This window comes from Ralstonia sp. NFACC01, assembly GCF_900115545.1.
Lineage (GTDB): Bacteria > Pseudomonadota > Gammaproteobacteria > Burkholderiales > Burkholderiaceae > Ralstonia > Ralstonia mojiangensis.
This window is the reverse complement of record NZ_FOWV01000007.1, coordinates 226,233-283,522: the sequence shown is the minus strand read 5'-3', so window position 1 is coordinate 283,522 and position 57,290 is coordinate 226,233. Positions and strand designations below refer to the sequence as shown.

Annotated in this window: 50 protein-coding genes (2 of these 50 cut by a window edge); 23 read left to right on the top strand and 27 right to left on the bottom strand. The window is 65.0% G+C overall.

The genetic code is table 11. The features are described 5' to 3' along the window. Positions 1-1,521, top strand: partial view of an RNA repair transcriptional activator RtcR gene (gene rtcR / locus BM136_RS19520; RefSeq protein WP_092974411.1) — the 3' portion only. It extends 78 nt beyond the left edge of the window; the window shows 1,521 of its 1,599 coding nt (coding positions 79-1,599); its start codon lies beyond the left edge, outside the window; it ends in the stop codon at positions 1,519-1,521. Positions 1,522-1,621: 100 nt separating this feature from the next. Here rtcR and BM136_RS19515 read toward each other — a convergent pair whose 3' ends face one another. The 6 genes from BM136_RS19515 to ttcA all read right to left on the bottom strand — a co-directional run bounded on the left by BM136_RS19515 (position 1,622) and on the right by ttcA (position 9,386). Continuing rightward, entirely contained in the window at positions 1,622-2,542 is a 921-nt protein-coding gene (locus tag BM136_RS19515) for a patatin-like phospholipase family protein (protein ID WP_092974520.1), read from the bottom strand. A gap of 107 nt (positions 2,543-2,649) precedes the next feature. Continuing rightward, positions 2,650-2,922, bottom strand: a complete 273-nt coding sequence (locus BM136_RS19510) for a DUF1145 domain-containing protein (protein ID WP_092974517.1) — start codon at positions 2,920-2,922, stop codon at positions 2,650-2,652. A gap of 127 nt (positions 2,923-3,049) precedes the next feature. Beyond that, positions 3,050-4,516 (bottom strand): FAD-dependent monooxygenase, encoded by a 1,467-nt coding sequence (locus BM136_RS19505; protein ID WP_092974408.1) that lies wholly within the window; start codon positions 4,514-4,516, stop codon positions 3,050-3,052. Between the two features lie 259 nt (positions 4,517-4,775). Then, on the bottom strand, positions 4,776-6,614 hold the full coding sequence (glmS, locus tag BM136_RS19500; protein ID WP_092974405.1) for a glutamine--fructose-6-phosphate transaminase (isomerizing): 1,839 nt from the start codon (positions 6,612-6,614) through the stop codon (positions 4,776-4,778). Between the two features lie 117 nt (positions 6,615-6,731). Then, the gene (gene glmU, locus BM136_RS19495) at positions 6,732-8,099 is read right to left on the bottom strand and encodes a bifunctional UDP-N-acetylglucosamine diphosphorylase/glucosamine-1-phosphate N-acetyltransferase GlmU (RefSeq protein ID WP_092974402.1); all 1,368 of its coding nucleotides are present in this window, start codon (positions 8,097-8,099) and stop codon (positions 6,732-6,734) included. Positions 8,100-8,438: 339 nt separating this feature from the next. Beyond that, the gene (gene ttcA / locus BM136_RS19490; RefSeq protein WP_092974399.1) at positions 8,439-9,386 is read right to left on the bottom strand and encodes a tRNA 2-thiocytidine(32) synthetase TtcA; all 948 of its coding nucleotides are present in this window, start codon (positions 9,384-9,386) and stop codon (positions 8,439-8,441) included. Positions 9,387-9,552: 166 nt separating this feature from the next. Between ttcA and panE the strand changes: the two genes are divergently transcribed. Further along, complete coding sequence (gene panE / locus BM136_RS19485) at positions 9,553-10,509, top strand: 2-dehydropantoate 2-reductase (RefSeq protein ID WP_175537175.1); 957 nt, start codon at positions 9,553-9,555, stop codon at positions 10,507-10,509. A gap of 279 nt (positions 10,510-10,788) precedes the next feature. On the opposite strand, the gene BM136_RS19480 is transcribed toward panE, so the two are convergent. The 6 genes from BM136_RS19480 to BM136_RS19455 all read right to left on the bottom strand — a co-directional run bounded on the left by BM136_RS19480 (position 10,789) and on the right by BM136_RS19455 (position 17,467). Then, positions 10,789-12,540: an efflux transporter outer membrane subunit gene (locus tag BM136_RS19480; RefSeq protein WP_092974393.1), complete on the bottom strand. Its 1,752-nt coding sequence runs from the start codon at positions 12,538-12,540 to the stop codon at positions 10,789-10,791. A gap of 7 nt (positions 12,541-12,547) precedes the next feature. Further along, a complete protein-coding gene (locus BM136_RS19475; protein ID WP_092974390.1) occupies positions 12,548-13,717 on the bottom strand; it encodes an ABC transporter permease in 1,170 nt (389 codons plus the stop codon). Then, positions 13,714-14,685, bottom strand: coding sequence for an ABC transporter ATP-binding protein (locus BM136_RS19470; protein WP_092974387.1), 972 nt, complete (start codon positions 14,683-14,685; stop codon positions 13,714-13,716). Before BM136_RS19470 ends, BM136_RS19475 begins: the two co-directional genes overlap by 4 nt. Continuing rightward, complete coding sequence (locus tag BM136_RS19465) at positions 14,682-15,656, bottom strand: HlyD family secretion protein (protein WP_092974384.1); 975 nt, start codon at positions 15,654-15,656, stop codon at positions 14,682-14,684. Before BM136_RS19465 ends, BM136_RS19470 begins: the two co-directional genes overlap by 4 nt. Before the next feature lie 48 nt (positions 15,657-15,704). Further along, entirely contained in the window at positions 15,705-16,457 is a 753-nt protein-coding gene (locus BM136_RS19460; RefSeq protein WP_092974381.1) for a TetR/AcrR family transcriptional regulator, read from the bottom strand. Between the two features lie 86 nt (positions 16,458-16,543). Then, positions 16,544-17,467, bottom strand: a complete 924-nt coding sequence (locus BM136_RS19455) for a LysR family transcriptional regulator (RefSeq protein WP_092974378.1) — start codon at positions 17,465-17,467, stop codon at positions 16,544-16,546. A gap of 129 nt (positions 17,468-17,596) precedes the next feature. Here BM136_RS19455 and rocD point away from each other — a divergent pair, with 129 nt between their 5' ends. After that, the gene (gene rocD, locus BM136_RS19450) at positions 17,597-18,823 is read left to right on the top strand and encodes an ornithine--oxo-acid transaminase (RefSeq protein ID WP_092974375.1); all 1,227 of its coding nucleotides are present in this window, start codon (positions 17,597-17,599) and stop codon (positions 18,821-18,823) included. Between the two features lie 24 nt (positions 18,824-18,847). Next, on the top strand, positions 18,848-19,777 hold the full coding sequence (locus BM136_RS19445) for an arginase (RefSeq protein ID WP_092974372.1): 930 nt from the start codon (positions 18,848-18,850) through the stop codon (positions 19,775-19,777). A gap of 287 nt (positions 19,778-20,064) precedes the next feature. Here the strand turns inward: BM136_RS19445 and BM136_RS19440 are convergent, their stop codons facing one another. Together BM136_RS19440 and BM136_RS19435 are read right to left on the bottom strand one after the other, a co-directional pair. After that, a complete protein-coding gene (locus BM136_RS19440) occupies positions 20,065-20,463 on the bottom strand; it encodes a dihydroneopterin aldolase (protein ID WP_024976941.1) in 399 nt (132 codons plus the stop codon). A gap of 24 nt (positions 20,464-20,487) precedes the next feature. Beyond that, positions 20,488-21,306 (bottom strand): SDR family oxidoreductase, encoded by an 819-nt coding sequence (locus tag BM136_RS19435; protein ID WP_092974369.1) that lies wholly within the window; start codon positions 21,304-21,306, stop codon positions 20,488-20,490. Positions 21,307-21,323: 17 nt separating this feature from the next. Here BM136_RS19435 and BM136_RS19430 point away from each other — a divergent pair, with 17 nt between their 5' ends. Then, positions 21,324-22,517 carry a class I SAM-dependent methyltransferase gene (locus tag BM136_RS19430; protein ID WP_092974366.1) on the top strand — a complete coding sequence of 398 codons (1,194 nt, stop codon included), beginning with the start codon at positions 21,324-21,326 and terminating at the stop codon, positions 22,515-22,517. Between the two features lie 4 nt (positions 22,518-22,521). On the opposite strand, the gene BM136_RS19425 is transcribed toward BM136_RS19430, so the two are convergent. Continuing rightward, positions 22,522-23,811: a muropeptide transporter gene (locus BM136_RS19425; RefSeq protein ID WP_092974364.1), complete on the bottom strand. Its 1,290-nt coding sequence runs from the start codon at positions 23,809-23,811 to the stop codon at positions 22,522-22,524. 102 nt (positions 23,812-23,913) lie between these two features. On the opposite strand from BM136_RS19425, the gene BM136_RS19420 reads away from it, so the two are divergent. Beyond that, positions 23,914-24,858 (top strand): M48 family metallopeptidase, encoded by a 945-nt coding sequence (locus tag BM136_RS19420; protein ID WP_092974361.1) that lies wholly within the window; start codon positions 23,914-23,916, stop codon positions 24,856-24,858. An 8-nt stretch (positions 24,859-24,866) separates the two neighbouring features. Here BM136_RS19420 and BM136_RS19415 read toward each other — a convergent pair whose 3' ends face one another. After that, entirely contained in the window at positions 24,867-25,790 is a 924-nt protein-coding gene (locus BM136_RS19415; protein WP_092974358.1) for a DMT family transporter, read from the bottom strand. A gap of 164 nt (positions 25,791-25,954) precedes the next feature. Here BM136_RS19415 and BM136_RS19410 point away from each other — a divergent pair, with 164 nt between their 5' ends. Then, complete coding sequence (locus tag BM136_RS19410) at positions 25,955-26,464, top strand: MarR family winged helix-turn-helix transcriptional regulator (RefSeq protein ID WP_092974355.1); 510 nt, start codon at positions 25,955-25,957, stop codon at positions 26,462-26,464. A 73-nt stretch (positions 26,465-26,537) separates the two neighbouring features. Here the strand turns inward: BM136_RS19410 and BM136_RS19405 are convergent, their stop codons facing one another. Further along, positions 26,538-27,125, bottom strand: coding sequence for a GyrI-like domain-containing protein (locus BM136_RS19405; RefSeq protein ID WP_092974352.1), 588 nt, complete (start codon positions 27,123-27,125; stop codon positions 26,538-26,540). Between the two features lie 126 nt (positions 27,126-27,251). Between BM136_RS19405 and BM136_RS19400 the strand changes: the two genes are divergently transcribed. Both BM136_RS19400 and BM136_RS19395 read left to right on the top strand, forming a co-directional pair. Beyond that, positions 27,252-28,007 carry a YdcF family protein gene (locus BM136_RS19400; RefSeq protein ID WP_092974514.1) on the top strand — a complete coding sequence of 252 codons (756 nt, stop codon included), beginning with the start codon at positions 27,252-27,254 and terminating at the stop codon, positions 28,005-28,007. 311 nt (positions 28,008-28,318) lie between these two features. Next, positions 28,319-29,227 carry a prohibitin family protein gene (locus BM136_RS19395; protein ID WP_092974349.1) on the top strand — a complete coding sequence of 303 codons (909 nt, stop codon included), beginning with the start codon at positions 28,319-28,321 and terminating at the stop codon, positions 29,225-29,227. Between the two features lie 61 nt (positions 29,228-29,288). On the opposite strand, the gene argC is transcribed toward BM136_RS19395, so the two are convergent. After that, positions 29,289-30,302, bottom strand: a complete 1,014-nt coding sequence (argC, locus tag BM136_RS19390) for an N-acetyl-gamma-glutamyl-phosphate reductase (protein WP_092974346.1) — start codon at positions 30,300-30,302, stop codon at positions 29,289-29,291. A gap of 115 nt (positions 30,303-30,417) precedes the next feature. Next, positions 30,418-31,203, bottom strand: coding sequence for an exodeoxyribonuclease III (locus tag BM136_RS19385; protein WP_092974343.1), 786 nt, complete (start codon positions 31,201-31,203; stop codon positions 30,418-30,420). A gap of 32 nt (positions 31,204-31,235) precedes the next feature. On the opposite strand from BM136_RS19385, the gene pyrE reads away from it, so the two are divergent. After that, complete coding sequence (gene pyrE / locus BM136_RS19380) at positions 31,236-31,913, top strand: orotate phosphoribosyltransferase (protein WP_092974340.1); 678 nt, start codon at positions 31,236-31,238, stop codon at positions 31,911-31,913. Positions 31,914-32,002: 89 nt separating this feature from the next. Here the strand turns inward: pyrE and BM136_RS19375 are convergent, their stop codons facing one another. The 4 genes from BM136_RS19375 to BM136_RS19360 all read right to left on the bottom strand — a co-directional run bounded on the left by BM136_RS19375 (position 32,003) and on the right by BM136_RS19360 (position 35,621). Next, a complete protein-coding gene (locus tag BM136_RS19375; RefSeq protein ID WP_092974337.1) occupies positions 32,003-32,830 on the bottom strand; it encodes a polyphosphate kinase 2 family protein in 828 nt (275 codons plus the stop codon). A 64-nt stretch (positions 32,831-32,894) separates the two neighbouring features. Beyond that, complete coding sequence (dapF, locus tag BM136_RS19370) at positions 32,895-33,776, bottom strand: diaminopimelate epimerase (RefSeq protein ID WP_092974511.1); 882 nt, start codon at positions 33,774-33,776, stop codon at positions 32,895-32,897. A gap of 89 nt (positions 33,777-33,865) precedes the next feature. Further along, a complete protein-coding gene (locus tag BM136_RS19365) occupies positions 33,866-34,759 on the bottom strand; it encodes a lipid A biosynthesis lauroyl acyltransferase (protein WP_092974334.1) in 894 nt (297 codons plus the stop codon). Between the two features lie 13 nt (positions 34,760-34,772). Beyond that, a complete protein-coding gene (locus BM136_RS19360; RefSeq protein ID WP_092974331.1) occupies positions 34,773-35,621 on the bottom strand; it encodes a lysophospholipid acyltransferase family protein in 849 nt (282 codons plus the stop codon). Between the two features lie 239 nt (positions 35,622-35,860). On the opposite strand from BM136_RS19360, the gene metK reads away from it, so the two are divergent. Together metK and BM136_RS19350 are read left to right on the top strand one after the other, a co-directional pair. Beyond that, positions 35,861-37,051 (top strand): methionine adenosyltransferase, encoded by a 1,191-nt coding sequence (gene metK, locus BM136_RS19355; protein WP_092974328.1) that lies wholly within the window; start codon positions 35,861-35,863, stop codon positions 37,049-37,051. Positions 37,052-37,172: 121 nt separating this feature from the next. Next, positions 37,173-38,063, top strand: a complete 891-nt coding sequence (locus BM136_RS19350; RefSeq protein ID WP_175537171.1) for an AraC family transcriptional regulator — start codon at positions 37,173-37,175, stop codon at positions 38,061-38,063. Positions 38,064-38,075: 12 nt separating this feature from the next. Here the strand turns inward: BM136_RS19350 and BM136_RS19345 are convergent, their stop codons facing one another. After that, positions 38,076-40,067 carry an acid phosphatase gene (locus BM136_RS19345; protein ID WP_092974325.1) on the bottom strand — a complete coding sequence of 664 codons (1,992 nt, stop codon included), beginning with the start codon at positions 40,065-40,067 and terminating at the stop codon, positions 38,076-38,078. A gap of 233 nt (positions 40,068-40,300) precedes the next feature. Here BM136_RS19345 and BM136_RS19340 point away from each other — a divergent pair, with 233 nt between their 5' ends. Next, positions 40,301-41,449, top strand: coding sequence for an HPP family protein (locus tag BM136_RS19340; RefSeq protein WP_092974322.1), 1,149 nt, complete (start codon positions 40,301-40,303; stop codon positions 41,447-41,449). A 41-nt stretch (positions 41,450-41,490) separates the two neighbouring features. Here the strand turns inward: BM136_RS19340 and BM136_RS19335 are convergent, their stop codons facing one another. Continuing rightward, a complete protein-coding gene (locus BM136_RS19335) occupies positions 41,491-42,396 on the bottom strand; it encodes a LysR family transcriptional regulator (protein ID WP_092974319.1) in 906 nt (301 codons plus the stop codon). A gap of 106 nt (positions 42,397-42,502) precedes the next feature. Between BM136_RS19335 and BM136_RS19330 the strand changes: the two genes are divergently transcribed. From BM136_RS19330 to BM136_RS19320, 3 genes are read left to right on the top strand one after another with little or no spacing between them, the layout of a single operon-like run. After that, a complete protein-coding gene (locus BM136_RS19330) occupies positions 42,503-43,561 on the top strand; it encodes a polysaccharide deacetylase family protein (RefSeq protein WP_092974316.1) in 1,059 nt (352 codons plus the stop codon). 38 nt (positions 43,562-43,599) lie between these two features. Then, positions 43,600-43,974 carry a 5-carboxymethyl-2-hydroxymuconate Delta-isomerase gene (locus BM136_RS19325; RefSeq protein ID WP_092974313.1) on the top strand — a complete coding sequence of 125 codons (375 nt, stop codon included), beginning with the start codon at positions 43,600-43,602 and terminating at the stop codon, positions 43,972-43,974. A 48-nt stretch (positions 43,975-44,022) separates the two neighbouring features. Further along, positions 44,023-45,387 (top strand): MFS transporter, encoded by a 1,365-nt coding sequence (locus tag BM136_RS19320; protein WP_092974310.1) that lies wholly within the window; start codon positions 44,023-44,025, stop codon positions 45,385-45,387. Between the two features lie 57 nt (positions 45,388-45,444). Here the strand turns inward: BM136_RS19320 and BM136_RS19315 are convergent, their stop codons facing one another. Beyond that, positions 45,445-46,059: a glutathione S-transferase gene (locus BM136_RS19315; RefSeq protein WP_092974307.1), complete on the bottom strand. Its 615-nt coding sequence runs from the start codon at positions 46,057-46,059 to the stop codon at positions 45,445-45,447. 241 nt (positions 46,060-46,300) lie between these two features. On the opposite strand from BM136_RS19315, the gene BM136_RS19310 reads away from it, so the two are divergent. The 3 genes from BM136_RS19310 (at position 46,301) to BM136_RS19300 (ending at position 50,088) form a co-directional block, all read left to right on the top strand. Further along, on the top strand, positions 46,301-48,499 hold the full coding sequence (locus tag BM136_RS19310; RefSeq protein WP_092974304.1) for a response regulator: 2,199 nt from the start codon (positions 46,301-46,303) through the stop codon (positions 48,497-48,499). A 70-nt stretch (positions 48,500-48,569) separates the two neighbouring features. Beyond that, positions 48,570-49,478 carry an RNA polymerase sigma-70 factor gene (locus BM136_RS19305; protein ID WP_092974301.1) on the top strand — a complete coding sequence of 303 codons (909 nt, stop codon included), beginning with the start codon at positions 48,570-48,572 and terminating at the stop codon, positions 49,476-49,478. Positions 49,479-49,617: 139 nt separating this feature from the next. Continuing rightward, on the top strand, positions 49,618-50,088 hold the full coding sequence (locus tag BM136_RS19300) for a carboxymuconolactone decarboxylase family protein (RefSeq protein ID WP_092974298.1): 471 nt from the start codon (positions 49,618-49,620) through the stop codon (positions 50,086-50,088). Between the two features lie 73 nt (positions 50,089-50,161). On the opposite strand, the gene BM136_RS19295 is transcribed toward BM136_RS19300, so the two are convergent. Continuing rightward, entirely contained in the window at positions 50,162-50,704 is a 543-nt protein-coding gene (locus BM136_RS19295) for a GNAT family N-acetyltransferase (protein ID WP_092974295.1), read from the bottom strand. A 224-nt stretch (positions 50,705-50,928) separates the two neighbouring features. Between BM136_RS19295 and BM136_RS19290 the strand changes: the two genes are divergently transcribed. The 4 genes from BM136_RS19290 to BM136_RS19275 form a co-directional block, all read left to right on the top strand. Continuing rightward, positions 50,929-52,455 (top strand): lactonase family protein, encoded by a 1,527-nt coding sequence (locus BM136_RS19290; protein ID WP_092974292.1) that lies wholly within the window; start codon positions 50,929-50,931, stop codon positions 52,453-52,455. Between the two features lie 307 nt (positions 52,456-52,762). After that, positions 52,763-53,743, top strand: a complete 981-nt coding sequence (locus BM136_RS19285) for a hypothetical protein (protein ID WP_092974289.1) — start codon at positions 52,763-52,765, stop codon at positions 53,741-53,743. Beyond that, positions 53,736-56,879, top strand: a complete 3,144-nt coding sequence (locus BM136_RS19280; protein ID WP_092974286.1) for a toxin VasX — start codon at positions 53,736-53,738, stop codon at positions 56,877-56,879. Before BM136_RS19285 ends, BM136_RS19280 begins: the two co-directional genes overlap by 8 nt. A gap of 8 nt (positions 56,880-56,887) precedes the next feature. Beyond that, a protein-coding gene (locus BM136_RS19275; RefSeq protein ID WP_139219384.1) for a hypothetical protein crosses the window boundary here: on the top strand, positions 56,888-57,290 show its start. Its footprint extends 743 nt past the window's final position; only the first 403 of its 1,146 coding nucleotides appear in the window; it begins with the start codon at positions 56,888-56,890; its stop codon lies off the right edge, out of view.

Sequence of the window (57,290 nt, the reverse complement as noted above, 5' to 3'; positions counted from 1 at the left end):
TGGCGGCCCACCGTCGGCCTGTGCCAGCAGGACGACATGGTCATCCACCGCCTGGAGCTGCTGCACGACGCGCGCAGCCGCGGCCTGTTCGAACGGCTGCGCGATGACATCGCGTCCGTATCGCCCGAGACAGAGGTGCGCAGCGTCGAAGTGGCGTTGCGCGACCCGTGGGACTTCGAAGAGGTCTACAGCACGCTGCACGATTTCACCCGCAGCTATGCCTTCGACACCGAGGCCGAGGACTACCTCATCCACATCACTACCGGCACGCACGTCGCGCAGATCTGTTGGTTCCTGCTGGCCGAAGCACGCTACCTGCCGGCCCAGTTGATCCAGACCGCCCCGCCGCGCAAGAAAGAACTCGGCAACACAGCGGGCAGCTACAGCGTCATCGACCTGGACCTCTCGCGTTACGACAAGATCGCCACGCGTTTTGCGCGCGAGCGGGAAGACACAGTGTCGCTGCTCAAATCGGGCATTGCCACGCGCAACGCGGCGTTCAACCGCATGATCGAGCAGATCGAGCGCGTGGCTTCGCGCTCGAAGGCGCCGATGCTGCTGTTCGGGCCGACTGGCGCGGGCAAGTCGTTTCTTGCGCGCCGTGTGTACGAGATGAAGAAGACGCGCCATCAACTGGCGGGCCGCTTTGTCGAGGTGAACTGCGCCACGCTGCGCGGTGACAGCGCCATGTCGGCGCTCTTCGGCCACGTGAAAGGCGCCTTCACCGGCGCACAGACCGAGCGCGCGGGCCTGCTGCGCAGCGCGGACGGCGGTCTGCTGTTTCTCGATGAGATCGGAGAACTTGGCCTGGACGAACAAGCCATGCTGCTCAAGGCCATCGAAGAGAAGCGCTTCCTGCCGTTCGGCAGCGACCGCGAAGTCGAAAGCGATTTTCAGCTCATCGCCGGCACCGTGCGCGACCTGCGGCAATGGGTGGCCGAGGGCCGCTTTCGCGAAGACTTATACGCGCGGATCAATCTGTGGACGTTCGACCTGCCCGGTCTTGCCGATCGCCCTGAAGATCTGGAACCGAACCTCGATTTCGAACTGGCCCGCTTTGCCCGCGAGCACGGCGAGCAGGTGCGCTTCCATACCGAAGCGCGTCGCATCTACCTGAAGTTCGTCACCTCGCCGCAGGCACGCTGGACGGGGAACTTCCGCGAGCTGTCGGCCAGCGTCACGCGCCTGGCAACGCTGGCCGAGGGCGGGCGTATCATGGAGGCCGATGTCACGGATGAAGTCGCCCGGCTGCAACATACGTGGGCCGAACCTGATTCGGCGGGCAAAGGAGACTCCCTCGCTGGCCTGATCGGCGATGACGTTGCGTCGATCGATCTTTTCGACCGCATGCAACTGGAGAACGTGATTGCCGTGTGCCGCGAATCGGCATCGCTGTCGGACGCCGGGCGCCGGCTCTTCGACGTGTCACGCACCGAGAAGGCCAAGGTGAACGATGCCGACCGGCTGCGCAAGTACCTCGCACGGTTCGGACTCGATTGGGCGACCGTGCGCGCGGGCTAAGCGCTCGGCAAGATGCCTTCCCTCCTTCGCATTGCGCCCGCAACTACAAGCGCAACCATCCGGTTGGACGCGCCAGACAGAAAACCCCGCCCTGCCCGCATCAAGCCGCAGGCGTGCCGTGGAGGTCTGCGCTGCAGTTCGGGTGATCGTCGTTGTGGTCGTGCTCACGCAGTGCGCCTGGAATGCCGGTGCCCGCCAGACCATCGGCTGCCAGCCATGCCGCGGTGGCGGCAGCGGCGCGGTCGATGAGTTCTCCGCAGCGGGCGTAGTCGTAGGGCGACACATCGAGGGGGCACAGCGGTGGCACCACGGCAATGGGCACCTGCCCGGCCCAGCGCTCCAGGTCTTGCACAAGCTGACGCGCAACCAGCAGTGACAAGGCGTTCAGCGCGTGCTCGATGGCGCTGCGCGGGGCGCGACGGTCGGCACAGGCAAACCCCGCTGGCAATACGACGACACGTGTGGCGCCCAGCCGGATGGCGGCGGAGATTGGCGTGTTGTTGGCGACGCCCCCGTCGATCAACAGGCGATCACCAATGCGCACCGGCGGAAACACGCCCGGAATGGCGGCGCTGGCAAGCACCGCTGGCACGATGGCGCCGGAAGACAGCACCACCTCGGCGCCAGTGTGCATGTCAGTGGCCACAACGTGCAGGGGGAGCGTGGCCGCCTCCAGCAGGGTCTGCCCGAAATGCCGCGTCAGCAGGCGCTGCAGGCCGGATGCATCGACTAGGTGCTCCCGTTGCCCGCCCAGGAGCCCGAGCATGCTGAACATCGCCCTCCAGGACCACGGCATCACGTCGGCGCGCCGCACACCGCGCCACAGCGCCTCGAGCTGGGCCGTGCCCGCCGCGTGCGGATTGCACGCAAAAAAGGCTGCGTTGATGGCACCCGCCGAGGCGCCCACCACCATGTCCGGGACCACGCCGGAGGCCACCAGCTCGCGCAGCATGCCGGCCTCGATGGCCCCAAGACTGCCGCCGCCAGCAAAGACAAACGCCGTTCGTTCCACTCTGTCCATGATCAATGCCGCGTTGCAGCAAGGAGTCCCAACTGGTCAATCAAGGGACGACTGGAACTAGAGTAGGTCTGCCCCGCCGTTGCGGCTAGTCGGCCGATCAGCGGCGATCAGCGGGCTTGCCGCGCGGCGTCGGTGAGGGGCTTCCAGTGCAGAAAACCGAACAGCAACGTCAGCAACACGCTGTCGAGCAACGGGCCCTTGTGCAGCGACACCTTCCGGAAGCAAAACACCACCTCCAGCGCATGCACCGCCAGCAACACCAAGGCCACAATGCGCAACCAGCCGATGGCATCGGCGGACAGCGGCAGCGGCGTGGCATAGCTGGCCAGCGCAACGCCATACACGGCGAGCAGGGCGAGCTTGCAGAGGACAGTGAACATGCAGGTCTCCAAAGAGTCGGTGATTGAGTTGCCATGCAGCATACCGGCCACCCCGATCACGCCAGCCGCTTCAAACACCTGGATAGACGCCGCCCTCCACCCGGCCATGTCGGCAGCGAGGCATCTGTCAGCCTGCCGCCGGGCCGTACCACCGCTGCAACGCTTCCTGCAGCCCTTGCGCCGTTCCGTCACCGACCCACGCCACATGGCCGTCGGGCCGGATCAGCACCGCTGCGGGTGCGGGCACCGTGCCGATTACCGGCAGCGACCAGGTTCCTGCATAGCGGACATCGACACGTCGCACGCGATCACCCCATGGCGCAATGTCGAATGCCTCATTCGGGCCGAAGTTGAGCAGCACCGCGCGGGCCTCGTGCAGCAAGTGGAAAACGCGCACCGGGCCATCAGCGGTGTCCAGGTCAAGATCGGGCATACGGCGGCCGAGCAGCGGATGGCCATCGCCCATGTCGTAGTGAACGTCGAGCGCGGAGATCATCCCGACGAGCCGCCTGCGTGGTTCGTCCATGCGAAACAGCTCGGACGTAATCTCGCTGAGCGCCTTGGAGCGCTCGTCCTGGCGGAGCAACACCACCTGCGCGAGCGTATTGCGCAACGTGCGGGCGGCAACGGGATGGCGCTCCGCGTGGTAGCTGTCGAGCAGGCTTTCGGGCGCCGTCCGTTTGATGACCGCAGCCAGCTTCCACCCGAGATTCACGGCATCCTGCATGCCCATGTTCAGGCCCTGGCCGCCCATGGGCGGATGCACGTGCGCGGCGTCGCCTGCCAGCAGCACACGTTTATCGCGGTAGGCCACGGCCTGGCGGGCCATATCGGAAAAGCGCGAAATCCAGTTCGGGCGATGCGCGCCAAAGTCGGTGCCATAGACGGCGATCAGCGCCTCGCTCAGGTCTGCCAGCGTGGGCGCGTTGTCGGTGCCGAGTTGCCGCTCCGTCAGCACCACGCGCACACATTTGCCATCTTCCATGGGCGCGACGGCGTGCCTGCCGATGGCGTCGTATTTGAAGCCAAAGGGCGGAGGCGTCTGCGTGGTGTGCACCTCGGCGATCAGCCAACTCGTCGTTGCGTCCCAGCCGGCAAACTCAATGCCGGCGGCCTTTCGAACAGCACTGCGCCCGCCATCGCAGCCAACAAGGTATTGCGCCCGGAGCACCCCGCCATCGGACAGCGTGACATCGACGCCAGTGTCATCCTGCAAGAAGCCGGTCACTTCACGCGCGCGATAGAACGGCACGCCCAGCTCGCCGACCCACTGCGCGAGGAGGCGCTCGGTGTGGTGCTGCCACAGGCCGAGCACGTAGTTGTGCCGGGTGGGGAAGTCGCTGATGTCCAGCGGGTTCTCGCCGAAATGCACGACGGGATAGGTCTTGCCCTGCGAGACAAACCGCTCGGCCACGCCACGCTGGTCGAGCACCTCGATCGAACGTGCGTGCAAGCCGAGGGCACGCACACCCACCACATCCTGGTTGGCGCGGCGCTCGACAATGGCGACGTCAATGCCCGCCAGAGCCAGCTCGGCCGCGAGCATGAGCCCCGTCGGCCCGCCGCCGGCAATCACCACGGCATGCCCGCTCATTTCGCACCTCCGGCTTGCATCACCACGGCCCTGCCTTGCGCTCCAAACGTCGATGGCGTCACACGCATGTCTCACCCTCCTTTCGGTCGGTTTCAAGATGGGTGGCGATGCTACTGCGGCCGCCGGGGCTTCCCGCAACCCCCGGGGGCCACGGTATACTTGAGGCAACGGTGGAGCGAATGCTTGTCTGGCGAAGCGCACACCATGAAAAAAGGCCGTCCCGAAGGACGGCCTTTTCTGTTTCTGCGCCTGCCGAAACTTATTCGACAGTCACCGATTTCGCCAGGTTACGCGGCTTGTCGACGTCGGTGCCGCGCGCCAGTGCGGTGTGATACGCCAGCAACTGCAGCGGCACCACGTGCAGGATCGGCGAGAGCTGACCGTAATGCTCCGGCATGCGGATCACCTGGATGCCATCGCTCGACTGGATCTGCGTATCCGCGTCAGCAAACACGTACAGCTTGCCGCCGCGCGCGCGCACTTCCTGGATGTTCGACTTCAGCTTTTCGAGCAGCGCGTCGTTCGGGGCGACGGTCACGACCGGCATCTGCTCGGTCACCAGCGCCAGCGGGCCATGCTTAAGCTCGCCGGCCGGGTAGGCCTCGGCGTGGATGTACGAGATTTCCTTGAGCTTGAGCGCGCCTTCCAGGGCGATCGGGTAGTGCAGACCGCGACCGAGGAACAGTGCGTTCTCGCGGCGAGCAAACTCTTCCGACCACGCGATGATCTGCGGCTCCAGCGCCAACACGGCGTTCAGCGCCGACGGCAGATGGCGCAGATGGCGCAGCGCATCTTCTTCCTGCTCTGCGTTCAGATGACCGCGCAGCTTGGCAAACGTCAGTGCCAGCATGTACAGCGCTGCCAGTTGCGTGGTGAACGCCTTGGTGGACGCCACGCCAATCTCGGTGCCCGCGCGCGTGAGGAACTTGAGCTGCGTCTCGCGCACCATGGCGCTGGTCGCGACGTTGCAGATCGCCAGCGTGTGCGTGTGGCCCAGTTCGCGTGCGTGGCGCAGCGCGGCCAGCGTGTCGGCGGTTTCGCCCGATTGCGAGATCACGACGACCAGCGCGTTCGGATTGGGCACCGTCTCGCGGTAGCGGTATTCGCTGGCAACCTCGACCTGCGTCGGGATCTTGGCGATCGATTCAAGCCAGTACTTGGCCGTGCAGCCCGAGTAGTAGCTCGTGCCGCAGGCCAGGATCAGCACGCTGTCGACCTTGGGCAACACCTGGGCTGCCTCGGGGCCGAACAGATCCGGTGCAAAGCCTTGCACACCTTCAAGCGTGTCGCCCAGGGCGCGCGGCTGCTCGAAGATCTCCTTCTGCATGAAGTGGCGGAACGGGCCAAGCTCCACGGCGGCGGCGTAGGTGCCGACTTCCTTCACTTCGCGCTCGACGATCTTGTCGTGGGCATCGGCCACGGTGAAGCCGTCGCGGGTGATTTCCACCACGTCGCCTTCTTCCAGGTAGGCCATGCGGCTGGCGGTGCCGGCCACGGCCAGCGCGTCGGATGCCAGGAACGATTCATTCTCGCCAATCGCCACCACCAGCGGCGAGCCGGCGCGCGCACCCACCACTACGTCGGGGTTGTCACGGGCAAACACGGCAATCGCATAAGCACCGTGCAGGCGCTTGACCGATGCACGCACCGAGGCGAACAGGTCGCCGCGCGTGGCGCTGCTCGGGTACGTGTAGGCCTGGTGGATCAGGTGCGCGACGACTTCGGTATCCGTCTGCGATTCAAAGCCGTAGCCGACGGCCTTGAGTTCTTCGCGCAGCGACTCGTAGTTTTCGATGATGCCGTTGTGCACTAGGGCGATGGTGTCGCCCGAGAAGTGCGGGTGAGCGTTGACCGTGTCCGGCCGGCCATGCGTGGCCCAGCGCGTGTGCGCGATGCCGATCGCGCCATCCAGGTGACTCGTCTGCGCCTGGGCATCCAGATCGGCCACGCGCGAAACGGTGCGCGCGCGCTCGAGCTGGCCATCACGCTGCACAGCGACGCCGCACGAATCGTAGCCGCGGTATTCCAGGCGGCGCAGGCCTTCGATCAGGACGGGAACGATATTGCGCGTGGAAACCGCGCCAACGATACCGCACATGTTGATTTCTCCAGTTGGGGTGTGGCAGCACGTTGAATGTGCGCCGCACTCGGTAATTCAGTATCGATGCTCGTGCGCCAAAGCGGCATCCGCTGTTCGGCGCAGGAGGAAACCCTGTCAGCCTGCCTTCTTTTGCTTGACCGGGCGCTGCCAGCTGTCGATGGTGACCTGCCGCGCCCGCGAGACCGTCAGCTTGCCCTCGGGCGCATCCTTGGTCAGCGTGGTGCCGGCACCCAGCGTCGCGCCCTTGCCCACGCGCACCGGCGCCACGAGCTGCGTATCGGAGCCGATGAAGGCATCGTCTTCGATGATGGTGCGGAATTTGTTCGCGCCATCGTAATTGCACGTGATGGTGCCCGCGCCGATGTTGACGCGCGAGCCCACCGTCGCGTCGCCCACGTAGGCAAGGTGGTTGGCCTTGCTGTGTGCCGCGATCTGGCTGTTCTTGACCTCGACAAAGTTGCCGATGTGCACATCTTCCGCCAGCTCGGTGCCCGGGCGCAGGCGCGCGTACGGGCCGATGCGCGAGTCGGCGCCAACCTTGGCGCGCTCGATATGGCAGAACGGCAGGATCTCGGCGCCGGCCTCGATCACCGCATCGCGGATCACCGCATTGGCGCCGATGCGTACGCCATCCGCCAGCGTGACGTCGCCCTCGAAGATGCAGTTGACGTCGATCACCACGTCGCGGCCGCAGGTGAGCTTGCCGCGCACGTCGATGCGCGCCGGGTCGATCAGCGTCACGCCGTCTTCCAGCAACTGCTGCGCGAGGTTGCGTTGGTGAATGCGCTCAAGCTCCGCCAACTGCACCTTGCTGTTCACGCCCAGCGTTTCCCACTCGGCCAGCGGGTGGGCGGACGTGATCGGCACGCCTTCGCTGGCAGCGCGCTCGATCACGTCGGTCAGGTAGTACTCGCCCTGCGCGTTGTCATTCGACAGCGTCGCCAGCCAGTTCTTGAGCCTGGCCGTCGGGCACACCAGGATGCCGGTGTTCACCTCATGGATGGCGAGCTGCGTTTCATTGGCGTCTTTCTGCTCGACGATGCGCGTGATGCGGCCGGCGGCGTCGCGCACGATGCGGCCGTAGCCGGTGGGGTCGCCCAGGTGCACGGTCAGCACGCCCAGGTGGTCATTGCCGGCGGCGCCCACCAGGGCGCTCAGCGTTTCGGCGCGGGTGAGCGGCACGTCACCGTAGAGCACCAGGGTGGGCACGCTCTCGTCGAGCTGGTCGACGGCCTGCATGACGGCGTGGCCTGTGCCAAGTTGCTTGTCTTGCGTGGCGAAGGCGATGTCGGGCGCGCCAACCATCTCGCGCACCCGATCACCGCCATGACCGACGACCACCACCAGCCGCGTCGGCGACATGGTGCGGGCGGTTTCAATGACGTGCGCCAGCAGCGGTTTGCCGGCCAGGGGGTGCAGCACTTTCGGCAGGGCGGAGCGCATGCGTTTGCCCATGCCCGCAGCCAGGATGACGATATTCACAAGGAGGTTCCTAGAGTGACTCGAAGCGATAGCCTGCGACGGGTTGCCGGCGCCGGAAACGGCTGCCTGAAATCCACCGCCCGCCACCTCCCCTCAGGATGGCCGGACCGCCTGCAAACCCTTCTGCGGGGCGCTTTTGCGGCGTATAAGACACAGATGCGAAAATTCTAGCATGGGGCCCACCCTCCCCCTGAACCGGTCAAACGGTGGAATTGTTGCAATCGCGCCATGACCGAGACGGGTAGCCCGCTGGCCGGTCAGGCGGATGGTGGACACTCGGCGTGGCATGCCGCGCACATGTGGGCAACGTGTGCCGCCCGTGCGTGACGCGGGCCGCGCTCAGCTTGCGGCCACCTCGCCGGGCAGGGCTTGGTCGGCAGCCTTGTCGCCCGGCTTGCGCTCAAACCGCACGAACTCGATGCGATCGTCATGCGAGCCGGCAAACACCAGCGGGGCCTGGTCGTAGGCGGTCTGGCCGAACAGCGCGTCCTCGCCGATCTTCGCCAGGCCCGTGGTCAGGCCGTTGAAGTCGAACAGATCGGTATCGGCCAAGTGCGACGGGACCACGTTCTGCAGCGCCGCGAAGATGTTGTCGATGCGGCCCGGCGTCTGGCGCTCCCACTCCAGCAGCATCTCCTTGACCTTCTTGCGTTGCAGGTTTTCCTGCGAGCCGCAGAGGTTGCACGGGATGATCGGGAATTCCATCGCGCGGGCGTAGGAGGCGATCTCCTTCTCTGCGCAGTAGGCCAGCGGGCGGATGACGATGTGGTCGCCGTTGTCGGTGGCCAGCTTGGGCGGCATCGACTTCATCTTGCCGCCAAAGAACATGTTCAGGAAAAACGTGTTGACGATGTCGTCGCGGTGATGGCCCAGCGCGATCTTGTTGGCGCCCAGCTCCTTGGCCGTGCGGTAGATCACGCCGCGGCGCAGGCGCGAGCACAGTGAGCACGTCGTCTTGCCCTCGGGCACCTTCTCCTTGACGATCGAATACGTGTCCGCCTCGACGATCACATATTCCACGCCCAGCTTCTTCAGGTAGTTGGGCAGCACCTCTTCCGGAAAGCCCGGCTGCTTCTGGTCGAGGTTCATCGCAATCAGCTTGAAGTCGACCGGGGCGCGCTTCTGCAGCGCCATCAGCACCGACAGCATCGTGTATGAATCCTTGCCGCCAGACAGGCACACGAGGATGGTGTCGCCGTCTTCGATCATCTTGAAGTCGCCGATGGCACGGCCGACCTGCGACTGCAGACGGGTTTCGAGGCGGTGGAAATTATTGGAAAACGTCATGGCATCTCGACCCCGCCAGCGCTGAATAATGGCCGGACGGGCGTCAAATCGTGAGGAAAATCAGCATTTTAGCGCGCGCGGAGCGCCGCCTGCAGGGTCGGACGAACAGGCCTAGAATCGTTTGCCTATCTTCTGCTCGATGGAAACGAACCCCATGACGACAGCAATGCGGATTCTGGTGCTTGGCGCCGGCGGCACCGGCGGCTATTTCGGCGGCCGGCTCGCCCAGGCGGGCGCAGACGTGACCTTCCTGGTGCGGCCGGCACGCGCGGCGCGGTTGCGCGAACACGGTCTCGTGATCCGCAGCCCGCACGGCGATGCGCAATTGCCCGTGCAGAGCATCACCGCAGACCAGGCCGCGGCTTGGGGCCGTGCCGACCTGGTGCTGCTGAGCTGCAAGGCCTACGACCTGGAAGACGCCATCACCGCGATCCGCCCCGTGGTGGGCGAGCGCACGGTGGTGCTGCCGGTGCTGAACGGGCTGGCGCATCTGGAACGGCTGGATGCCGCGTTTGGTGAATCACGCGTACTCGGTGGGCTGTGCCACATCAGTGCGACGAGCGCGCCGGACGGGGCGGTGCTGCACCTGAGCAACGGCCAAGGCCCCGCCGTGCACTCAATCACGTTCGGCGAGCGCACGCCGCATGCACCGCGCGAGCGCACCGAGGCAATCCGCGACGTGTTTGCCACGGCCAACTTTGATTCCGTGCTGGCCGAAAACGTCATGCAGGACATGTGGGAGAAATTCACCTTTCTCACTTCGCTGGCCGCGATGACTTGCCTGATGCGGGCCACGGTGGGCGAGATTGTTGCCACGGACGAGGGCGCTGCGTTGAACGAGGCGATGTTCATGGCGTGCGAGCGTGTGGCGGCGGCGGCGGGGTATCCGAATCGGCAGGCTGCGCGCGAACGCGGGCTCAATGTGCTGACGCAGGCTGGGTCGCCGCTGACGGCATCGATGCTGCGGGACCTGGAGAGTGGTGCGCGCGTTGAGGCGGATCACATCGTGGGGGACATGCTGCGCCGTGGGCGGGCGTTGGGGACGGATGTTTCGTTGCTGCGGGTGGCGTTTGCGCATTTGCAGGCTTATCAGCAGCGGTTGTTGCGGCCGGCGGTGAGCTGATTTTTTATGCCTTCTGTTAGCCCCTGTTTCATCCCCTGGCGGGGCTGACTCACTTTCTTTGTCTTGCCAAAGAAAGTAAGCAAAGAAAGGCGCGCCAGAGATGGCGAAAGATTCCTTGAATTTATGTCGCAGAGAGGGGAAGGGAAAAACTCGCTTCGCTCAGACAGTTTCCCTTTCTTTTTCCTCCCTGCAACAGAAATTCAAGGCGCCATCTAGGGCAGGGTACGGCCAAACCATCTGGCCGCTAGTGTTGCCGACTTGGGCTGCTTTGTCGTTTGCCTATTGCCAGCCGCCTCCTAACGCCTGCATAAGCGCAGCGGAATCCAGCAACCGATCCGCTTGGCTCTGCACCTGCTGCAACGTCGCCTGATCGACCTGGCGCTGGGCGTCCAGCAACGTTAGCGTGCTGATGCCGCCGGCGGCGTGGCGGGCTTGGGCGGCGCGCAGAGTCTGTTGCGCTTGGTCGGTTGCGAGCGCTCGGGACTGCAGCGTTTGGGCGTCGTTGTTGACGGCGTGCAGGGCGTCGGCCACTTCCTGCAAACCTTGCAATACGGCTTGCTTGTAGGCCGCGCCGGCTGCATCGTAGGCAGCTTCGGCTTCGCGCTTTTTGGCCCGCAGGGTGCCGCCGTGGAAGATCGGCTGCGTGAGCCCGGCGCCGAGGTTCCAGATGCTTGATCCGGCGCCCAGCAGATTGCGGAAGCTGGTGGTTTCCGAACCCAGCCCTGCGGACAGGGTGATGCGCGGGAACAGGTTGGCCGTGGCCACGCCCACGTTGGCGCTGGCTTCGTGCCACATCGCTTCGGCGGCGCGGATGTCGGGGCGCCGCTGCGCGAGCGTCGATGGCAGCGACACCGGCAGCGGGTCGGGCAGATGCAGCGCGTCGAGCGACGGCAGGTCCGGCAACCCAGCACCGGGTTCGCGGCCCAACAGTACCGATAGACGATGCCGCTGCTGCGCAGCCTGCTGCATGAGCGGCGGCATCGTGGCGTCGGTCTGCGCGACGAGCGTGCGCTGCGAGAACGCATCGACCTGCGCGACGCCGCCCACGCTTAACCTCCGCTCGGTGATCTCCAACTGCTTGCGCTGCTCGGCCGCCAATCGCTGCGTGGTGGCGATCTGCGCATCCAGCGCCGCAATCCGCACCGCCGCCGTCACCACATTGCCCGCCAGGGACAGCCGCGCCGCCTCAAGCTCATAACGCTGCGTATCGACCTGCGCTTGCGATGCTTCCAGCGCCCGGCGCACGCCGCCAAAAATATCCAGCGCATACGACACCGACAGCGACGCCGAATACAGCGTGAACGGCCCCGGCTTGGGCGTGTTGAACCCGAACGCCTCCGGGTTGATCTGCTGGCGCACCGCCGACACGGTGCCATCCACCGACGGCATCACATAGCCGAACTGCGCCTCGGCTTCGGCCTGCGCCTGACGCAAGCGCGCTTCGGCCTGCACGACAGACGGGCTCGCACGCAACGCCTCGTCCACCAGCGCATCAAGCGCGGGCGATCGGAACAGGTGCCACCAATCGGCCGGCACGTTGGCATCCACGAGATGCTGAGCTTCCCCGCCAACAACTGGCGCGGATGCGGTTTCGCGCGACACAGGCTGTGCGGAATAGCCGGTAGCCGCAGGCCCCGCGTGCGCCTTGAAATCGGGACCGACGGCACAGCCGCTCACAGACAAGGCGGCAACGATCACAACACCAAGCAAACACTCACGATCCGCCAACGCTCGCCGCAGCGTCAACAAGTACCGCCAGAGGGTTTGGCCGTACCCTGCCCTAGATGGCGCCTTGAATTTTTGTAAGCGGGCGGAGAAAAGAACGGGAACTGTCTGAGCGAAGGGAGTTTTCCCGTTCTCCGCCCGGTTATGAAAATTCAAGGAGAAGTCGCCATCTCGGGCGCGCCTTTCTTTGCTTACCTTTCTTTGGCAAGACAAAGAAAGTAAGTCGGCCCCGGCAGGGGACGAAACAGGGGATGGACCACAAACACCATCACCACCGTCAGCGCGTCGAATCCACAGCGTCCACATAGCCACCTCAATCCAACGTCTTGCGATAAAACCGCAACGCCACCCCCAACACCACCACCGTAAACACCATCAACGGCCAAATGCTTGGCCACAGCTCAAACCAGCCGTTGCCCTTGAGCAGGATGCCGCGCGTGAGCCGGTTGAAGTACGTCATCGGCAGCAGGTTGCCAATCGCCTGCGCCCAGTTGGGCATGCCCACGAACGGAAACATGAAACCCGAGAGCAGGATGTTCGGCAGGAAGTAGAAGAAGGTCAGCTGCGTCGCCTGCAATTGGTTCTGCGCGAGAGACGAGAGCGTGATCCCCACCGTCAGACTCGCCACGATAAACAGCAACGCCGATACGTAGACCATCCACACGCTGCCGACAAACGGCACGTGGAAAACGAAGAACGCCATCAACAGAATGATCGTCACCTGCACCAGCCCGATGAAGATGTACGGGACGATCTTGCCCGTCATCACCTCCAGCGGATGCACCGGCGTGGCGAGCAGGTTTTCCATCGTGCCGCGCTCGCGCTCGCGCGTCATGGCCAAGCCCGTCATCATCACCATGGTCATCGTCAGGATGGTGCCCATCAGGCCGGGGATGATGTTGTACTGCGTGATGCCTTCCGGGTTGTAGAGCTTGTGGATGCGCACATCGAATGGTGGCGCCGCACCGCTCGGGCCCGCGCCCGCACCTCCGGCCAGCGGCGACAGCGCACCCTTCATGTCTTTGTTGACGACGCCCTGCACGAGTTGCGAGAGCGACGCTACGGCCAGGCCCGTGGCGGCAGGGTCGGTGGCATCGGCTTCCACAAGCAGCGAGGGTTTCTCGCCGCGCACGAGCCTGCGCGTGAAGTCCGGCGGGATCGATACGACAAACTGCAGTTGCCCCTTGGCCAACGCCTCGCGTCCGGCGCTTTCGTCGGTCAGCGTGGTCGTCAGGTCGAAGTAGTCGGAGTTGCGCATGCTGGCCAGGAAGCTGCGCGTGAACTCGCTCTGGTCGGCCGCGATCACGCCGGTCAGCAGATGCTTCGGGTCGGCGTTGATGGCAAAGCCAAACAGGAACAGCTGCATGATCGGAATGCCGATCATCATGGCGAACGTCACGCGGTCGCGGCGCAGCTGCAGAAACTCCTTGAGTACCACGCTCCACCAGCGCACGAACGAAAAGCGATTGCCGTCTGGCTTCATGGCTGCGCTCCGTAGTTGTCTGAGGAGCGCTTCATCATGTGGATGAACACGTCTTCGAGGCCGGTGTTGATCGGCTCGGCGTGCATGCCGGATTCTCCCGTGAGCTTGCGCAGCGTGCCTTCCAGTGCTTGCGCATCCGCGCCCGTTACGTGCAGTACCGAACCAAAGGCGACAGTCTGATCCACGCCCGGTTGCCCTTCGAGCTTGCGGCCCAGCTCGACCAGATTGCCGCCCGAGATCGACCACGTCGACAGGTGCTGCCCGGCGATCACTTCATCGGCGGTGCCGTGCGCGAGCAGCTCGCCATACGCGATGTAGGCGAGCTTGTGGCAGCGCTCGGCCTCGTCCATGTAGTGCGTGCTGACGAGCACCGAGATGCCCTCCGCCGCCAAGCGGTGTAGCTCCTCCCAAAAATCTCGGCGCGCTTTCGGGTCGACGCCGGCGGTGGGTTCGTCGAGCAGCAGCAGTTCGGGCTTGTGGAGCATGCACGCGGCCAGCGCCAAACGTTGCTTCCAGCCGCCCGACAGCGAGCCCGCCAGTTGCTTGGCACGCGAGGCCAGCCCAAGATGCTCCAGGGCGTGGTCCACCACCTCGCGCCGATTCGGCATCTCGTACAAGCGCGCGACGAAATCCAGGTTCTCCCGAATGGAAAGATCATCCCAATACGAGAACCGCTGCGTCATGTAGCCGACGCGCCGCTTGATCTGCGCGGACTCCTTGAGGATGTCGTAACCCAGGCACGAGCCACTGCCGCTGTCGGGCGTCAGCAGTCCGCACATCATGCGGATCGACGTGGTCTTGCCGCTGCCGTTGGGGCCGAGGAACCCAAAGATCTCGCCGCGCGCAACCTGCATGGAGAGATCTTTCACAACGTGCTTGTCGCCAAAGTGCTTGTTCAGGCCATGCACGTCGATGGCGTAGTTGCCGTTGCGTGTGTGCGGTTGACCGTCGTGGCTGGCAGCGCTCATGGCAGTGTCACCTCCACGGGTTGGCCCGGGCGCAGCTTCGGGCCATCGGCCGCGGCGGGCCGCGCTTCCACCATGAAGACGAGCTTGTCGCGCGTCGTGTTGCTGTAGATGACGGGTGGGGTGTATTCGGCTTCCGTTGCAATGTACGTAACCGTAGCGTTGATGTCGGCCGCGCAGCCATCGCAGTGCAGGCGCGCAGTTTGCCCCGGCTTGAGTGCGCCCACCACGCCTTGCGGCACGAAGAAGCGCACTTTCACGTTGGCCGGCGGCAGCATCCGCACCACGGGGCTGCCGGCGCCGACCCACTCGCCTTCACGATACAGCGTGTCGAACACGAGACCGCCCTGCGTCGCCTTCTGCGCTTTCTGATCGAGCCGCCACTGCGCTTGCGCCACTGCGGCGCGCGCCGCTTCCACCTGCGCGGATTGCGCGCGAATCTGGTCATTGCGCGCCGGCAACTGGGCAATGCGCAGCTGGTTGGTCAATTCACGCACGCGCTGCGCGTTCGACTGCGCGGTCGAGCGGCTTGCATCGAGCTGCGATTGCGCGATGCCACCAGCACGGAACTGCGCCTCGTCTCGCACCAGCTGCGTCGATGAGAGCTTGTCCGCCGCCACGGCCTGCGCCAATTGCGCGCGCACCGCATCCACTTCCGGCACACGCTTGCCAACGTTCAGATCGGCGAGTTGGGCTTCGGCGCCTTGCAGTTGCGCAGCCGCCTGCTGGCGGGCCGCCGTCTCGTCCACCGATTCCAGCGCGAAGAGCGGCGCGCCCGCGTTGACGGTCTGCCCACGCTGCACGCCAAGATGTTCGAGCCGCCCACCCACGGGCGATGCCACGTAGACGAACTCGCCTTCCACATAGCCCTGGTAGGTGTGATTGTCTTGTTTGGCGCAACCCGCCAGGGCCATCGCTGCGGCCGATGCCACCGCAAACCACCCTGCCCTACCCATGCACAACGCTTGCCGCATACCGCCCTCCGCGGGATCCGATTGATGCGATTGACCTGCCGTGTTCGCCTACTCGTGTCGCTTGCCCTTTGGCTTGGGCTTCGACTTCCGCTTCGCTGATTTCCCATCTGCTTGCTCGGGCGTAGCGACTGGGCCGATGCCGTGCAGCAGCAACGCGGCCACGTGCCGCCCGATGTCCTCGTCGCTGACCTGATCCGCCAGGGGCAGGCGGCCCCAGAGTGCGCGCGTCGCCAGCGGCAGCATCGCCAGGCCGATCACCGAGACCATCACCAGCGGCGGCTGCAGTGCCGCGTTCACCGCGCCCGCCGCTTGTGCGCGGGCAATGCGGTCGACCAGCAACGTGGCACGCTCCAGCGCGATGCGCGCGAACACACGCTCGCGCAACTGGCCACCCTCGCTGGCGATCTCGCGAATCCACAGCGTTGGAAACCACGGCGTGGCCGTGGCCACCGCCACCATGCGCTGCGCCACGCCGGCCACGGTCTGCGCAAGATCGGGCAGATGCGCGTCGTCGGCAATGATCGCGAGCGCCGGGCCCGTCACCTGATCGATCAACGGGCGGATGCGCCCCTCCACCACGGCATCGAGCAATTGATCGCGCGTCTTGAAGTGGTAATGCACCATCGGCGCCGTCACCCCGGCTTCGCGGGCGATGGCGGCGAGCGTGGTCGGGCCGACGCCGTCGCGCGCAAATAACGTGACGGCAATGTCGAGCAGGCGGTCACGGAGGTCGTCCTGCGTTGCGCCATCCTGGCGACGAGGGCGGCCGGGGCCGCGAGGGGAAGGTTTGCGGGTTGCCATGCCGCAAATATTAATTGTCGAATTAATTAATTTCAAGGCGGCAATTTGCGTCTTGCAGATCAGCCAGGACCGGGACGACTGCGCGGCTAACCCCGCGCCGCTGCATCCAGCTGTGCAAGCCGCACCAGCAAGCGGTCTTGGGCTTCGCTCGGAAAGCTCGATGTGCGGCGCACGGCAAACACGGTGTTGAGGCAGCGCCGCGCCGCGATCGGGCGCACGACCTGCAGGCGCCCTCGCTCCACGGCATCCTGAATGGCATGCAGCGGCAGCACCGACCAGCCCATGCCGGCCTCCACCAGCGTGCTGACCTCTTCCAGGTCGGACACGTGATGTGCGCTGACGGTCGTCTCCGGCATACGCCGGAACAGCGCTTTGAACCACAGCCCGTAGACCGCATCGGATTCGTCATAGGTGACGAAGGGCAGCGCCGCGCAATCAGCCAGCGTGCGTGGCGCACTGTGCTCACGCAATGCGCGGGCGCTACAGGCAAGCACGAATTCTTCGGTGTAGACAGCGTGGTGTTCAAACAGGCGTGACGTGCGCGGCGTGTAGACAAAGCCGAGATCGGCACGGCCGGACTCGACATGGCTGAAGACCTCTTCGTCGCTGCCGAAGGCCAGTTCGAGGCGCACGTCGTCGAGAAGCGGCGCATCGGATTCGGGCGATGGTTTCAGCAGTGCTGGCATCAGCACATAGCGCCCGAAGCTGGAGCCGCTCGCCAGCTTGAGCGACACGCGCTCCATCTCGCCGCTATGCAACGCGGCGCGCAGCTCATCCAGCCCGGCAAACGCATCGCGGCACCACGCCCGCACCGACGTGCCGGCACGCGTGAGCACGAGCTTGCGCCCCGAGCGCTCGAACAAGGGCACGCCAAGCCACTGCTCCAACTGCCGCATCTGGTACGACAGCGCCGGCTGCGACACGGCCAGGCGATCTGCCGCGCGCACGAAGCTGCCTTCGTTGGCGACGGTCAGGAAGCTATGCAGATAGCGCAGCGGCGAGTGCGACATGGCAAAACACGAATGCCTTAATTCATCAAATTTTTGGATCGAAAAACGAAAAACATTCGATTTGATTTCAAGTCTGTCAGATCGCACAATCCGCCGCAAGTGAACGACCGATCCAGGCAGGAGGCCATCATGACGACCGCAATGCAACATCCGAGCTATGCATTGGAAGACCGTTACGGCGCACACAACTACGCGCCCTTGCCGGTCATGCTGGAACGCGGCGAAGGCGTGTGGCTGTTCGATACCGACGGCCGGCGCTACCTCGACATGATGTCGGCGTATTCGGCCGTCAGCTTCGGGCATTCGCATCCGAAACTCGTCGCCGCACTGACGGAGCAGGCCGGCCGGCTGACGCTTACGTCGCGCGCATTCCACAATACCGAGCTGGGCCCCTTCCTGGCCGACGTCTGCCGCATCACGCGCATGGACCGCGCGCTGCCGATGAACACCGGCGCCGAAGCCGTTGAAACCGCCATCAAGGCGGCCCGCAAATGGGCACGCGACGTGAAGGGCCTGGCGCCCGAGGCGGCCGAAATCATCGTCTTCGAAAACAACTTCCACGGCCGCACGACGACCATCGTCGGGTTCTCCTCGCACGATCAGTATCGCTACGGATTCGGCCCGTTCGCGGCAGGCTTCCGGCGCATTCCGTTTGGTGACGCCGATGCGCTGCATGCGGCCATCGGGCCCAACACGGGCGCAATCCTGATGGAGCCGGTGCAAGGCGAAGGCGGCATCGTCGAGCCTCCCGCCGGCTACCTCAAACTCGCGCGCGAACTTGCCACCCAGCACAACGTGCTGCTCGTCTGCGACGAGGTGCAGACGGGCCTGGGCCGCACCGGGGATGTGCTGGCGAGCTGGCATGAGGGCGTTGACGCCGATCTGGTGGTGCTGGGCAAGGCGCTCGGGGGCGGCATGATGCCGGTTTCGGCCATCGCGGGGCGCGAGGCGGTCATGGGCGTGTTCCAGCCGGGCGACCACGGCTCCACGTTTGGCGGCAACCCGCTCGCAGCGCACATCGGACGCGCGGCACTCGCCTTGCTGATCGAAGAACAACTGCCACAGCGTGCCGCCCGCGTGGGCGCGGCGTTCATCAATGAACTGAAGACGCTCGTCGGCCACGGCGTGCGGCAGGTGCGCGGGCGCGGCCTGATGATCGGCCTGCAACTCGATGCCGACATCGACGCGCACGACTTCGCGTTCGCGGTGGCCGAGCGCGGCGTGCTGACCAAGGACACCTACGGCAACGTGGTCCGCCTGACACCGCCGCTGGTGATCGGTGAGGCCGAACTGGCGCTGGCGTTGGACGCCATCCGCCAGACGCTGGCTGGCTGGCCGCGCCGCAAGGCGGCTTGAGGAAGAACTCGCTAGGGGAGTGACATGACCATGATTGATCTGATCGGCGCGGCCATCGGCTGCGGCGCGCAAGACGACGGCTGCAAGGACGGCCCGCGTGCGCTGCTGGAAGCCGGCGCGCTGGCGCGATTGCAGACGCCGGACACGCACGCCGCGCTCGTGCACGACATCGAATTGGCGATGTCGGCGGGGCACAGCCGTTCGGCACGCTTGGCGGCGCTGCCGGGCGTGGCCGGTTTCTCGCGCGCGCTTGCCGATGCGACAGCGCACGGCGTGCGCCAGGGGCATGTGCCGGTCGTCATCGGTGGAGATCACTCGTCCGCCATCGGCACGTGGTCTGGCGTGGCAAACGCCTTGCGACCGAAGGGTCCGCTTGGGCTGATCTGGATCGACGCCCATCTCGACAGCCACACACCGCAGACGAGCGATTCCGGTGCCATCCACGGCATGCCGCTGGCGGCGCTGCTCGGCCACGGCGCCGCGGCTCTCACACAAGTTCGGGATGCCGCGCCGAAGGTATTGCCCGAACACGTCGTGGTGATCGGCGCGCGCAGTTATGAGCCCGCTGAACGCGCGTTGCTCGACCTGCTGGGTGTGCGTGTGATCGACGCAGCCGAAGTGGCACGCGCCGGCTTGCGCGCCGTCATGGCCGACGCCATCCGCCAAGTCAAAACGGGCACGGCGGCCTTCGGCGTAACGCTGGATCTGGATGCCTTCGACCCCGCAGTCGCGCCCGGCGTCGGCACACCCGAAACAGACGGGCTCACCGCGCAGGGCATGGCGCAGGCGCTCGCCGCTTGCGCCCGCGATGCACGTTTTGCCGCATTCGAACTGGTGGAATACAACCCGCGCCACGACAAGGGCGGGATTACAGCGCATCTGGCCCTGGACCTGCTGGCCAGCGTCGCAGGCGCATTGCACGCCCAGCGCCGCGAATACGCGACGGCGGCTTGAATCGCCATCAAAAAAAAGCGCACCGCCAACACCCGCGCACAGACGGTGTGGCCGTACCCTGCCCTAGATGGCGCCTTGAATTTCTGTTGCAGGGAGGAAAAGAAGGGAGGCTTGTCTGAGCGCAGCGAGTTTGCCTCCCTTCCCTCCCTGCGACATAAATTCAAGGAATCTTTCGCCATCTCGGGCGCGCCTTTCTTTGGTTACTTTCTTTGGCAAGACAAAGAAAGTGACCCAGCCCCGGCAGGGGATGAAACGAGGGATGCACCACCGCATCAAAAACACAGCCGTCAGCCCGACTCTTTAATCCGAAACACTTCCACCCCCACCGACTCACAATCCGGATACACATCCGGCTTCTCCGTCGACACCCGGGCGGCCAGCACATGCGGGTGCTTGAGCATCGCCGTCAGCACGTCATCGCACAGCGTCTCCTGCAGGTGAATATGGCCTTGCGCCATGCGGCGTGCCACGGTGTCGCGCATGAAGTCGTAATCCACCACTTCATGCAGCTTGTCTTCCGTGGGCGACGAATGCTCCAGCGGCACGTACAGCTCGATGTTGATCAGGACGCGCTGCTCGCCCTTCTTCTCGAATTCATGCACGCCGATGTTGATCTGCACTTCGTAGTTGCGCAGGAACATACGACGGCAGTGCGACAGGCGCGGGTGGGATAGCAGGGAAAGCATGGGAGCGTCCGGGGGAGGAGTTGTTTATTCAGTGAGGAACATCACGTCGCGGGCCAGCGGCATCAGATGCTGGCCTCCATCGACGAATAGCGTGGTGCCGGTGACGGCGCGTGCGGTAGCCAGGTAGCACACCGCTTCGGCGATGTCTTCCGGCGTGGACGACTGGCCCAGCGGCGTCATCTGGTGCGCGCGCGCGAACCCGCCTTGCGACTGGTCGCCCGACACCATCGTGATGCCCGGCGCCACGCCGACCACGCGCAGCGCGGGCGCCAGGGCCTGCGCAAGCTGCATGGTGGCCGTCGACAGCGCCGACTTCGACAACGTGTAGGAGAGGAAATCCGGGTTCAGGTTATCGAGCTTCTGGTCGAGCAGATTGACGACCACGCCGCGGCCTTCGGCGCCATCGGCAGTCAGCGCACGGTGCAGCTCGCGCGACAGCAGCAGCGGCGCCGCCACATTGGTGCGCATATGCGTATCGAGCGATGCATAGCTGAAGCTGGTCGCCACGTCGTACTGGAACAGCGACGCGTTGTTGACCAGGCAGGTGGGCGTACCCAGTGCAGCGCTGCAATCGGCAATCAGGCGGCCGGCGGCAACTTCGTCCGACAGGTCGGCCTGCAGCACGGCGGCGCGACGCCCCATGGCGATGATCTCGGCGGCGACGGCGTCGGCCTCGGTGCGCGAGCGGTGGCAATGCACGGCAACATCCCAGCCGTGCCGGGCCAGCGCCAGGGCAATGACGCGCCCCACGCGGCGGCCAGCGCCTGTGACGAGGGCGATGCGCCGCTGTGTAGCGGATTCTGCGGTCGATTCCGCAGCTGACTGGATGGGCGTCTGCGCCATTGTTTACAATCCGGGCGATGAGCAAAACCGTGAGTTTACCGCTTCCCAACGAGGCGGCGCAGGCGCAGTCCGCGCACCTGTTCGCCGTGATCGCCGACGCCATTGCGGCCGCCGGCGGCTGGCTCCCGTTCGACCGCTACATGGAACTGGCGCTCTACGCGCCGAGCCTGGGCTACTACAGCGGCGGCGCGGCCAAGTTCGGCCGCCGCGTGGAAGACGGCGGCGACTTCATCACCGCGCCCGAATTGACACCGTTCTTCGGCCGCACCGTGGCGCACCAGATCGCGCAGGTGCTGCAGGCATTGCCCGAGGGCCAGCGCCACGTGCTGGAGTTTGGCGCCGGCACCGGCAAGCTGGCCGCCGACATCCTCACCGAACTCGATGCGGTGGGCGCGCGCCCTGACAGCTACGGCATCGTCGAACTCTCCGGCGAGCTGCGCCAGCGCCAACAGGAACACCTGACTGCGCTCGGCCCCGAGCTGGGCGCCCTTGCGCAGTGGCACGACACGTTGCCTGCGCCGTTCACCGGCGTGATGATCGGCAACGAAGTGCTTGATGCGATGCCCGTGTCGCTGTGGGCGCGGCGCGGCGGCGTGTGGCGCCAGCGCGGCGTAATGCTCGATGCCGACAACGGCCTGCAATGGGAAGACCGGCCCGTGGATCCGTCGGAGGTGCCCGCCAAGCTGGCCGCACTGCCGGGCACGGATGATTTCGTTACCGAATCGCACGAAGCCGCCGAGGGCTTTATCCGCAGCGCCGGCACGGCACTCGAGCGCGGCTTGCTGCTGCTGATCGACTACGGTTTCCCGGCTGCCGAGTACTACCACGCGCACCGAGCCAACGGCACGCTCATGTGCCACTACCGCCAGCACGCGCATGACGATCCGTTCTGGCTGCCGGGCCTGCAGGACATCACCGCGCACGTCGATTTTTCGGGGATCGCCCAGGCGGGGCAGGAAGCCGGGCTAGAACTGCTCGGCTATACGAGCCAGGCGCGCTTTCTGTTGAGCGCCGGCGTCGGCGAGCTGTTGATGACGCTTGATCCGTCCGACCCGATGCAGTTTCTGCCGGCGGCCAATGCCGTGCAGAAGCTGCTGTCGGAGGCAGAAATGGGCGAGCTATTCAAGGCCATCGCGCTGGGCAAAGGCATCGATGCGGCGCTGCCGCTGGCCGGCTTTGCCGATGCCGACCGCTCGAACCGCTTGGGTTAGCCGATCAGGCTGAGGCAGCCTTGGCCGCTTTGGCTTCCAGGGCGCGTTCGTTCTGCTCAGCTTCGTAGCGGCCGATCGTGCCGCGCATCCACCACAGCAGCGCCAGGCCTGGGAAGGCGAATACCACGGTCATCAGATAGAACGCGGGCCAGCCGTAGGCTTCAACGAGGTAGCCCGAAGTCGGCCCGACGTACACGCGGCCGATGGAAGCCAGCGCTGACAGCAACGCATACTGCGTCGCCGAGAACGACCGGTTGCACAGCGCCATCAGCAACGCAACAAAGGCCGCCGTGCCCATGCCACCGCAAATGTTCTCGATGCCGATGGCCACCGCCATCGTCCACAGATGCTGCGGCGTGACAGCCAGCACCCAGTAGCCCAGGTTGGACACCGCCTGCAGCACGCCAAAAAGCAGCAGTGCGCGCACCAGCCCCAGCCGCACCATCAGCGTGCCGCCGTACAACGCACCCACGATGGTGGCCGCCAAGCCGAGCGTCTTGTTGACGATGCCGACCTCGCCGGCGGAAAAGCCGACGCCCCGGATCAGGAACGTGGTGGACAGGCTGCCAGCAAACGCATCGCCCAGCTTGTAGAGCACGATGAGCGCCAGCAGCGCCCAGGCGCCACGGCGCGAGAAAAAGTCCTGCAGCGGGCCGACCACCGCTTCCTGCAGGCTGCGCGGCGCGCGCGCGGACACCTCAGGCTCCGGCGACCACAGCGTCGTGATGATGCCAAGCGCCATCAGCCCGGCCATCAGCAGGTACATGTTGCTCCAGCCCATCACGCGATCGGCCAGATACAGCGCCAGGCCGCCCGACACCAGCATCGCCAGCCGGTAGCCGAGCACCTTCACGGCCGCGCCGACGCCGCGCTCGCTCGAATGCAGCACATCGGTGCTGTAGGCATCGAAGACGATGTCCTGCGACGCCGACAAAAACGCCACGAGCACCGCCAGCCCTGCCAGTGCCCAGAGCGCGGCGTGCGGCGGCGTGAACGCCATGGCGGCAATCGACGCCACGAGCCCCGCCTGCGTCAGCACCAGCCAGCCGCGCCGGCGCCCCATCAGCGGCGGCGTGAAGCGGTCCATCAGGGGCGCCCAGAGGAATTTGAAGATGTACGCCTGCCCCACCAGCGAGAACAGCCCGATGGTGCGGATATCCAGCCCTTCCACCGTCATCCAGGCCTGCAGCGTGCCCGAGGTGAGCGCCAGCGGCAGGCCGGAGGCAAAGCCCAGCAACAGCATCGCGCCGATGCGGCGGTTGCGGAAAATATCGAGGTAATCGTGGAAGGTCATGCGGCGGGCCAGAGGCGAAGGCGATGCGAATGCGGGTTGCCACGTAGCGTGGCACGGTGCGTTGGCCGATATTATGTCGCACGGATTCGGCCCCTCACCCATATGCCCCGCATAACACGCTTCCTGCTGACTGCAATTGGCCTCGCGCTATCTGCATGGGCTGTCGCCATGGACGGCCCGCTGCCGGTGCCCGCCGACGGCGTGAAGCTGGAAGCGGCGACCACCACGTCGCCCAACATCCGGCTCGTCATTCCCGCCGAGGAAATCGACAAGCGGGCGCTGGCCGAATACCAGGGCATCATCGACAACGCGGCCCACGAAGGCGCGCTTGCGCCGGACAACGTGCCGGATCTGATCCGCATCCGCGGCATCGTCAGGCGCCTGACGCCCCAGGCGCCGCGCTGGAACCCCGACGCTGCGCACTGGAAGTGGGAGGTCAACCTGATCGGCTCGTCGCAGGTGAATGCGTTCTGCATGCCCGGCGGAAAGATCGCCGTGTTCTCGGGGCTGCTCGAACAGTTCAAGCTGACGGACGACGAACTCGCCATGGCACTCGGCCACGAGATCGCCCACGCATTGCGCGAGCACGCTCGCGCCCGCGCCGGCCAGCGCGAGATCACCAACCTGGGCGCCAACGTCATCTCGCAATTGTTCGGCTTCGGCAACCGGGGCGACACGGACTTGGGCGAAGGCGCCAAGATGCACCTGCTGGCGTTCTCGCGTGCAGAGGAAACCGAGGCCGACCTGGTCGGCATGGACATCGCCTCCCGCGCCGGCTACGACCCGCGCGCCGCGCTCACGCTGTGGCAAAAAATGGGTTCGATCGGCGGGACAGAGCAAAAGCAGTTTCTGTCGACGCACCCCTCGGGGCGCACGCGCATGGCCGTGCTGTCGCGCCATTTGCCTGAAACGCTCACGCTGTTTGCCGACGCCCGGCATATGACGATGGCGAAGCTGCCGGAATATCGGTCGAACATGCAATATCTGGGCGCCGCGCCTGTTGATAATGGCGATGAGGCACCGATGCGGCCGATGGTGCGGCGGTAGTGTGCAAATCAATGCGGTTGCGGCTGCTCGCTTGAGCGGGAACACTGCACTGCATTCGCCTGCACTGCGAGCTCTCGCCGTGCCCGCCGCGACAACGCCATCCCCGCCACCGTCGCGCCCAGGATCAGCACCGCGCCGCCCGTCTGCATCGGGCTGAACCATTCGCCCAGGACGAGCGCGCCGAGCACCGTTGCCGTCAGCGGGCTGAGCAGCGACAGGAACGTCACGTCTGCGCCCAGCACGCCGATGCCGCGCACCCACAGCCAGTAGCCCAACGCTGTGCCGATGACGATGAGGTACGCAAAGCCCACCGCGTTACGCGCCGTGACCGCGGGCGGCAGGCCTTCCACGAACAACGCCACCGGCAGCAAGACCAGTCCGCCGAGCGCGAGTTGCCATGCCGCAACGGCCAGCGGCGTGCCGATACGGCCCCAGCGCTCAATGAGCACAGTCCCCATCGCCATCGAGAACGCAGCGGCCAGCGCTGCCGCCACGCCAATTGCGTCGAGCTTGGCCGCTGGGCCGAGAATCAGCAGCCCCACCCCCAACGAGCCGGCCAGCGCGGCCGCCAGTTGCGCCGGGCGCGGCTTGCGAGCCAGCAACGGCCACGCCAGCAGCGCGACCACCAGCGGCTGCGCAGACATGATCGTCGCCGCCACGCCGCCCGGCAGGCGCTGTGCCGCCACGAACAACAGCGCGAAAAATACGCCGATGTTGGCCAAGCCAAGCGCCAGCAGACGCAACAGCTTGTCTCGCGGCGGCAGGCCAGGACCGAGCAGCATGAGCAGCACCCCGGCCGGCAGCGCGCGCAACGCGCCAACCAGCAACGGGTGGCCGACAGGAAGCATCTGCGTGAAAACGAGATACGTGGTGCCCCACAGCATGGGCGCCAACGCTGTTGCCATCATTGTGGCCAGACGATTAAACGGCATGAGAAATCTCCACGTAACGTAATTTGATGTCGAAATAAATGCCGGTAAAAAGACACACGAACTCGCCCCTATCAAGCCAATTGCTGGGGGCAAACAAACCCGGTAGGATTTTGCAAATTCGACATCAAGTAGTTTGACGTCGAAATACTAGGATGAGGTGTTCGATGGGTCAAGGCAATTCGGCATCGGCGCAAGGCGGGCCGATGGACGGCATTCTCGCGCAATGGCGCCGGGAGCGCCCGGACATCGACCCCAGCCCGATGGCGGTCTGCGGCGAAATCTGGCGCACAGGTGAGCGTCTGCGGCAGGCGGTCGTCGCGAACGTGGCGGAGGCGGAGCTCGACATGGCGGGCTTTGATGTCCTGCTCACCCTGCGTCGCAATGGCCGCAAGCAGGCGTTGTCGCCATCAGCGCTGGCCAAGGACATGATGCTGTCTACGTCGGCCATGACCAACCGGCTTGACCGGCTGGAAACACGCGGTCTCATCGTCCGCAGAACCGATCCCGAAGACCGGCGAGGCCTGCAGATCGCGCTCACCGATGCAGGCTTTGCGCTCATCGATGGGCTCGTCGCCTCGCATGTCGAGACGGAGGAGCGCATGCTCGCGGCGCTGGGCCCGGCCGAGCGGTCGATGTTGCGCACGTTGCTCGGAAAGATTGGCGCCGCGCAGTGAAAGGGGCAGCCGACAGGCGCCCGTTATCGTCGGTCATCGCCACACGAAAGCATCGGGCCGCCGTCCAGTCCCATCATGCCGGCTCGGATTCCAGCGCGAACAGAATCTCCACGCGGTTCTCTGCTGCCTGCGGGCCCTGCCAGCAGTGATAGATCTCGCGACTCTCGCCTGAGAGACGACAACCCTGCGCTGCCGCCGCCCGCAACAGCGTCGCATAGCTATCGAAAAGTCGATCGAGCGGCCCTTCGTGGACGTGCGCCGCGCAGGTTGCGCCCGGCAGTGTCTTCAGCACATGTCGGCCGTGGTAGACCGGCACCGACTGCACGGGCAGGCAAAATTCGATCTCGCACGGTGTATCGGGGTCATGCGGCAGATTGCGGTAGATGAACATCCACGGACCGCTGACCGTCATGCCCTGCGCAGCCGCATCGGCTTCAACCGCCGCACAAACCGCAGACGCCGTCTTGCCGACTTCTGCGAGCGTGATGCGATGCGGCGCGCTAAGCACCCTTACCGGGGGAACAACCTTCATTTGCATTTGGCACCGATCCTTTTTGGAGCCGTGGCATTGCCTTGCACGGCCTGTGGTTTTGCATCGAGCGACAAGTTCGCCATCTTGCCGCGCATTGGCTAGAGCGACCAGCGTGATGGCCGCGAACATGCCAGCGCCCTCAGCGAATCCCCAGCCTGCCGCAACAACCCCGTAAGAAGACGGGTCGCGCAACCCGCCATTCCTCTTTACGATGGCGCCTCACGTACGCGCGTGAGCGCCAACCTGGAGGAACCTGTGAGCCTGACCATCCTGTGTGTGCTGGTGATCGTGGCAGCGGTGTGTGCAGCACGCGGCCGACGTCGGGCTGCGCGCGGGTTGGCGGTGTTCTCGGGTGTGCTGGTGATGATGATCGGGTGCGGGCCAGCGCCGGCGTGGCTGCTGGATTCGCTGGAAAAGCCCTTCGAGAACGAGCCGCACGTCCAATGGGGCGCGCGCAACGCCATCGTGCTGCTGGGCGCGGGCACGTTCCGCGTGGGCGACGCGGTCGAGCCGGGGCTGTTCTCGTATCCGCGCCTGGTCGAAGCCGCGCAGTTGTACCAGGCGTGCCGCAACGCCGACGGCGATTGCAAGATCCTCGTCAGCGGTGGCGATGCCCGCCATCACGGCGAGCCGGAAGCCACGGTGTATGGCCGCGAACTCGTTGCCCTCGGCGTCGACAAGGCCGACGTGCTGATGGAGCCCAAGAGCATGAATACGTGGCAGAACGCCCAGTTCTCGCGCACGGTGCTTGCGCAATATGCGGCTGATCGCACGGTGCTCGTCTCGTCGGCCATCCACCTACGACGCAGCCTGCTGTATTTCACGCACTTCGGCATGGCGCCGGTTCCCGTGCGCGCCGACGATCTGCAGGCCGCGGCCTCGCCCTTGCCGATGGCGTACAACTTCGCGCTGACGGATTTCGCGCTGCACGAATGGATCGGCATCGCGCGCTATCACGTCTACAACGCACTGGGCTGGAACCCAGCGCGCATCCACCCCGGCGACGCCTGATTCGACTCCACAACGCCCGCGCATTCGAAGCCGCGCTCTAGTGCTTCCGGAGGGAAGCAAAAATCCGGCGCCGGCCTATACTTTGTGCATCGCAACATCCGGGCATCGCAATGCGCCATCTCGGCCGTATTGAAGCTCACCGCCTCATCACCATTGGCAAGCTTGCTTGCCACCACCCGCCCACCGGGCGCGGCCATCCCTGACGGGAATCGCTGACGATTCCTGCGCCAGCAAGTGGGCCGTTGCGTAAGCAACGCGCCCGCCCCGCCAGCCACACCTCAGAAGCAAACCAACAAACAAGGGGAACCCTCATGCCTCAAGTCACGGCAAGCAAGCTGCCGGTCAAACTGCTCGCGCTCGTCTTTGGCGCCATTGCGGCGCTGGCCATCGGGCGGACTTTCCTGCTGAACTGGCAGATCATTCCGCCCGGCTACACGGGCATCAAGATCAACCGGCTCGTCGATCGCGGTATCACACATGAAAACGTCGTCACCGGGTTCGTCTTCTACAACCCTGTGCAGACGGCGATCATCCAGTACCCGACCTACGTGCAGCGCGTGATCTGGACGCAGGATGTGAACGAAGGCCACGCGCTCAACGAAGAGCTGACGTTCAATACCAAGGACGCCGTGCCCGTGAATGTGGACGTGGCCGTCTCGTACCAGCTCGACCGCGACAAGGTGCCGGCGTTCTACACCAACTTCCGCGCCGATCGCATCGAGACCTTCACGCACGGCTACCTGCGCGACACGGCACGCAACGTGATCGTCGCCATCGGCTCCGAATACAACTTTGATGACGTGAACGGCGGCAAGAAGGAAGAGTTCGTCGCGCGGCTGACCAACGAGCTGGACGCGCGGCTTGCACCGCTGGGCGTGTCGATCAAGCAGTTCGGCATTGTCGGCTCGCTGCGTCCGCCGCGTGCGTTGCTCGATGCGGTGAGCGCAAAGACCAAGGCCATCCAGGACGCGATCCGCACCGAGAACGAAGTGCGTTCCGCCCAGGCCGAAGCCAAGAAGAAGGTGGCGATTGCGGAAGGCGAAGCCGCGGCCAACCATGCGCTCGCCTCATCGCTGGATGACCGCCTGCTTGCGTGGGAACGCCTGAAACTCGAACGCGCCGCCATCGAGAAATGGAACGGCGTGACGCCGAGCGTGATGGCGGGCGGCAACGGCGGCGGCATGCTGTTCAACATTCCGGCAGGCGCGCAAAGCAAGTAAGTCGCGCCGGCAAAGAAAAACGCGCCCGAAGGCGCGTTTTTCGTTTCAGCTCAGGCGGCAATCAGCTCGCAAAACCTGGAGCGGCTTCGCGCACGGCGTGCTCGGCGCCGGCTGCAGGAATCGGCGCTTCCACGTGCAGGCTGGTCGCTTCGTCCACGCCCAGATGCACGTTCATGCATTGCACCGCGGCGCCGGCCGCGCCCTTGCCCAGGTTGTCCAGACGCGCGGTGACGACCATGCGCTCGTCGGAGCCGAACACGAACAGGTCGGCGCGGTTGGTGTCGTTGGCGCCCTGCACATCGAAGAAGCCGTTGTCGAGCGTCGTAACGTTGTCAGCCGGCGCCACGCGGATGAACTGCTCGCCCTGGTAATAATCGGCAAACACCTTGGCGATGTCTGCCGGGCTCGCCTTGCGTGCCAGATGCTGCGGGTGCAGGCCGATCGTCACGGCCAGGCCCTTGAGGAAGTTACCGACCACCGGCGTGAAAATCGGGGCGAGCGACAGCTTGCTCTGCACGCGCATCTCCGGCAGGTGCTTGTGTGCCAGTGCCAGCGCGTACGGGCGCGGGCTGTCGAGCTTCGGATTATTGGCGGCGAGGTAGTCGGCGATCATCGCCTTGCCGCCGCCGCTGTAGCCGGTGAGCGAGAACGCGGTGACCGGGTAGTCGGCCGGCACGATGCCCGCTTCCACCAGCGGGCGCATCAGCAGCACGAAGGCGCTGGCGTGGCAGCCCGGCACGGCGATGCGCTTGGTGTTGCGCAGGCGCTCGCGCTGGCCCTGAGCCAGTTCGGGCAGGCCGTAGACCCAGTCGTCCGACGTGCGGAACGCGGTGCTGGCGTCAATGATGCAGGTGTTCGGATTGTTGACCAGCGAGACGGCCTCGCGCGAGGCGACGTCCGGCAGGCACAGGAATGCGACATCGGCGGCATTCAGGAACTTGGCGCGCTCGGCGGAATCCTTGCGCTTGTCTTCGGCGATGCGCAGCAGCTCGATATCGTCACGTTGCGACAGATAGTCGAGCAAGCGAAGGCCCGTGGTGCCTTCCTGACCGTCGACGAAAACCTTGAATGCCATGGCGATCTCGCTAAAAACAGAGGAGCAAAAAGCACAACGCCGGCCCCATGCCGGCGCGTGAGTTTTGCATTGTAGCGGCTGACGAAGAAATGTCTGCGGCAGCGCAATAAAGTGCTTACCAATGCACCTTGGTGTCGTAATCGATCGTCAGCGGCGCATGGTCGCTGAACTTGATGTCCTTGAAGATCGACGTGCGGCGCGCCGTGGCGGCAATGCCCGGCGTGGCGATCTGGTAATCGATCCGCCACCCGACGTTCTTTGCGTAAGCCTGGCCGCGGTTGCTCCACCACGTGTATTGCTCGGGGCGGTCGTCCAGCGTGCGGAAAACATCCACATAGCCGACCTCGTCAAACAGCTTGGTCAGCCACGCGCGCTCTTCAGGCAGGCAGCCGGAGTTCTTCTGGTTGCCCTTCCAGTTCTTGATGTCGATTTCCTTGTGGACGATGTTGACGTCGCCGCACAGCACGACCTCGCGGCCCTTTTCGTGGCGCAGGCCTTTGAGGTGCTCCATGAACAGGTCCATGAAGCGGAACTTGGCCTGCTGGCGCTCTTCGCCGCTGGAGCCCGACGGCACGTAGACCGAGATGATCGACAGCTTGCCGTAGCGGGCTTCGACGTAACGGCCTTCGGCGTCGAACTCGCCGTTATCGAAGCCGATGATGACCTCGTCGGGCTTGTGGCGCGTGTAGATGCCCGCGCCGCTGTAGCCCTTTTTCACCGCGTGCTGGAACACGCCGTGGTAGCCGTGCGGCGCCAGGAATTCAGGCGTCATGTCGTCTTGCGCGCATTTCAGTTCCTGCACGCAGACGAAATCGGCGTCCTGCTTGCCCATCCATTCAAAAAAGCCTTTGCTGGCAGCGGAGCGAACGCCGTTGAGGTTGGCGGAAATGATGCGTAACATGGCGGGACTTTTTTGCAGACCAGAGAAAAAAGATGAGCCAAAACAGCGAGTTGCGCCAATCCTTCATCCGCTTTGCGGTGGAAGCCGGCGTGCTGTCGTTCGGGGAATTCGTGACCAAGGCGGGGCGGACGTCGCCCTATTTCTTCAACGCCGGCAAGTTTGCAGACGGCGCGCTGCTGGGCCAAGTCGCGCAATTCTATGCGAAAACCTTGCTGAACTCGGGTGTCGAGTTCGACATGCTGTTCGGGCCGGCCTACAAGGGCATCACCCTGGCATCGGCCACCGCCGTGGCGCTCGCAGGCCTGGGCCGCAATGTGGGCTTTGCGTACAACCGCAAGGAAGCCAAGGACCACGGCGAAGGCGGCAGCCTGGTCGGCGCGAAGCTGCAAGGGCGCGTGGTGATCGTTGATGACGTGATTTCCGCTGGCACTTCGGTGCGCGAGTCGGTTGAGCTGATTCGCGCCGCTGGCGCGACGCCGGCTGCCGTGCTGATCCTGATGGATCGGATGGAGCGCAGCGGCAATGCTGTGGATATCGGCGAGCGCTCTGCGGTGCAGGATGTGCAGGCTCAGTATGGGATGCCCGTTGTGTCGATTGCCAACCTGGATGATCTGCTGGGGTATCTGGATGGGGCTGGTGATCCGGCGCTGGCTGGGTATCGTGAAAAGGCTGCGGCCTATCGGGACAAATACGGCGTTAGCGCGATCTGACGCTTTTTGCTGTGCTGTTGGGAAACCCCGGTTGATGGACTTCGCCGGGGTTTTGTTTTTTGTGGTTCATAAACCCACAACCCAACACCCTACTCGATCTTCAGCCCCTTAAACGCCGGATTCCCCGCCGGATACTCCGGCTTCAGCCGCTCCATCACCTGCAGCAGAATCTCCGCCACCATCAGGCTGCGATGCGACTTGGAGTTGGCCGGAATGATGTGCCACGGCGCGTGCGGGGTGGCTGTGGCATTGACCGCGTCTTCGTAGGCGGCCATGTAGGCATCCCAGAGCTTGCGTTCTTCAATGTCCGCCATCCCGAGCTTCCAGTGCTTCTGCGGATCGTCGATGCGCTCCTGCAGCCGGTCGCGCTGCTCATCCTTGGAGATATGCAAAAAGCACTTGACGATGGTGGTACCGGTCTCGGCCAGCATCTGCTCGAAAGCGTTGATGTGAGCGTAGCGGCGCTTGCACTCGGCGGCGTCGATGTCTCCATGCACGCGAGTGACCAGCACATCTTCGTAATGGCTGCGATTGAAGATGACGATCTCGCCAGCGGCCGGCACCTCCGCATGGATGCGCCAGAGAAAGTCGTGCGCCAGCTCCAGGGGCGTCGGCACCTTGAAGCCCTTTACGCGCAGACCGAGCGGGTCGAGCGCACGGAACACGGTGCGTACCGTGCCATCCTTGCCCGCGGTATCCATGCCTTGCAGCACGACCAACAACTTGCGCCGATGCTCAGCATAGAAAATGTCCTGGAGTGCCTCAATGCGCGCAGACAGTTCGGCCAGCTGCGCCAGGTCACCGGCCTTACTGCCCGTGGTGCACGGCTTGGCGGCAGGATCGAACTTGGCAATCTTGAACTTGCTGCTGCCGTCGAAATACCAGGAGTCAATCGGGTTCTTGCCGCTGGATGCCACGGTATCTCCTTGTTGGCTTGTTGTTCTGAGGTAGGCGGTAGGCCGCCGTGCGCTATCCGAGGTATCAATGCGCGGCGGCGGTCAGCTTGAGCGCATCCAGGTCCAACGTGCCTTCAAAGACGGTTGTGGCGGGCCCCGTCATCATGACCGGCTCGCCAACGCCCGCCCACGCGATGGTCAGATCGCCGCCATGTGTGGCCACCTTGACGGGCGAATCGATCAGGCCACGGCAGATGCCGGCCACCACCGCTGCGCACGCGCCGGTTCCACAGGCGAGCGTCTCGCCCGCGCCGCGCTCGTACACGCGCAGACGCACGGAATGGCGATCGACGATCTGCATGAAACCCGCATTCACGCGACGCGGAAACACGGCATGCGATTCGATCAACGGGCCGTCTTCCAGTACGGGAAAGGCCTCCGTATCGTCGACGATCTGCACGGCGTGCGGATTGCCCATCGACACGGTCGACAGCCATTCAGTGCGGCCGTTGATCTGCAGCGCGTGCTGCGTGTCGTCGCCTTCGACGCGGGTGGGCAGGCCCTCGGGCAGGAACGGCAGGCGTGCCGCATCGAACACCGGCGCGCCCATGTCAACTGTGACCTGGCCGTCGTCCTGCATCGTCAGCGTGGCAATGCCGTTCATGACTTCCACGCGCACGGTGCGCTTATCGGTCAAACCCCGGTCGGTGACGAACTTGACGAAGCAGCGGGCACCGTTGCCGCAGTGCTCCACCTCGCCGCCGTCGTGATTGAAGATGCGGTAGCGAAAATCGACGTCGGGCCGTGTCGAACGCTCGACCAGCAGGAGTTGGTCCGCCCCCACGCCAAAGTGGCGGTCAGCAATGGCAGCCCATTGCTCGGGCGTGAAGTCGATGGGGGTCTGGATGCCGTCGAGCACGACAAAGTCGTTGCCCGCGCCGTGCATCTTGGTGAAGTGCAGTTTCATGGCGGGCCGCACAGATGCGGCGATGAGCGTTCGGAAAACGCCCATTCTAAAGCGAGCCGGCCCCGGTTGCCCCGGGCCGGCCGCAGGCATCAATAAATGCCCTGCATGCCCTCTGGGCGGTGCTTGAAACGCTTGTGCACCCAGTAATACTCGGTGATGCGCGGGCGGATCGCGTCTTCAAAGAAGGCGTTCATCCGGCGCGTATCGGCGGTCAGGTCGCCGGTGGGGTAGTTCTCCCACGCGGGCAGGATGCGCAGCGCATAGCCCTCGTAGTTCGGCAGGATCTCGGTGTACATCGGCACGACCTTGGCGCCCGTCATCGACGCCATGCGCGGAATGGCGTTGAGCGTGAGCGCCGGCACGCCGAAGAACGGCACGAACTCGGAGTCGCGCTCGCCGAAATCCATGTCCGAGATGAGCTGCAGCGCCTCGCCGCGCTTGATGGTGCGCATGATCTGGCGGATGTTTTCGTTGCGCGACACCATGGTCGCGCCAAAGCGGCTGCGCAGCGCCTTAATGGCGTCATCGAGCACCGGATTGGCCATGCGCGTGTACAGCGAGCAGCCCGCGTTGCCGACGTGCGTGCGCAGGTAGTCCGTCAGCGCCAGCGCGCCGATCTCCACACCTGACAGATGCAGGGTGACGAGAATGTGCGGCTGGCCGTGGAGCGCCGGCAGATTGGCCTGGTCGTCGATCTTCACCACGCGCATCAGGCGCTTTTCTGATGCGAACCACGCAAACGAGCGCTCGGCAAAGCTGCGGAAGACCTTGCGGAAGACGTCGTGCGCCATGGCTTCACGCTCGGCGTCGGACTTCTCGGGAAAACAGGCGCGCAGGTTGGCCAGCACCACGCGGCGGCGGCCATTGGGAATGCGGTACAGCAGCCCGCCCAGGCCTTCGCCAAAACGCGCGACAAAACCGTACGGCAGGAAGGACAACAGCCACAAAAAGCCGAGTCCGAGTTTGGCAGAGAAACGTTCCATAAAGGCAGCAGTGTCAGGCAGCGGGTGGAGCGTCCGCGCCCTTGGGATGCTTGTAGCGGTTATAGCCCCAGAGATATTGCGTCGGCGCCACGGCAATCAACCGTTCAATGGCGGCATTGATGCGGGTGGCGGCCTGCGTGGCATCTTCAGGCAGATCGCCGATCTCTTCCACGTGCAGGCGGTAGCCCGCGCCGCGCGGCAGTCGCTCGGCAAACAAGGCCACGACCGGCGCACCTGTCAGCCGGTGCAAACGGTGCACCAGCGTCATCGTATAGGCCGGCTTGCCGAAGAACGGCGCCCATACGCCCTCGCCGCCGGTGGGCGTCTGGTCGGGCAGGATGCCAATAGCCTCACCGCGCTTGAGTGCGCGCACGAGCATGCGCACACCGCGCGGGTCCGCCGGCGCCATGTGCATGTTAGGCCCCTTGCGCATGTTCTCGATCCAGGTGCGCAGGCTTTCCTTGCGCGGCGGCTTGAACAGCGATGTGACCGGATGCTCGTTCGCGTAGGCCTGCGGCAAGACCTCGAAGCAGCCCAGATGCGGCGTGAGGAAGATCAGGCCGCGCCCGTCGGCAAGCGCCCGTTCGATCACAGACCGGCAGACGTCGAACAGGTGCGGAGCGACCTGCGCCCCGTTCTTGCGCACCCAGAAGTACGGCATCTCGAACACCATCCGGCCGGCGGAGCGCCCGGCCTCTTTGAGCATGGCGGGCGTGACGTCGGGATAGGCGTGGCGGAAGTTGGCGATGAGCCGGTCGTGATAGCGGCCGGGCACCTTGGCGGCCAACGCTCCCAGCCAGCCGCCCAGCGCCTGCAGCACTGGCAGGGGCAGGCGTGAAAACAGCCAGTAGAGGAAGGTCATGCGTGCGTACGCTGCAATGTGTTGGTCGCAGTCGACAGGGGAGCAGGGTCTTGGCAGGCCTTGCTGCGGCCCAGAAAAGTGCCGCGTATAATAGCGCGATTCGCCGAGTTAACTGACAACTTGCGGGGCGAATCCTTGCTTGGCCACAAACCTCGGCAAGGTTGCTAAATACCGCTAAAGCGTCGCCGGCCGTGGCTTAACGGATTGGCAACGTGATAGCCAATCTGGAGCTAACAGCCGTGTCAAACGACTTCCTCTTCACCTCGGAGTCGGTCTCCGAGGGCCATCCCGACAAGGTCGCCGACCAGATTTCCGACGCCATCCTGGACGCCATCCTCGCCCAGGACAAATATGCGCGCGTCGCAGCAGAAACGCTGTGCAACACCGGCCTGGTGGTGCTCGCGGGTGAAATCACCACGACGGCCAACGTCGACTACATCCACGTTGCGCGCGAGACCATCAAGCGCATCGGCTACGACAACACCGACTACGGCATCGACTACAAGGGCTGTGCCGTCCTCGTCGCTTACGACAAGCAATCGCCGGACATCGCGCAGGGCGTGGACCGCGCATCGGACGACTACCTGAACCAGGGCGCCGGCGACCAGGGCCTGATGTTCGGCTACGCGTGCGATGAAACGCCCGAACTGATGCCCTTCCCGATCTACTATGCACACCGCCTGGTCGAGCGCCAGTCGCAACTGCGTCGCGACGGCCGCCTGCCCTGGCTGCGCCCGGACGCCAAGTCGCAGGTGACGGTGCGCTATGTGGATGGCAAGCCGCACAGCGTGGATACCGTGGTGCTGTCCACCCAGCACGCGCCGGAGATGTCGCAAGAGGCCATCCGCGAAGCCGTGATCGAAGAGATCATCAAGCCGGTGCTGCCTTCGCACATGCTGGCCGACACCAAGTATCTGGTGAACCCGACCGGCCGCTTCGTCATCGGCGGCCCGCAAGGCGACTGCGGCCTGACCGGCCGCAAAATCATCGTCGACACGTACGGTGGCGCAGCCCCTCACGGCGGCGGTGCGTTCTCGGGCAAGGACCCGTCGAAGGTCGACCGTTCGGCCGCTTACGCCGCGCGCTACGTGGCCAAGAACGTGGTGGCCGCCGGCCTGGCGCGCCAGTGCCAGGTGCAGGTCAGCTACGCGATCGGCGTAGCACGCCCGATCAACATCACCGTGTATACGGAAGGCACGGGCGTGATCCCCGACGACCAGATCGCCAAGCTCGTGCACGAGCATTTCGACCTGCGCCCGAAGGGCATCGTGCAGATGCTGGACCTGCTGCGCCCGGTCTACGAAAAGACCGCCGCGTACGGCCACTTCGGCCGCGAAGAGCCGGAGTTCAGTTGGGAGGCCACCGACAAGGCCCTGCTGCTGCGCGAAGCGGCTGGCCTGGCGGGCGAGCCGGCCAAGGCGTTTGCCTGAGCCAGCGATGCCGCACGCAAGAAACCGCCTCTCGGGGCGGTTTTTTTATGGCGTCGAGCAATTGCGGTCAGGCGCAGGCGCGAGCGCACCGCTACCGTATCGCTACCCAGGAGCCGCCGCGTTGACCACCGCCACCGACCCCACCGACCGCTACCTCGCCCGCTTCCGCGCCGTGCTCGCGCACATCGACGCGCATCTGGAAGACACGCTGGACGTGGATGGGTTGGCCGACGTGGCGGCGTTTTCCAGGTACCACTTTCACCGCCAGTTCTCGTTGCTGTTCGGCATGAACGTCGGGCGCTATGTGCAGTTGCTGCGCCTGAAGCGCGCCGCGCATCAACTCGCCTATCGCGACGATGCGCGTATCACCGACATCGCGCTGGCGTGCGGATACGAAGGGCCGGAAGCATTTGCGCGGGCGTTCCGCAGGCAGGCGGGGCAATCGCCGTCAGCCTTCCGGGCGGCGCCGCAGTGGGCATCCTGGGCGACCGATCTACAGGCGCTGCGCGCCCTCAGGAGCCAACACATGCCCGCACAACCGCACACCCAATCCGTCGAGATCGTCGAACGCGAGGCCGTGCCCGTCGCCGCCATCGAGCATCGCGGCGACCCAGCACGCCTGGGCGAGACCCTTCGCGCGTTCATCGCCTGGCGCCGCGAGCATCGTCTGCACCCGAGCGTTTCGGCCACATACAACGTCGTCTACGACAACCCCGACGACGTGCCGCCCGAGGCGTTCCGCATGGACATCTGCGCGGCGACGCAAGCACCGGTAGCGCCCAATGAAGCGGGCGTGATGGCCAAGACGCTGGCAGGCGGGCGCTACGCCGTGCTGCGCCACACGGGCTCCGACGACACGCTCGGTCAGAGCGTGGCGTACCTGTATGTCGATTGGCTGCCCGCCAGCGGCGAGGAACTGCGCGACGCGCCGTTGCTGTTCCAGCGCGTGCGCTTCTACCCCGATGTGCCCGAACACGAAGCCGTGACCGACGTGCTTCTGCCGCTCCGGTGAGCGTTCAGACGGTCAGGCGTCCAGATGGATCTGGATGCCGGTGGCCGTGTAGATGGCCGTGGCCTTGAAGCCGTCAACGACCACCGACGAGAACTGGCGGTTGCTGCCCGCGCCATCCACCACGGCGATGGTGTCGCCCACCTTGGGCGCGTAGCCGTTCACGAATTTCACGTGCAGCGTGCCGCCGGCAATCGTGGTGAGGCCCGCCACGCTCAGCTTGCCCTGACCGTTCGGGCCGATGGCCAGATCCAGCGTGGTGCCCTGCAGTTGCGTGAACTTGCCCGCAATGGCCACCGCTGCCGGCGCCTTGACGGCCAGCGTGCCGGCGCCCACATACACATCGCCCGCACCGAACGCGTTGGCAGAATCGGCTTCCAGCACGCCGCCTGCGACCTGCGTGCCGCCGGTGTAGGTGTTGGCGCCGGCCAGACGCAATGTGCCGCTGCCTTGCAGCGTGAGCTTGCCCGCGCCGGAGATGGCGTTGCGCCACGTGTCGGCCGCGTTGAAGCCGCCCTGCGTTGCATCCATCGACACGATCACGTTGCCGTTGAACGCGCCGTAGCCGTCGGCCGCCGCGAACAGGTTGAGGCGGCCCCAGCCTTCGGCGTCGTCGAGCACGGGGTAGCCGGACGCCAGCTCCGTCGTCTTCAGCACCACGCGGCGCTGATCAGCGCTCAGATACGGGAAGCGCGTTTCCAGCAGCACCTCGGCGCCCTTGGGCACTACCGGCGCCAGCGTCGTCGCGCCAATCTGCGTGAAGCCAAACGTCATGCGGCGCGTGAAATTGGCCTGGTTGGTGGCGTAGTCGGCAAAGCGGTCAGTGGCAGGCGTGCCGGACTGGGCCAGCGTCGGGAAGGTCGTGGCATCCGTGCCGGTCTGCGCCATCAGCGCGGTGTGCGCCTGCGTGAAGGCGGCCGCCTTGAGCGTGGCGTTGGCCGGGTCGACCAGGTTGGCCGCGGCCGCAGCGATGCCGATCATGCGGCCCGCCATCACGTCCAGCGGCGAATGCATGCCGGCCAGGATGCGGTTCTCGCCCAGTTCCAGGCCGCGCGCCAGCATCTGCTGGAAGCGCTCGGGTACCAAGTACGCCATGGCTACCGCATCGCGCGTCGCCTCGGCCGAGTGGCCGCTGATGAAGCCGCCGTCGGTGGCAGGCGTAGGGCTCTCGGCCGGCATCAGCGTCGGCACCACCACCACGCTGCTGCTCCAGCGGTACGGGCGCGCGTATTTGTAGAAGCGCTTGGCCGGCTCGGTGGACGCGTTGTTGCCCACCGTGTTGATCAGGTCCACGACCTTGCCGAAGGCGGTATTGCCACCCGAGGTGCCCACGCCCGTGTTGTTGCCGCTGTCGTTGTAGAGCACGGTGGTGGCATCGGCCGGCACGGTGGTGATCGACGTCGTCTGCTGCGCCAGCGTGCGCCACGCGGTAGTCAGCGGCCCCATGCCGTCGCTCACGCTGTAGCCCTTGCCGCGGCGGTCGTCAAAGTACGCCGCGTCGGCCTGGGCCTGCGTGCGGTTGGTGGTCGCATTCACCACGTATTGAACGTTTGCGTTCAAGACCGGCAGATTGAGCTGCGTGCCGCCGGCCGTGCCGTCATTGGGCAGGCCCGTCCACGTGGACGCGACCACCGCCGGGAACGACCCGTTGGCCGGCGCGCTCACCCCTGCATCCACGATTTCCGTCAGCGGCTGCCACAGGTCGAGAAAGCGCGTGAACAAGCGCACACCGGCGTTGGTGCCGAGCGTGGCGTAGCGCGCATCGCCGCGCTGGTTGGTGGCGATGTTGTCGACGAACGCCGGTACGCCGCTGGCCACGGCAGCCGTGTCGACAAAGCCCGGGTCTGCGGGCGGCGCCGGAATGGCCTGCGTGGTGGCGACCGGCGTGCCATTGTTGGACGTGTCATCACCGCCGCCGCACGCGGTGAGCGCGAGGGCGCCGAAAAGCGCAACGAGGCTGGAGCAAAGACGCGGACGGGAAAACGCAGGGCGGACAATGAAGGACATGGTGCGGCGGGCTCGCAACCCGCACAGGGCGCTGGAAAGCCCAGCAGTCTCGGCACGCGCCGTGAAATAACGGTGACGTTTCGTTGACAAATCTGCGTGATCTTCGCCCTACATTGGGGCATTCCGCGTCATGACAGCGCTGACAGTGCGTTATGTCACAGAGTGATACAATCGCCGGCTGCACTCTTTGACTTTGGTGAAGCCTGGTCCGGGCAATCGCCGTCCCGTCGACCATGTCCGCTTCACCTCTGCATCCTGCCCTGCGCCGCTGGCTCCACAGCTTCATTCCTGCACCCGTGACGGTGCGGTGGAGCGAACGCGTCCGCTCCGCCGTCGGCGCACTTGTCGGCATCCTGTTTACCGGCACGATGATGAAGATGGTGCCGGGCGCTGCCACGCTGATCCCGCTGCTGGTCGCGCCCATGGGCGCCTCGGCCGTGCTGCTGTTTGCGGTGCCGGCCAGTCCGCTCGCGCAGCCGTGGTCGATCATCGGCGGCAACCTGGTGGCGGCCACCGTGGGCGTAACGTTCGCGCTGCTGGTGGATGATCCGGTGATTGCGTCGGCGCTGGCCATCTCGGTAGCGATTGCCGGCATGTTTGCCCTGCGCTGCGTGCACCCGCCTTCTGGCGCGGTGGCGCTCACCGCCGTGATTGGCGGCCCGGCCGTGCATGCGCTGGGCTATCGCTTCGTGCTGGAGCCGATCCTGGTCCAGTCAGCGCTGCTGCTGGTGGGCGCGCTGGCGTACCACGCGGCCACGGGCCACCGGTATCCGCACGCGCAACGCCTGCCCGCCGCCGAGCGTCCGCCCACCGCAGCCGGCTTCACCCGCGCCGACATCGTCGCCGCGCTCCGCCGTCAAAGCGAGCTGCTCGACATCGATCCCGAAGACATTGAAGCCGTGCTGCGCGAGATGCAGCTCCAGGCCTACACCCGCACGTTCCAGGCGCTCACCTGCGCCGACATCATGACCACGCCGGTGGTCACGGTTTCGGCCAGCACGTCGATCCCGCGCGCGCTGCAACTGCTGCGTCAGCATGGCTTCAAGGCGTTGCCGGTAGTGGACGAAGCGCGGCGCGTGGTGGGCATCGTCACGCGCGTCGACCTGCTCGGCCTGGCGCCGGCAGACATGCGCCAGACGTTACGCCGCTGGTTCAGCATCGGCGCCCTCACACCGCCGCGCGTGGCCGATCATATGAAGACGCGCGTGCAGACCATCGCTGCCACTGCGCCCATGTCGAATCTGGTGCCGATGTTTGCCAGCGCCGGCCACCACCACATTCCGGTGCTGGATACCGACGGCCGGCTGGCCGGCATCGTCACGGAATCGGACCTGGTGGGCGGGCTGTACCGTCAGGCCAACATCGAGCCGCAGGTGGCCTGACGCTTCAGCACCTCAGGCGCCCGAGTGCGGCTGCCCCGCCGTCACAGCGCATCCCAACGCCAATCCTGCTGCAGCCGATCCCGTACGTAATCGACAAACACGCGCACGCGGGGCGCAAGGTGCTGGCTATGCGGATAGATCGCGTGCAGCGGTGCCGCCGACACCGAATGCCCCGGCAGCACGCGCACCAGACGCCCGGCCAGCAGATCGTCGCCCACGTCCCAGATGGATTTGACGGCAATGCCCGCGCCTTCGGCCGCCAGCGCATGCGCGGCTTCGCCGTCGTTGGTGACGATGGATGCGGTCACGCGCACGGTGTGCTCTTCGCCGCCGCCGCTGAAGCGCCAGTCGGCACGACGCTGGTCACCGATGAGGATGCACCGATGCCGCACCAGGTCTGCCGGATGCACCGGCGCGCCATGCTCGGCCAGATAGTCCGGCGAGGCGCATAGCACCCGAAAATTTGGTGCCAGCGGCCGCGCGATCAGCGTCGAATCGGTCAGCGCGCCAAAGCGGATGGCCATGTCGTAACCGCTGTCGATCAGGTCGACCACGGCGTCGGTCAGCTCAAGCTGCACGCTCAGTTGCGGATGCTCCCGCTGAAACGCCGCCACGATGGGCGCAATGCGTCGACGCCCGAGCTGGCCGGGCGCGGTCACGCGCAGCAGGCCGCTCACAGCCTGGCGACGCTGCATCAACAGCGACTCTGCTTGTTCGATTTCATCAAGGATGCGCACCACGCGGCTGTGGAACAACGCGCCCTCTTCAGTCAGCGTCTGACGGCGCGTGGTGCGCTGGATCAGGCGTACGCCCAAGGCCGCTTCGAGCTGCGCCAGGCGTTTGCTGACCACCGACAGCGGCAAATCCATCTCGCGCGCCGCGCCGGACAGGCTGCCGGCGGAAACGATACGGGCAAACGAAATGAGCGCGGGCAGGTTGTCGAGCATGGGGTAATTCTTCGCGTTTCGGAAAGGATGTTTCCTATTGGCAGCGGTATTTCAGCGATTTCGCGAAGGCTAGCATGCCCCGGTCTTTCACGTTTGCGCTTGCGCCATGACCCGACTGCTTGATACCCCGCCCTCCACCGACGCCCACGTCGACATCGCTGTCGCCCCGCCGCACGCCGGCCGCCGCACGTTTCTCAGCCGTGCAGGCGCCGGGGCAAGCGCCCTGGCTGCCGGCGCGCTGCTGGCCGGCAACGCCACCGCGCAGACACCGCGAGCCAACGCCCCTGCGACGGCGGGCGCGCCAGGTGCAGGCCAGTTCTGGCCCGACGGCATCCGCCTTGTCATCTCCATCTCAATGCAGTTCGAGGCCGGCGGCCAGCCACCCAAGGGCACCGACAGCCCGTTCCCCAAGATCGACTTTCCGGCCAGCATGCCGTCCGACCCGGCCACCAACACGTGGTTTGCCTACGGTTACCGCGAGGGCATTCCGCGCATGCTCGACCTGTGGGACCGACACGGTGTGAAGGTGACCTCGCACATGATCGGCGAGGCTGCGCAGCGCCACCCTGAACTGGCGCGTGAAATCGTCGCTCGCGGCCACGAGGCCGCCGGACACGGCCCGCGCTGGAGTTCGCAATACGCCATGACGCGCGCCCAGGAACGCGCCTTCCTGAGCGAAGCCATGACGATGGTCGAAGCAGTGACGGGCCAGCGCCCCGTGGGCTACAACTGCAACTGGTTGCGACGCGGCCCTAATACGCTGTCGCTGCTGCAAGAGCTGGGCTACCTGTATCACATCGATGACCTCAGCCGCGACGAACCCTTCATCGAACAGGTCAACGGCCGCGACTTCGTGGTCGTGCCCTACACGCTGCGCAACAACGACATCCTGCTGGTCGAAGGCCGCAACTATTCGCCCTCAGCATTCCTTGAGCAGATCAAGCTCGACTTCGACCAGCTCTACGAAGAAGCTGGCTCGCGCCGCCGCATGATGTCGATCAGTGCGCACGACCGCATCAGCGGCACGCCGCAGATGGTGCGCGCGTGGGACGCCTTCCTGCGCTACGCCAAGCAGCACCCCGGCGTGGCCTTCCTGCGCAAGGACGAGATCGCCCGCTACACGGCCGGGAGCCCGCTGAGCGTGCGCGAGCCCGAAACCATCTGACGCCGGCCCGGCTACTCACCCCCCCTGCACGCATAGCCATGCCGCATATCGTGATCGAAGCGACGGAGCCGCTGGCACGTCGCCTGGACTTTCCCGCGCTATTGCGCACGATCCACCAGCAGTTGGCCGACAGCGGCAGCGCGCGGCTGACCGACCTCAAGAGCCGCGTGCATATCGCCGAAACGTATCTCGCCGGCGACGACGCACAAGCGCAATTCGTCGTCGCCCGTCTGGTGCTGACCAACCCGCGCCCTGCCCAGATGCAGCGCGACATGGCTGCAGTCATCCACGTCGTGCTGCGCGACGCCATTGCCGCCAGCCCAGACGCCGGCGCCTGGTGGCAATGCTGCGTGCTGGTTGAAACGCTCGACCGCACGCTGTACCAGAAGACCGACTCGCGCGCCCCTGGCTAGCCCGCCTGTCCATTCCATACCGCCCACAACAACAAACCAGGAGACCGCATGAACACGCACCCGCACGCCGGTGCGCTGGCCCAGCCCGCGCCCGCTTCCCCCGTTCCTCCCACCTCGCCCGCACTGCCACACGCCGTGCCTGACGACCCTGCCCTCGATGCCCTCTACCGCCGCATCGCCTGGCGGCTGATGCCAATCCTGTTGGTGGCCCAGGTGTTGGCCTACCTCGACCGCGTCAATATCGGCACCGCCAAGCTCCAGATGGCGGCGGACCTGAGCCTGAGCGCCACCGCCTACGGACTCGGCGCAGGCATCTTCTTCCTCGGCTATTTCTTCTTCGAGGTACCAAGCAACCTGCTGCTGCATCGGCTGGGCGCGCGCGCCTGGATCGCACGGATCATGGTGTCGTGGGGGCTGCTGTCGGCGGCCATGGGCTGGGTGCAGAGCACGACGGGGTTTTACGTGCTGCGCTTCCTGCTTGGCGTGGCCGAAGCGGGGTTCTTTCCCGGCATCGTGCTGTATTTGACGTACTGGTTTCCCGCGCACCGGCGTGGCCGCATGACCACGTTGTTCATGAGCGCCACGGCCGTGGCGGGCATTGTGGGCGGCCCGTTGTCCGGATGGATCCTGGCTGCGTTCGACGGGCAGCTCGGGCACGCCGGCTGGCGCTGGATGTTTGCGCTGGAGGGGCTGCCTTCAGCGCTGGTGGGTGTGCTGGTGTTCTTTCTCTTGCCGAGCCGACCGCGCGAAGTGCGCTGGCTCAGTGCCGATGCGCTGGCCATTCTGGAGGCCGATCTCGCCAAGGCTGCACCGGCGCAGGCGCGGCTGCATCGCGCGTCGGACATCCTCAACGGCACGGTCATGCTGTTTGCGCTGATCTACTTCCTGCTGCTGGCAGGGCTGTATGGCGTGAGCTTCTGGCTACCGAGCGTGATTCGCACTGCCGGCATCGCCAGTACCGTCACGGTCGGCTGGTTGAGCGCCATACCTTACGCGGTTGCCATGGTGGCCATGAATGTGGTGGCACGGCAAGCCGACAAGCGGCGTAACTGGGGCACGCTGGTGGGCGCCTGCGCTCTGGTGGCAGGTGCGGGCTTTTGTGTGAGTGCGTTCACCGTGGACCAGCTTGCGCCAGCCATGGCCGCATTGACGGTGGCCTCGGCCGGCATCCTGTCAGCGCTGCCGCTGTTCTGGAACTTGCCCACGGCACGCCTGCACGGCGTAGCGGCCGCTGCCGGCATCGGCTTCATCAACGCGATTGGCAACCTGTCGGGCTTCGTCAGCCCGTTCGCCATCGGGTGGCTGACGGACTTGACACACACGGCAACCGCAGGCGTGGGGCTGCTGGGCGCATGCGCCATGCTCGCCGGGGCGCTGACGCTCGCGTACGCACGTCGGGGCCGCCCGTCCTGAGCCCAGTTGTGCATGCCGCCGATGCGGACGCGGCGCGAGTCCGCATCGGCCGGCCTATCAAACCGCATCCATCGGCAACTCACGAAAAACGCCCAACTGTTCCGCCGCCGCCGAATACGCCACCAGGCGCGGATAATCCGCCGCCGGCACGCGGTCCGGCACCATCAACTGGATAAAGGCCCAGGCCACGGCCACCGTCACACCGGCCTGCGTCAGCTCACCTGCCTGCACAGGCAGCGGCGCGTCCTTCCACTCCGCTTCCAGCGCTTCCAACGCTGCCAGCAATTGGCTGTGCACGCGCTCGACCCAGGGCCCGTGCACTTTCTCGGTCGGGCGCAGGTTGTGTTCATACACGATCTGCACCGCTTTTTCACACGCGGCCAGCGCCAGGCCGATCACGCGCAACGCGTGCTGGCGTTCGGCAATGGTGGCCGGCATCAGGCTGCGGCCCGCCAGCGTTTCTGCGTAATCGATGATGAGCGTTGAGTCGATCAGCACGGTGCCGTCGTCGCACACCAGGGTGGGCGCCTTGACGACCGGGTTGATGGCGCTGAACTGGTCGAAATGCCGGAAGACGGACACCGACGCGTGCTCGAACGGCAGCCCGAGCAGCTTGAGCGAAATGGCCGTGCGGCGCACGTACGGGGAATCAAGCATGCCGATCAACTTCATGAAAACTCCTGGCGAGTGTGGGCGTGTGGTGGGTAGAAAACTCCGGTGCGAAGCGCGCGGCTGCGCGGGCACGGATGCACATGATAGACAGCCAGCGCAAAGCGTGCCGGCCGCCTCGGGCACGTTTTCTGCGTGCGCAATGTCGCTTTGAGCCGTCTGATGCCGACGCCGGCCGGCCTCCCCGTTTTCTAGAATGACCGCAACGCGGGTGCACTGTGCGGCCCGCCCCAGAGGAGACCTTATGCCGTTTCTCGCGCATCACCATGACTGCCTCGGGTGGAAGGGTGAGATGGCGCAGCGCGTGCTGGCGTTCGATTGGGCTTCCACAGAACTGGGGCCGATCATGGACTGGCCGCGCAGTCTCCACGCTGCGGTGCAGATGGTACTGGCATGCCCGGTGCCGCTGGTCATGCTGTGGGGCCGCCATGGCTACATGATCTACAACAATGCCTACGCCGAATTTGCCGGCGGGCGTCATCCGTATCTTCTTGGTTGCCCGGTGGAACTCGGCTGGCCCGAAGTGGCCGACTTCAACCGGCACGTCATGGATGTCTGCCTGGGTGGCGGCACGCTGTCGTACCGCGACAAGGAACTCGTCCTGCTGCGCAATGGCCGCCCCGAAGACGTGTGGATGGACCTTTACTACAGCCCGCTGCCCGATGACACCGGCAGCCCAGCCGGCGTGCTCGCCATCGTGGTGGAAACCACCGAGCGCGTGCAGACCGAGCGCGAACGGCAGGCCGCCGAACAGGCCCTGCGCCAATTGACCGAAACGCTGGAGCAACGCGTGGCCGATGCACTGTCTGCCCGCGCTGAAGTGGAAGCGCAATTGCGCCAGGCTCAAAAGATGGAAGCCATCGGCAATCTGACCGGCGGCGTGGCGCACGACTTCAACAACGTGCTTCAGGTGATTGCCGGAAACCTGCAGTTGCTCTCGGTGGAAGCGCCGGGCAACACGCGCGTGCAGCACCGGATTGCCGCCGCCACGCGAGCCGTGCAGCGCGGTGCCACGCTGGCCGCGCAATTGCTTGCCTTTGCGCGGCGCCAGCAGCTCTCTCCGGCGGTCGTCAACCCGACGCGGCTGGTCCAAGGCATGAGCGAGATGCTGCACCGTGCGCTGGGCGAGGCCATCAAGGTGGAAACGCGCTTGGCCGACGACCTGTGGAACGTGCAGGCCGACCGCAACCAACTCGAGAACGCGCTGCTGAACCTCGCCATCAACGCGCGCGATGCCATGCGCGGTGGCGGCATGCTGACCATCGCCGCCAACAACGTCTCGCTCGGCAACACACAAGCGCAAGGGCGCGACCAGCCCGCCCCCGGCGACTACCTCGTCTTCTCTGTCACCGACACCGGCGTGGGCATGCCGCCCGAAGTGGTCGAACACGTCTTCGAGCCCTTTTTCACCACCAAGCCCGACGGCCACGGCACAGGCCTGGGGCTGAGCATGGTGTTTGGCTTCGTCAAGCAGAGCGGCGGACATGTTGCCATTGACAGCACGGTCGGCCAGGGCACCACGGTGCAGCTCTACTTCCCGCGCTGCACGGAGGCGGCCCCGGACGATGCCGTCGAGCTGCGCGACACCATCGTCACGCCCATGGGCGGGCGCGAGACCATCCTCGTGGTGGAAGACGATACCGACGTGCGCCTGACCGCCGTCGACATGCTGACCCAGCTCGGTTACCGCGTGCTCACGGCCGCCAACGGCGAGGCCGCGCTCGAACTCATGAACAGCGACACGCCCATCGACCTGCTGTTTACCGACGTGATCATGCCGGGCTCCATCAAGGGCGGCGAACTGTCGATACGCGCTGCGCAACGCGTGCCGCCCCTGCCGGTGCTGCTCGTTTCGGGCTACACGCGTGACGAGGTGCAGCACGACGGCCGGCTACCGCCCGGCGTGACGCTGCTCGGCAAACCCTACCGGCGTGACGACCTGGCGCGCATGGTGCGCAACGTGCTCACCGCGAGCCGCACCGCGCAGGCCCACGCGCAATCGGCGTCGCCATCGGTAGACCATGCCGTGGCGACAGACGCGTCACAGCCGCCTACGGTGCTGCTGGTGGAAGACGACACCGCCTCGCGCGAAGCCATGCAGGAGGTGCTCACCACCTTCGGCTTGCAATGCGTGGCCGCCGCCAATGCCGAGGACGCGCTTGCACTGGCCCGCGCACACCCCGTTCAGGTGCTGCTGACTGACCTCACCCTGCCCGGCCAATCCGGCGCGGACCTTGCCCGCACGCTGCTGCGCCTGCAGCCGCAGGTGGACGTGCTGCTGATGTCCGGCTACGGCACGGAGGCCGAGATTGGCGAGCCCATTGCCGGCGCACACCTGCTCGGCAAACCCATCGACCTGTTGACGCTGCGGCAGGCGCTGATGCCGTGGCTCAGCGCCAACATAGGTGCAGCCGACACACGGGATGTGACGAACGCCGCATAATCGCAGCACCCTGTCACAAACGATCGCGCTCGCCCGTCTAGGGGGCATCATCCCTAGACGACGCCCCGCCATGACCCAGCCCAACCCGGACCACACCCTCCGCACCGACAGCGAAGACAAGGCCTTCACCGCCGCGCGGCCCCGTCTCTTTGCGATTGCCTATCGCATGCTCGGCAGCCGGGCTGACGCGGAAGACGTGCTGCAGGACGCCTGGATGCGCTGGCACCAGACCGATCAGAACGCGCTGCAATCGGCCGAGGCGTGGCTCGTGACCGTCGTCACGCGCCTGTCGATCGATCGCCTGCGCGCCGTCAAGACCGAGCGCGAAGCGTACGTCGGCTGGTGGCTGCCCGAGCCCCTGGTCGAACCGGAATCCGCCGCGCCCACGCCCGAGGCCGCCGTGGAACTGGCCGGCGACTTGTCGATGGCCCTGCTGTGGGTGCTCGAGCGCCTCTCGCCCGAGGAGCGCGCGGCGTTTCTGATGCGGCAGGTGTTCGATCAGGACTACGCAGAGATTGCCGCCCTGCTGGGCAAGACCGAAGCCGCGTGCCGTCAGATGGTGCACCGCGCATCCGACCGCGTGCAGCAGGAGCGCCCGCGCTTTGATGTCGCGCCCGATGCGCATCGGGATTTGCTGGAGCGCTTTGCCGAAGCCTCACGCACGGGCCAGCGCGACGCCATCCGCGCCCTGCTTGCAGACGACGCGCAGCTCGTGGGCGATGGCGGCGGCAAGGTGCCTTCGTTCATGCGCATCATTCAAGACGCCGGCCAGATCACCAAGATCTACTGCGAGCTGGTGCGCGCCATGGGCGAAGTCCGCTACGTGCATGCCCGCGTGAATGGCGAACCCGGCCTGCTGCGCTACGTCAACGGCACGCTGGAATCGGCCCAGTCGTTCGTCATCGAAAACGGCCGCATCGTGGCCATCTACGTGGTACGCAATCCGGACAAGCTGGCGCACATCGGCATCGGCGCATAAAAGAAAGCGAAACATTTTTTGGCCGGGCTGTCACAAGCCGGCCGAACGGGGCGTCTTAAAGGTATGGAGCGATACACGGCAACAACGCAACGCCTGCCATTGCTCCTGGTCACCAACCCAAACCCTTTAGGAGCCGCTCATGTCGCAAGCCCCCCGCATCGCTTACTTCCAACTCGCACCGAAGGCGTTCAACAACCTGCTGAACCTGTCGAACGGCCTGCGCCGCGACTTGCTGGGCGCAAGGCTGGTCGACCTCGTGCTGCTGCGCGTGTCGCAAATCAACGGTTGCGCCTTCTGCATCGACATGCACTGGAGCGACCTCATCAAGATGGGCGAAGATCCGCGCCACCTGAACGCCGTGGCCGGCTGGCGCGAGGCCCCGTTCTTTACCGAGCGCGAGCGCGCCGCATTGCGCTGGGCCGAGGTGGTCACCAACACCCCACACAGCGATGCCAGCGACGAAGAATTCGCCAAACTGCGCGAGCACTTCAGCGATGAAGAGATCGCCGAGCTGAGCTTTGTGATCGTCACCATCAACAGCTGGAACCTGCTGAACGTGAGCCTGCGCAACCCGGTGCCGCTGAAGGCGCCCTACGTTGCAGCGGCGTAACAACTCTGGCGCCAGTACAACGATCGCTGTACAGCAGCGCCTGCGTGCCCGCGTAGGCGCTGCACCTACAGGCTCAGTCGCGCAGAAAGCGCACCATCAGCACTTCATCTGCATAGCCGGTGGTGGACTTGAGCGCGCGCGGCTCCACGCCGTAGGTTTCAAACCCGCAACGCTCGTACAACGCCAGCGCCGCATCGTTGCCCTGCACCACCGACAGCGTGAGCTGCTGAACCAACCCCGTTGCTGCCGCCACGATGCGCTCCACCAGCGCCACGCCCACACCGCGCCCTCGCGCTGCCGGCGCCACGTAAAAGCCCCACACAAAACCCTTGTGTGCGAGCTTCGCTATCGTTTGCTGCTTGAAGCCGACCATGCCGATGATGCGTGCGTCGCTTCCGGTTCCCGCATAGGCGCCCAGCACGATGGTGGTAGCTAACCGCTCAGCAAACGCTTCCGTCGAGAGCCCGACCTCGGCCTCGTACGTTGAACCGAATGCATCGGGCGAATCCTTGAGCGCAGCAAGACGAATCGCGCGGTAGTCCGCCACATCGGCCGCATTGGCGGAAGAGAGCTGGCGGATCACGACGGCGTTGTTGCTCAGGTTGGCGTTGGACATGACTGGCAGCGCGTGTAGGCAAAAAGCGGGCGAGAAGCGGACGAGAAGCGGGCGAGAGCCGCCAGTATCGCGCCAATCACATGCACTCGACCTACAGCGGCGCCTCCGTCCATGAAGCCGAGGGCTTTGTCCGTCAATTGGCCTATGTCGGCGTGCAAGGCCGGGTACCTATGCTTCGAGGAAACGCGAGTCAACAAACCGCGACAACCAGAACGGGGGGAGCCATGGCCGAGCTTTTGATCGCCCAAGCGCAACGCAGCAGCAGCGCCCACGCACAGCCGACACCGGCACCGATCCCACCCGATGCTCCACGGCACGCACGCGGCATGCACGGCGCAGCGCTGGTAATGGCCGCCGCGCTGTCGCTGGGGCTCACCGCCTGCGGTGGCGGCGAAGATGCTGCTACCACGCCCCCGCCGACGAGCAACAACACGCCAGCGCCAACGCCATCACCCGCGCCCACACCGTCGCCAACGCCGGCGCCCGTACCCGCCCCGGCAACCTACTCCGTGGGCGGCACCGTCAGCGGCCTGGCCACGGGCACGTCCGTCACGCTGCTGGACAACGGCGGCGATGCTGTCGTCGTCAGCGCCAACGGCAGCTTCCACTTTCCGACCAAGCTCGCGCAGGGCAAGCCCTACGCGGCCACGGTGGGCACGCGTCCCTTGGGCGAGAACTGCACCGTCACCAACGGCAGCGGCACCGTGGGCACCAGCAACGTGACCACCATTGCGGTGGCCTGCGCACCGCGGCCGCTGTTCGGCTACGCGGTCAACTCGAACGACGGCACGATCTCCGCCTTCACGCTGGACCTGACCACCGGCATGCCCACGGCTATCGGCACATCGGTGCCCGTGGGGCAAGGGCCGCTTTCACTGACCATCGACCCGGCGGGCAAGTACGTCTACGTGGCCAACGCTAACGACAACACCGTCACCACGCTCTCCATCAATGCCGATACCGGCTTGCTCACGGTAGTGGGCTCGGCCACGCCCACGGGCATGCAGCCGTACAGCATTGCGCGCACGCCCAACGGCAAGTTTGCGTACACGGCCAACTATGGAGACAACACGCTCTCAGCGTTCTCGGTCAATACGGGCACGGGTGCGCTTACCGCGCTCGCCCCCATCACCGCAGGGGCCAATCCGTACACCGTCACCATCAACAGCGCAGGCACCTTCGCCTACGTGGTGAATGCCAACAGCGGCGCCACGCCGGGCACGGCCATGGCGTTTGCCGTCAACAACACCACCGGCGCGCTCACGCAGGTGGGCACCGCGGTCAACACCGGCAACACGCCGCAGTTCATCGCGGTCAACCCGGCAGGCACCGTCGCCTACGTGACCAACGCCGCAGACAACACCATCAACGTCTACAGCATCAGCAACACCGGTGCACTCACCGCATCGGGCACACCGGTGGCAGCGGGCACCAACCCGTACTACATCGCGATCGCACCGTCAGGCGGCTTCATGTATGTGACCAACGTGCTGGCCAACACCGTGAGCGTCTTCAGCATCAACTCCGCCAATGGCGCGCTCACGCTGATCGACACCACGCCCACCGGCAACGCGCCCGTGACCGTGCTCGTCAACCCCGTCGGCACCTTTGCCTATGTGGTCAACGCCGTGGACAACAGCGTCAGCGCGTACAGCATCAACAGCACCACCGGCAAGCTGACCGCGGTGGCAAGCGGATCGGCCGCCACCGGCAACATCCCGCGCGGGATGGCGATTGTGGCGGTGCCGTGAGGCTGGACTGAATCGGTTTGTGCGAATGCAAAGCCCCTCGCCACGGCGAGGGGCTTTTTTGTATTCCGGCGTTCACCCATCGGGCCCTGCAGTGCCTGAAAGGTGCCATTTCTGCAGTTTATTAACACCTCTTAATCCAGCCCGGGGCGCGATTCCAATACCATCGCCTAGCCCAGGCCGGCGGCGCCTCGAATGACGCTTCATTTGAGTGATGCGAGAACACCGGCAGAGCGCGTTCGCGATACCGCTGCCCATCGTGTTGACCCACTCGACGACATGGGCGTGACGCCGCCCAAGGAGCCGTAACGTGGCCAACAGCATCCTCCAGGAACTGGCACAAAGCATGGCAGCGCGCCCGAGCCCTGAGCGCACTGCCCTGGCCGATACCGCCACGCTCCAACACCTGCGGGACCACCTGTTTGCGCAAGTCGACCCGCTGCTAGACGGCCCGCCGCCATCGTCACTGTGGGTACTGATCAGCCCGCAGATCACGGACCCGCTTGCCAACGCACGGTGTCGCAGCGAAGCCGTGCCGCTACCCATCGAGCCTGACATCATCCAGCCCGCGCAGCGCCCTTACCTGCTTCCGCTCGGCGACTTCGGCCGCGATGACACGATCGATTTCACGCTCGACCTCGCCTGGGCCGAAGCCACCCGCCATCCCGACAGAGAGACGCGCGGCTCATCGGTTTGCGCATGGCTGGTCTTTCCTGCAGAGCAGGCCCGACACGTTGCGCACGAGATGGCGATGCAGGCCAGGCACCGCTGGCCCGGATCACACGCACGCTATCTGCGTCTGTGGGATCCGCGCGTATTTGAACTGCTCACTGACTTGGGCGATGCCGAACCGCCGGTGCGCTACGCACCCAGCACCAACGGCGTGTGGTGGCTGAACCGTGCAGGCGCATTGCAGCGCTACCCAGCGCCGGCAACGACTACGCCCTTGGCCGACGCAACATGGCCGGAAACCGCCAAGGCGATGCTGCGCAACAGCAGCACCATCAACGCCGTACTGAACGCATTACAGGACGCCGAACACAACGTCGTGCAGCCTCCATTGGCCGCCGCCATTCTGTCGTTGGTCGAACGCGCAAGCAGCGCGTGGAGCCTCACCAACGAACTCGACCGCATCATCTACGCCTTGTACGGCGTTCTGATTTCCCCGCAGTTCGATCAAGACACCACCGTGCGCGAGGCCATGCTCGCCGCGCGTGCCCAGGGTGACTCACCCATTGCGGCACTCGCCGGCTTCGACGCAGCGTTCTGGGAGCGACACAGCCATGCCTGACCACGCCAAGCTGCAAAAGGCCGTCGCAGCGGCCAAAGAGAACAATCTGCCGGTGCAGCCGCCCAAGTGCCCGAGTTGCGACAAGTCGGGCCTGACGATGCTCGTGACGCTGTACGCTGCCCTGCCGCCACAGTACTTTCGGCCAGGAGAATCCGACTGGATACAGTTGGCCGACATGCTCGATCAGCAGGGCTACCTCGCTGGCCGGCCGTTGCAAGCATCGCAATATGTGCTGCGCCGCATGCGCGCCGGGTGGCTCTATGTCTACTATCCGGAAGACCCCTCGTGGGAAATCTACACCGTGCAGCCCGACGGGCGTATGCAACGCATGGCGCCGGACTTGGCCGGGGCAATGGGCGGTCATCCCGCAACATGCTCGCGCTTGGCCAACACCCCGGATGCACTGCTGCTCACCATCGCCGAGCCAACGAAGCGCCCTACCGCCTGGATCGGCTTCTCGGACGCACGCTGGACGAAGCGCGTGCGTGACGACGTGGCCAAGGACCCGGCCGCCTTCCACATGAAGAAGATCATGCCGAAGAAGGTGTGCGAGTCGACCGTGATGGCCAACATGGGACCGTTGAGCCTGATTGGCGATGGCCTACTGAAGAATCAGGTGATGGGGTTCCAGCAGCGCGTTGACCGTCGCACCTTGCTGGTAGAGGCTTACAGCCGGCCCGCGCCGTGCACGGAAGCCTCGCTCTTGAACGTCATGAAGCGCAACAACGCTCCGTACAAGATTGAGGGGCTTCTGTTGCCGCTGGAAGATGACATTGGCATCGCCACGCAGTTGAACTACTACCGCAACTGCGCGCTGGCCGACATCATGGGGAATACGGACGGGAAAGGAAAACCGTACACCGATGCCGAGCGCGATCTGATGGCAACGGCGGGATTGATTGAAAGCACACCGTTTGGAAACCAGAAAGGAAAAGTGGAAGCCATGCTGGATCCTCAAGCGTACAAAAAATACCTTGAGAGCTATCACCGATGCGCCGACGCCTCCGCAGATTTCGACAAGCGTTCTGCTGACTACATCGCGTGGATGAAGTTCGTACCGCAGCGGCGGCATCCCGAACTATTCGATCAGACGGACATAGAGATGGCTGCCTTGTTTGGTCACTGCGTCGCAAACCTGTATGAAGGCTGCGGGATCAGCAAGGATGAATTCGAAAAGGTGCTGCTTGCCCAGCTCATGCTCGACACGCTGAGTACCCAGCAACTCTTCTGGCGAGGCATTGCCGCCAACCAAGACGACTTGCTGACATTGCTCTCGCAGCATAAAGGAAAGGTAGGTGAAGCCACCAAGATATACGTTGAAGGGCGTGAGCAGATCGGCTTCCTGAGCAAGGTTCGTGAGCTCAGAAACAAGGCTGCGCTCAAAAATAGCGAGAGCTCGAAGCGCTTGATGCAAGCCGTTGGCTCGCGCGCCCGACAGTTGTTCAAGGCGGACCCAAAACTCTTCCGCCTGACGTTCCGGCGCATCCAGGCCGCAGCCCTGACTGCAGAGGATGTCGCCTTCATTCAAGTCCCTGGCAAAGGCGGGCCCACCGCACTTCTCACAAGCCTGCGGCGCAAGCAAGGCGACGCCAAGGGGTTGAGCGTCGGCACTCCCAAGACGTCCTACAACCGCCCGCTGCCTGCCGACGCAGTGTCCGATGGATTGAAGGGCCAGGCCGGCGGCAAGATCATGACCAAGGTGCCGAAGACAACCAAACAGATCGACGAATATTTCGACGTACTGGGCAAGGAGTGGCGCAAGGGCGAAACGATGCCTACGCAGTTCAACAAGATTGCGGAGATCGCCGACGCCACGCATGCGCTTCCCGAGCGCGAGATTCTCGAGATAAAGGAGGATCTATCGCTGACCGGGGCCAAAGTCTACGCCGCTGCATCCGCAGGGCTTGCCGTCATGCGTATCTTCTCTCTTGTTCAAAGTCTGAACGAGCTTGGTGTCGATATTGGCGAAGCGCAATCCGGTGATGTCAACTTGGGGCGCTTGGCCAAAGATCTTGGAGAAGCGACCGCCTCGGCATTTGCGATCTGGCAAGCAGGATACGAGCTCAAATATGTCGCCGAACAGGTTGCTCACCAAGGCGTGAAAACGCCGGAGTACTACCGGCTGACAGCCGTTGCCGGCAGGTTGGTGATGGCGGTTTCCGTGATCGAAGGCAGTGTGGGCATCTTAGATGGCGCCAAGCTTTGGCGAGAAGGTGACCGCTTGGCTGGCGGTTTGAAGATGGGTGCCGGCGGTACAGGCGCTGCAAGCGGTGTCGTTTACTACGCCTACACGCGCATGGTGGCGAACGCCGCGTTGAAAGCCATGGCAGAACGCGCAGCGCTGACCACCGTGGGCGAGGCCGCCGCAGGCTTAGCTGTAGCGGGTGAAACCGCAGCCGTAGGAGCAGAAGTCTCCCTCGAGGCGCCTCCAGTTGCCATGTGGATTGGCATCGCGTCTGCTGCGCTGACAGCAACGTCTTGGGGCCTGGGCTATTTTGCGGATCGCTTTACAACCAGTCCGTTTGAAAAATGGGCAGACCGCTGCATGTTGGGTTCGCATTCCAACCCGAAATGGGGGGGTGCGTATTCAACAACTCGACAGCAGCTCGATGCACTACTGCGCCTTTTCTACTCGGTCAAACTCGAAAAGGCTTCCGCCTTTGGTAACCCCAATGCCATGAAAATCGAGATACCTGTATTTGGCGATGCCACCGAGATGGACATCCAAGTCAAAGCCCCAAAGTCTTCCGGGCAAGGGGTAATAGCGAGGTATCAGCTCAGCGGTGCAGGGAGGTCAAGTACAACCGCCAAGGAGTTCGATCTCGAGAACGTGATCCACACTCCAGCGTCGGCACAGGTGCACGCCCGGGCCAGCCTGGAGGGCGATGGCCTGTCGATCATGATCTGGATCGGGGGGGGTGCAAGTCTAGAGGACGCTCTCCGGAGGCAGGCAATCACAGACGCGATCTTTCCTGCCGCGGGCATCTATCGCTCAGCCCAAGCCTTAATCCAGGGCGTCCCGGGGGCCGAAGTCCAGTACTGGCCCAACCGCGCCGCATACAAGGATTTCGTGGTGGATGGCCGCTCCGCCGACGAGGTAGCAGAAAGCAAGGAAAAGGAGCCCACCCATGGTTAAGACGTGGCATGCGTAAGCCATCTCATCTTGCATCGCACCCACCAACGGTCTCTGCCTCTGACGGGACACAGCCGTTGTTGCAGGGCGAGTTGCCGCGCCATAGCGATGCGACACCCGAAGGGCCACCGCGCAGCATCATCAAGCTGGACTCCCACTCCATGGTCTGGGCCTACGACGAGATCGCATCCGACGTGGAGGCACTGAGCCCTTTCATGGCACTGGCGCTGCTGTTCATGCTGGCGTTTATCGTGCCGGCCTCGATACTGCTTATCTTCGACGACAGCCAGCCCTGGTCAGGCCGACTCATCATGGGTGCGATAGCCGCCTTGCTGACTCCAGGTTTTGTTGCTGGAATCTTCTACCTGCTCAAAATCAGCTTATTTAACCGCTACGCCAATCTCCACTTCAATC

Excerpts from the sequence above, each read along its gene's own strand:
- BM136_RS19420 (WP_092974361.1), top strand. The coding sequence starts at position 23,914 with ATGCCCCGCATAACACGCTTCCTGCTGACTGCAATTGGCCTCGCGCTA.
- BM136_RS19425 (WP_092974364.1), bottom strand. The coding sequence starts at position 23,811 with ATGACCTTCCACGATTACCTCGATATTTTCCGCAACCGCCGCATCGGC.
- BM136_RS19475 (WP_092974390.1), bottom strand. The coding sequence starts at position 13,717 with ATGAAGCCAGACGGCAATCGCTTTTCGTTCGTGCGCTGGTGGAGCGTG.
- BM136_RS19395 (WP_092974349.1), top strand. The coding sequence starts at position 28,319 with ATGCCTCAAGTCACGGCAAGCAAGCTGCCGGTCAAACTGCTCGCGCTC.
- BM136_RS19315 (WP_092974307.1), bottom strand. The coding sequence starts at position 46,059 with ATGAAGTTGATCGGCATGCTTGATTCCCCGTACGTGCGCCGCACGGCC.
- BM136_RS19410 (WP_092974355.1), top strand. The coding sequence starts at position 25,955 with ATGGGTCAAGGCAATTCGGCATCGGCGCAAGGCGGGCCGATGGACGGC.
- BM136_RS19445 (WP_092974372.1), top strand. The coding sequence starts at position 18,848 with ATGACCATGATTGATCTGATCGGCGCGGCCATCGGCTGCGGCGCGCAA.
- BM136_RS19435 (WP_092974369.1), bottom strand. The coding sequence starts at position 21,306 with ATGGCGCAGACGCCCATCCAGTCAGCTGCGGAATCGACCGCAGAATCC.
- BM136_RS19365 (WP_092974334.1), bottom strand. The coding sequence starts at position 34,759 with ATGGAACGTTTCTCTGCCAAACTCGGACTCGGCTTTTTGTGGCTGTTG.
- panE (WP_175537175.1), top strand. The coding sequence starts at position 9,553 with ATGCGGATTCTGGTGCTTGGCGCCGGCGGCACCGGCGGCTATTTCGGC.
- pyrE (WP_092974340.1), top strand. The coding sequence starts at position 31,236 with ATGAGCCAAAACAGCGAGTTGCGCCAATCCTTCATCCGCTTTGCGGTG.
- rocD (WP_092974375.1), top strand. The coding sequence starts at position 17,597 with ATGACGACCGCAATGCAACATCCGAGCTATGCATTGGAAGACCGTTAC.
- BM136_RS19280 (WP_092974286.1), top strand. The coding sequence starts at position 53,736 with ATGCCTGACCACGCCAAGCTGCAAAAGGCCGTCGCAGCGGCCAAAGAG.
- BM136_RS19290 (WP_092974292.1), top strand. The coding sequence starts at position 50,929 with ATGGCCGAGCTTTTGATCGCCCAAGCGCAACGCAGCAGCAGCGCCCAC.
- BM136_RS19325 (WP_092974313.1), top strand. The coding sequence starts at position 43,600 with ATGCCGCATATCGTGATCGAAGCGACGGAGCCGCTGGCACGTCGCCTG.
- BM136_RS19455 (WP_092974378.1), bottom strand. The coding sequence starts at position 17,467 with ATGTCGCACTCGCCGCTGCGCTATCTGCATAGCTTCCTGACCGTCGCC.
- BM136_RS19330 (WP_092974316.1), top strand. The coding sequence starts at position 42,503 with ATGACCCGACTGCTTGATACCCCGCCCTCCACCGACGCCCACGTCGAC.
- BM136_RS19340 (WP_092974322.1), top strand. The coding sequence starts at position 40,301 with ATGTCCGCTTCACCTCTGCATCCTGCCCTGCGCCGCTGGCTCCACAGC.
- BM136_RS19345 (WP_092974325.1), bottom strand. The coding sequence starts at position 40,067 with ATGTCCTTCATTGTCCGCCCTGCGTTTTCCCGTCCGCGTCTTTGCTCC.
- BM136_RS19460 (WP_092974381.1), bottom strand. The coding sequence starts at position 16,457 with ATGGCAACCCGCAAACCTTCCCCTCGCGGCCCCGGCCGCCCTCGTCGC.
- BM136_RS19465 (WP_092974384.1), bottom strand. The coding sequence starts at position 15,656 with ATGCGGCAAGCGTTGTGCATGGGTAGGGCAGGGTGGTTTGCGGTGGCA.
- BM136_RS19335 (WP_092974319.1), bottom strand. The coding sequence starts at position 42,396 with ATGCTCGACAACCTGCCCGCGCTCATTTCGTTTGCCCGTATCGTTTCC.
- BM136_RS19430 (WP_092974366.1), top strand. The coding sequence starts at position 21,324 with ATGAGCAAAACCGTGAGTTTACCGCTTCCCAACGAGGCGGCGCAGGCG.
- BM136_RS19360 (WP_092974331.1), bottom strand. The coding sequence starts at position 35,621 with ATGACCTTCCTCTACTGGCTGTTTTCACGCCTGCCCCTGCCAGTGCTG.
- BM136_RS19510 (WP_092974517.1), bottom strand. The coding sequence starts at position 2,922 with ATGTTCACTGTCCTCTGCAAGCTCGCCCTGCTCGCCGTGTATGGCGTT.
- BM136_RS19440 (WP_024976941.1), bottom strand. The coding sequence starts at position 20,463 with ATGCTTTCCCTGCTATCCCACCCGCGCCTGTCGCACTGCCGTCGTATG.
- BM136_RS19305 (WP_092974301.1), top strand. The coding sequence starts at position 48,570 with ATGACCCAGCCCAACCCGGACCACACCCTCCGCACCGACAGCGAAGAC.
- BM136_RS19505 (WP_092974408.1), bottom strand. The coding sequence starts at position 4,516 with ATGAGCGGGCATGCCGTGGTGATTGCCGGCGGCGGGCCGACGGGGCTC.
- BM136_RS19300 (WP_092974298.1), top strand. The coding sequence starts at position 49,618 with ATGTCGCAAGCCCCCCGCATCGCTTACTTCCAACTCGCACCGAAGGCG.
- BM136_RS19405 (WP_092974352.1), bottom strand. The coding sequence starts at position 27,125 with ATGTTCGCGGCCATCACGCTGGTCGCTCTAGCCAATGCGCGGCAAGAT.
- glmS (WP_092974405.1), bottom strand. The coding sequence starts at position 6,614 with ATGTGCGGTATCGTTGGCGCGGTTTCCACGCGCAATATCGTTCCCGTC.
- BM136_RS19480 (WP_092974393.1), bottom strand. The coding sequence starts at position 12,540 with ATGTGGACGCTGTGGATTCGACGCGCTGACGGTGGTGATGGTGTTTGT.
- dapF (WP_092974511.1), bottom strand. The coding sequence starts at position 33,776 with ATGAAACTGCACTTCACCAAGATGCACGGCGCGGGCAACGACTTTGTC.
- BM136_RS19415 (WP_092974358.1), bottom strand. The coding sequence starts at position 25,790 with ATGCCGTTTAATCGTCTGGCCACAATGATGGCAACAGCGTTGGCGCCC.
- BM136_RS19295 (WP_092974295.1), bottom strand. The coding sequence starts at position 50,704 with ATGTCCAACGCCAACCTGAGCAACAACGCCGTCGTGATCCGCCAGCTC.
- BM136_RS19515 (WP_092974520.1), bottom strand. The coding sequence starts at position 2,542 with ATGGACAGAGTGGAACGAACGGCGTTTGTCTTTGCTGGCGGCGGCAGT.
- BM136_RS19385 (WP_092974343.1), bottom strand. The coding sequence starts at position 31,203 with ATGTTACGCATCATTTCCGCCAACCTCAACGGCGTTCGCTCCGCTGCC.
- argC (WP_092974346.1), bottom strand. The coding sequence starts at position 30,302 with ATGGCATTCAAGGTTTTCGTCGACGGTCAGGAAGGCACCACGGGCCTT.
- BM136_RS19470 (WP_092974387.1), bottom strand. The coding sequence starts at position 14,685 with ATGAGCGCTGCCAGCCACGACGGTCAACCGCACACACGCAACGGCAAC.
- BM136_RS19310 (WP_092974304.1), top strand. The coding sequence starts at position 46,301 with ATGCCGTTTCTCGCGCATCACCATGACTGCCTCGGGTGGAAGGGTGAG.
- BM136_RS19320 (WP_092974310.1), top strand. The coding sequence starts at position 44,023 with ATGAACACGCACCCGCACGCCGGTGCGCTGGCCCAGCCCGCGCCCGCT.
- ttcA (WP_092974399.1), bottom strand. The coding sequence starts at position 9,386 with ATGACGTTTTCCAATAATTTCCACCGCCTCGAAACCCGTCTGCAGTCG.